The following is a 56937-nucleotide window of genomic DNA, read 5'->3' on the forward strand; positions in this document are numbered from 1 at the left end:
CCCTGCGTGCAACGCGCCAACCAGCCCGGTCTGCGAAGTATGCTCCCGGAGCGCCGATCCCCGCCCGCTCGCCCGCATCAGCCTGTCGTCGGATATTTATCGCGGATGTCTGGTGGCAACCAGCACAAATTGGATACCGTTGTCTCGACCAACTGATCTGTGCCTCGCTCAGCAACCCGGGCTGCTGCGGTGTTTGGCCAGCTACGTGGCGTGAATTGGAAGGCGACTCGGTGAATCGGTATCCGCTGTTGGACAACGGGTTTCGCAATGCGCTCGCAGTGGTACTGGTAACTGCCAGTGTCGGCGCATGCTCGACGGGGACGCGCGCGGCACCCTCACCGGAAACGCTGCCGCCTGGAACGGCTCGAGTGATGATCAACAACCAAGCGCTGCCGGAGACTCACGCGGTGCAGTGCCTGCCGATCGGGTCACTGACCATGATCACGGCCGGTGACGATACCTCTGGCGCGAAAGCCTCTGTCTCCAACGAAAAAGCACTCACCGCGAAGTCGGTGACCTTCCACGGTCTGGCTGGGTTCACAGGCAGTTACGCGCAAGGGATTCAAGGCGCGGCGCAGACAACGATGAACGGTTATACCTACATTATTCGCGGCAGCGCCGAGGGCTTCAATCAGAACGATCCAGCCTTGAGAACGGTGGACACCTTCACGATGCAGGTTGCGTGTTAGGAGGCCGGTGCGAGCTGCGGCGCTCGGCCTGCGACCCACATCGGTTGGAGCCAAACATCGGTCGGACATGCCTTGGTCACGGACGGGGCCAGCCTAAAACCGCCGGGATCCGCACTCAGGCCGGCGACGGAAGGTAATTGGTCGCCGAGTTTCTCAGTTGCCAGATCAGGTTCGGGCACAGCTCCTGGGCCGCCTGTGATATCAGATATGTCGCCTGGTATTCGTCAGAGGTGCTCAAATCCGTTTTGATGTCGCCCACGATGCTGGCATAGCCTTCACCTGCGGCGATCTTCTGGCAGATGCCGTGCCCGTAGGCCAGGGCCTGGTCGGCATTGGCGAAGTGATACCCGGGCCGAACCGTGACGTTGAGCAGGTAAGCCGGGTCATCGGCGCTCGCGATCGAAGCGCTCGCTACGGCGACTGCACCGATCGCGGCAACCATCCAGCCGATTTGACCTAAACGGTTCACATTGCTTCCTCGAAGACCGGGCTAGGGACATAAAGTAATACATTTAGTTGGTTGGCGTGGTGTCAGGCTCGCGCGGTGCCTGGATCGCTCGATGACTGCACGTTTGCGCTCGTGGCCGCCCAGTCAGCCAGCTACTGCGGCGGGTTGCCCGGCGGTGGATAGACTCCTCGCAGAATCCAGGGCAGCCAGTTGATGCCGAACTCGAGTTCGTCGCTGGCGTCGTAGTCAGGAGTGGGATCCATCGGAATGTTCTGGCCTTCAGTGCTCGCGGGCGGATGTCCCGGAGTTCCTTGCGGCTGGCCGTAAACCGCCACCACGACGGTGCGATCCGGACTGTTCAGCGACCAAACCCCCATCTGGCTGTTGGCGCAGTTGGACATTATCGTGAAGTCGGCCGGGTCGTGATACCACCGGTTGATCAAGTCGTTGCCGCTGATCGCGATCGACTGGTTGATCGCCACTGTTTCTGCCACCGGACCGTGAAAGCCCGCCGCGCCAGCGCGATCCTGTGGGGTGGATCCATCCGAGCCCACGTCACCATCGAGAGCACGGTTGTTCAGCACATCTTCAGTGTGCCGCTGCGCAGCGAGCTGCAATTGCGGGTTAATCCTCACATCGTTTCCGCACCCCGCCTGGTGTTGCACGGTGAAGACGTTGGCGACAACGCCATCGTTGAGCCGCTTGTTGTTCGGTATCAGCGTGTTGTTGTCGTTATCTGCGTGCGCGGCGGGGATCCCCATCAGTGCGCCCCCGATAACAACCACTAAGGCGGGCAGGCGCGGCAGACCGTGCTGCATGTGCAACTCCTCCTTTGAGCCGCCAGACGGCGCGAGAACTGGACACGACGCGTAGCGTTAGGCGACGAATATCATTGCCGATCTGCATCTTTGGACTACTCGCCGCTCGACGCATGGCGCATCTCGGATCGCAAGAAGATTAGTCAAGAGCTGGCCACGCTGCGCTCGACATGGGTGTAGGTTACCTACGTGGCGGCTGAATCGTCCAGTGTTTTAGCTGATCAAAATAGATAGATGGTTATATCGATAGCCGACGGCAGCAGGCGACCGACCGGTGCAATCTTCCGCATCGGCATGGGCGACTGGATAGCCACATTGGCGCCAACGCGCCGCGGCGTCGCACCGCTGTGTCAGATTGTGGCCGCGAGGTGCTAAGTCATGTTCATGCCGGCATCGAGCATGAGTGTCGTGCCGGTGTAATACCGACCGGCGTCGGAGACTAGGAACAGCACCGTCTCGGACACGTCCACCGGTTCGATAATTGTGACGGGCAGCGCGTTGGTCATTGCCTTGGCGAGATGTTCGTGTTTAGCGATGACTTCAAACAGGCCTGGGTTCTCCACGATCATCGTGGTGTTGACGCCGGTCGGCGCGATCGCCATGACGCGGATGTTCTTGTGCGCAAGGCGCTGTGCGTACGCGCGTACCAAGCCGGTGACGCCGATCTTGGCCGCTGCGTAGGAATCTGCACCGCCGCTTCCGTCGGTGAGCGCCTTGAGCCCGGCCATCGAACTCGTAACGACCATGGCGCCACCGCGCTCTGACTCGATCATGTGCGCACTTGCGATCTGCAGCGTGTTCCACACCCCGGTAAGCATCACGCCGATCCCGAGCTCCCAGGCGGCAACGGGATCGGGCTCATCGACGCGGTTAAGAAGGACCCCGGCGTTCGCGACGATGGTGTCGATGTAGCCGAATTCTGCTACACCGCCGTCGAATGCCTCCTGCAATGCCTTTCGATCCCTCACATCGGCGTGCCGGGCCAGCATTCGTCGCCCGGTCTTCTCTACCAGGCGAGCGGTCTCGTCAAGGTCCTCCGGTGTCGCCAGCGGATAAAGCACGCCATCGAGCTGTCGACAAATATCGACACCGACGATGTCGGCGCCCTCTTCTGCCAACCGCACTGCATGCGAGCGGCCCTGCCCTTTACCTGCACCCGTGATGAACGCGACGCGTCCGTCCATCGAACCCATGCTGCCTCCTTAACTTGACCTGCATTCCCGACTCGTCTGGCCAGCATCGTGTCGCGCCGCACTGCGGCAGGTGATCCGACGTGACCGCCCGATGCGACCCCAAAGACCCATTGGAATGAAGGCGGTCAATCCTAGGCTCCCAATCCGAGCACAGGCGCGTTGTGAGGCATGCCGACTCCGCCCGCAAAGCGTCTGCCTGATGGCAAATCTCGCTGCCCAACCCAACGCCGTCCGGTCAGCGGCTCGCCGCGATTGCTGCTAGCGAAGCTCACTCTAACCGGGCGAAAATAAAATAGCTATATAGATGCCTATTTATTTCTTTAGAGACGACCTTGGGTCCGCAGGTCAGGGTGGACCCAATCAGGTGAACGCCTTTCCTTAAACGCCAGAAATCCTTCGCGAGCCTCTGAGCCATCCAGGCTGACTTTCATCCCAATCCGGTCGTAGAGCCCCATGTAGTTATCCAAGCTGGCTTTCACCAGTGCGCGTGCGTGCGGCGCGGTTCGACAGCAGTGCACAAGAACTTCGCGGGCTTGGGCCATCAATTCATCGTGGGGCACCACTCGAGCGACCAAGCCCCAGTCGGCCGCCTCCTGGGCGGACAACGTGCGCCCAGTCAGCATTAAATCGCGTGTGCGTACCGGGCCGATCAGCCGGGCGAGCATGTGGCTGTAGTAGGTGTCGGCTATGCCTCGATAAAGCTCGGGCACGCGAAACGTCGCGCGTTCACTGACGACCGCCACGTCGCTGCAAATGGCAATTTGGAGTCCTCCGCCCTGAGCCAGCCCGTTCACGGCGGCAACGACAGGTTTGGCGGACTGGCGCAGGGTGTCGAAAGGGGTGACATCCATGCCCATCGTGGAAGCGAAGTCCATCCAATTGTCCTCAGCGCGTTGACCGAGGTCCCCGCCGGGGGCGAATACGTCGCCGGTCCCAGTGATCAACAAGCCGGCCAGATTCGCGTCGGCATTCACCCGCGAGATTGCATAGCGGATGCCGAAATACATCGCAGGGGTCATGGCGTTTCGTGCTGCGGGGCGATCGAGTGTCAATACCGCGAAGGCGCCCGCGCGCTGGAATGCCAGATACGGCGTGCCCAACCAGTCCCCGTCTGGCGGTCTCGGGGTCCCGTTTGGCGACCCATCCCCCACGATGTCTGTTTCGGCAGTCACGTCTCGAGTCATCACAACTCCGGTGTCACGGCGCTGATGGCGCCTGCGCGGATCGGAACGCTGACAATATGTCAGTAGGCTGTCATATTGTCAACACTGTGCTATCGGCGATCGCAGAACGCGCTTTACCAACGAGTCTGCGCAATAACGGCTTCCATGAATATCTGAGACGGGTGAGACCTCAATGCGTCATTGTGGTAACGACTTGGGCCGAAAAAAGCAGCAGCAACTCCGGGGTTGGCGCGACAACATACCCGCGCCGCGGCGATGACTCCATTCCACTGGATGCGCGCGACGCTGCTAGGCCTAGGTCGCCGGATCGCGATTCGACACCTTGGGTGCCGACGTCATCGTGCTGGACGGCCACAGTGATCAAACAGCAGATGTTCTGGGCGCAAAGGCCTTTGGCATCAATGCGATACGTCGCATAGGGCTGCCGGTGGCTCCGGCATTCTGTCTGACCACCGCCGTCTGCGCGCGCTGGTTCTCCGATTCCGCCGCCACCATTGACGAAATTTGGCCTGACATCCGCGCCGGCATGTGTTGGCTCGAGTCTGAAACATCACGCACGTTCGGTGCAGGACCACATCCCCTGCTGGTGAGCGCGCGTAGCGGGGCCGCGCAGTCGATGCCCGGCATGCTGGACACCGAGCTCAACCTCGGCATCGATGACTCCGTAGAAAAGTCGTTGGCTAAGGAATTCTCGCCGCGCTTTGCTGCCGACGTCCGGGATCGCTTCTGCCGCATGTATCGAACCATCGTGCTCGCCGACGAATCAGGTCCGATCCCCGATGACCCGGAGCGCCAGCTACGTGAGGCGATCGAAGAGGTGTTTAGGTCTTGGCGGAAAGAACGCGCCGTCACCTACCGTCGTCATCGCGGTCTCGACGACATCGCAGGAACTGGTGTCGTCGTTCAAGCCACGGTCTTCGGCAACTATGACACCGACTCCGGAACCGGGGTCCTGTTCTCCCGTGATCCGCGAACCGGTGCCGAGACACCGTTTGGTGAATGGCTGCGCTGTAGGCAAGGCGAAAACGTCGTGTCTGGGACTACCGACGTCGAGCCTATCTCGGCGCTCGCCGAACGCTTGCCCGACGTTCATCCCGAGCTGATACGTGCGGCGCGCCAGCTTGAACGCCTGCATACCGGCTTGCGGGACATCGAATTCACGGTCGAGCGAGGCAAATTGTGGCTACTGCAGACGCGGGCGGCCAAGCGATCGGCGCACGCGGCGGTCCTAGTCTCTGGACTCGAGGTGAAGTGCGATCGGCGGTCCGCGAAGATCGCGATGTACTGTCCTGAACGGACGGCCTCGTCCGCGCGCCAGGGCAGCCGTTTGGCCATCAGCGCAGCAGAGCTGGTAGTGCTGAGAATTCTTGGCGGATCAGATCATCGAGGCCCGCGCCTCGCGTGAGAAGCCATCGCTCCATTGCTCGCTGCAGCAGCAGCATGCTGACCGATGCGAGCAGGAGGCATTCCTCGTCAGGCTCGGGCAGGCCGCGTCGCTGCGCCACCACAGCGGCAATTGTGGCGATGTTGTCGTCGTGGTTGCGCCGTTCCCGCCCCAGCAGCGTGAGCGACGATTCCACCGCATCGTGATATTGGGCGATGCGCTGGCGGATTCGCTTGAGGCCCGGCGCAAGTAGCGCGAACGACTCGGCCACCGCCTGGTAGTCCGACAACGCCTCGTCCTGAGCCCGGTACACGCCGCTGAACGACGCGACGAAGTCATACTCACCAGAGAACAGCACCGATTCCTTCGTCGGGAAATACCGAAAGAACGTTCGTGGCGAGACCCCGGCCGCTTCGGCGATCTCGTCGGTCGTCGTGTGGTCGTAGCCTTGGGCGCTAAACAGGCTCATGGCGGTTTCTAGCAGCCTGTTGCGCGTTCGCGCTGCGTGTTCGTCTCGCGGTGAACGGTCGCCTCTAACCATCGGCGTTCCTCCTTGTCTTCGTCGGCTGCGACGAACGTAGAGCCGCACCGACCGAACGGGGGCATCGTTGACACCAGTGCCCGCTCGAGACGATACTAACGCCAACTATGACAGAAGACTGTCATAGTTGATCCAACAGAGAGGTTCGTGTGCAATGAGTCAGGCGGCCCAACAGGTATCCAACGCTGATTTCAGCATCGATGACCTTCCGTTTCCCGTCGATCGCACCCGTGCGTGGCGCGAGCTGCGGGAACGTGGCGCGGTGGTACAAGGCCGCCGTGAGGTCGTCATGACCAGCGCTGAATCCGTCGACTTTGCTGCCAAACGACCAGAAGTGTTTTCGTCGGCTAGGGCTTTCGACCGGCTCGGAAGCCCGGTTCCAATCGTGCCGATCGCCATCGATCCGCCCGACCACACCCGATTCCGACGGTTGCTCGATCCATTCTTCAGTCCCCGTCGAATGGCTGAGCGAGAGCAAGAACTTCGCTGCCAAGCTGGTGAATTGATCGACGCGATCAAGGCACGAGGCAAGTGTGAGTTTGTGGGAGATCTGGCTACTCCCTTTCCTTCACAAGTCTTCTTGACCCTGTTCGGGCTGCCCCTGGCCGACCGTGACCGGCTGGTGCAATGGAAGGAATCCATCCTTGCTTTCACTGACCCCGCCAGCCCGGAGCCGACACCGGAAGTCATGCAGCATGCATTGGAGCTTTTCACCCACTTGAGTGAGCATATCGCCGAGCGCCGGGCCAATCCCGAGGATGAGGACCTGCTGTCGCAGCTCATCACGCTCCACGACGAAGGCGGGATGACTGATGACGAAATCCTGGGCCTGTGTTTCCTTTTCGTGCTCGCCGGGCTCGACACGGTGACCGCTGCCTTGGGGTTCTCGTTCACGCGGCTAGCCCAGGACACCGCGCTGCGCCATGCGCTCATCGATGACCCATCGCGCATCCCGTTTTTCATAGAAGAGCAACTTCGCGTGGACCCACCGGTGCCCTTTGCGCCGCGTGTGGTCACCGGAGACGTTGAAGTCGCCGGCGTCAAGCTGTCTAAGGACACCGATGTGTTGATCAGCTATGGGTGCGCGAACCGCGATCCCGAGTCGTATCCGGACGCCGACAACGTCCACACCGACAAGCGGCCGCCGCACTTTGCTTTTGGTCGCGGTCCGCACCGTTGTCTAGGGTCGCATCTGGCCAGGTTGGAGCTGCGCATCATTCTCGAAGAGTGGCACCGCCGGATACCGGACTACCGGTTGGCCGACGGCGCCGTTCCGGCGGTACCGTGGCCGGCCGGAACGCTGGGTCTCGATGCGGTGCCCCTGGTCTTCGACTAGTCCGATCGCTCAGCCGACCTTCGGCATGACTTCGTCAGCCACCCAGCGCATATGATCGAGATAGGCCTCGAAGTCGTTGAGAGGCGGTGGATTCACCCATGTCTCGGTGACCCCGAGTTCGGCCAGCATGCCGCACTTATCGATGACCTGCTGGGTGTTTTGGCCGAACTGGGCCTCTTTGTCATCGACGATTGCGTGTTCTTGGCCGATCGACAACACGGCAAGACTGTAGAACAACGAGAATGGCCTGCCGTCGAACCCTGGTTGGGCGCGAAGGTACTCCATCTTTTGCGGCAGCTCTTGAGGTTTGGTCAGCCAAGGCGCCCAGCCATCGCCGAACCTTGCGGCTCGGCGCAGGACCGCGTCCGCATCCCCACCCATCCAAAGGGTCGGGTGCGGCTTGCTGACCGGCTTTGGTCCGAAGACAATGTCGGAGAACTTCACAAACTCGCCGCCGAACTCGGGCTCGTCAGCGTGCCATAACTCAAACATCGCCTCGAGCGACTCGTCTGCGATTCGACCGCGCTTGTTGAAAGGTACCCCCAAAGCGCGGTACTCCTCTTGCAGCCACCCAACTCCGATCGTCATCTGGGCGCGGCCATTGCTGAGCCAATCAAGTGTTGCAAGGGATTTCGCGGCGATCACCGGATTGTGCAGCGGCAGAATCGTTACCATCGATCCGATGGTGATGGTGGACGTGGCGCCGGCGATGAAGGCCTGAGCCGTCGTGGCATCGAAGTAGTGGTTCCCGGATAGGTCCACGTGTGCCTTAGGGGTGATGAAGTGTTCCGGCAGGAACAGGGTCGAAAAGCCCAGTCGCTCAGCAGTCTGTGCCACTGTCGCGATGTCTTTACCCGACAGCTCGTATTCCCACTCCTGGGTGACGGCGGCAACGTGCATGCAGTTGGGTAAGACGACGGCGAATTTCATGCGGCGGCCCTTTCGGTGTGCGGCCCGCCCAGTAGCCACGTCTCGGACCGCCTGAGTGTCAATTCCTCGGTGAGACTATGGCAGTAGACTGACACACGTCAATGCGATGCCGGCGTCCGCGGCGGCTAACTTCGATGGGTGGTAGCAGATGGCGGGAGTCAGCTGATTGCGGAATGCACGATCCCGCTCGGACGGTCGCCGGTGTCGGCTCCGACACGATGTGCGCTTATACCTTCGGTGAGCATGAGAAAGGACGGGCAATGACCTCGGCCGATTTGAGTTCGGGATTGCCCCCGTCCCGGGAGGCAGTGTTGAGCAGCGGTCCCGACGTAGCGGGGTGGACGGAAAACCAGTTGTTCACCCCTACGATCTGGTCAATGACATTGGAATGTGGCTGCACCTCGGCACTGTCGCCAACGTCTGGGAATTGTGTGAGGACCGCGTTCTGATCGGTCTGCCGGCCGATCGGGGCGTGCTCAGCATGTGGGCCTATCACCGCACCGCACCGTCGTGCCGCCCGGCGGGGGCCAACCTGGCGTTCGAATGCGTCGAGCCGTTCGTCGAATGGCCTTCAATTTTGAAGGCTTCTGCTTGCAGATCGTCCTACGATGCGACGCGCACCGGCGCGCTCACAGATGACCCGAAGTCCCGAGTGCACCTCGATCTGCGTGTCAGAGCAGTGACACCGGTGTGGGATGCCGAGGCCGTGCCAGCCACTGACACCGGCGCGGCAATGGCCGAGCAGAGTTGGGCGCGTGAACACTACGAGCAGCTTGCCCACGCACACGGGCACCTCATTGTTGACTCCGACCTGATCGCATTCAACGGTCACGTATGGCGTGATCACTCGCGGGGCCCCCGCGGCGCCGACACACCGCGCGACTGGCGCGGCCATGTCATTGCCAGCGGCGTCATGCCGTCCGGATGTGGTTTCGGGTTCAGCCGCTACTGGACCCGCGATGGCCGCGTCACCCTCGAGGATGCCTACGTAATCGACGATCAAGGACTCGAGCATGTTTCGGTTGATCGCATACCCGGGCCCGCTGTCGTTGCGCGCGACGGGGAGAAGTTCACGGCTTCGATTGGTGGTGTGGAAATCGAGGTCGATGCGGGTGTCCATGGCTGACGGCTTGCCGTATGGCGTGATCGAACCTGCCCGCGCCTACACCATCGGCTGGGCTGATCACCGGCCGGTTCTCCGCGGCGGCGCCGATGCTGCGTGGCGGCTTCCGGTGGCATCACCGACTGAACCGCGTTGACTGTGACAGTCCACTGTCATAGTGTGTCGTTCACGATACCAGGCGTTGGGATGAGCAGAGGGAGCGCGCGTAGACGTGGCCGACAATGTATTCGTGGTGCTGACCAATCCGATCACCGGTGAGGACGACCGCTTCAACGAGTGGTACGACACCACACACATACCGCAGGTGCTCAACGTACCCGGAGTCGTTGCCGCACAGCGGTATGAAGTGTCGGAAGTTACGGTGCCCGATGACAAGGACCTGCCGGCCACGCTTCCACCACCGACGCACCGGTACATGGTGATCTACGAGCTGGACAGAGATCCCAACGAGGTGATGCAGGAATTTCTGGCCCGCGTGATCGCAGGACGCTTAACCCTGGGCGAGACTCTCGACCTGACCACCATCTCCTTAACCGGCTGGATCCCTCGCGGCAAGTCCCAACGCGCGGCAGTTAGGGAATCTGCGTGAGCGAGCTCGGCGAGATCATTCGCCGCCAACGCGCCTGCAGGCGTTTTGATCCCGCCGGCGTGGTCTCTGACGCCGACATCGAGACGATGCTTGAAGCTGCGGTGCACGCGCCAAGTGCGGAGAATTCGCAGCCGTGGGTGTTCGTGGTGGTTCGCGAGCAACGGACGCGTGCGGCCTTGGCGGCATGGTGGTCAGAGACGTGGAACGCCGGGGGCGGCGACTTTGTGAAGCAGCGCGTCAACGACAAGCTCCTCGTCGCTGATTTCGAATACGGCATGGCCCACGGGGGATTCGCGGCCGCGCCGGTCGTGGTGGTCATCGGTGCCGACAATGACCGTGTCCCCGAAATCTATGCGGGATCATCGATTTATCCAGCAGCGCAGAATTTCCTTCTGACAGCCGCCGATTTGGGCTACGGCGCCTGCCTGACGACCGGACTGACCACCTTCGGCGTCGAGCAGGTGCGTGAGCTGACCAATCTTCCCGCGACTGTGATGCCGATGGCGGCAGTCTATCTCGGAATTCCTGCGCGTCGGCTCTCTGCGCCGCGCCGGCGCCCGGCAACGTCCGTGACTTATCGCGAGGAGTACGGAAAGGCGTGGTGAAGGGCGCGCCACCGAAGTCGACGCGAAAAAAGGAGCCGAGCTCGTGCCTCTCGCACTAACTGAAGAACATCGCGACCTCGCCGACGTCGCGAAATCCGTTGTTGCGAGCCGAGGCGGTCTAGCCGTTGCGCGGCGAGCACTTCTGGATCCGGCTGTCCCGGATCGCTGGTGGACTGCTGAACCTCTCTGGAACGAGATCGCATCAACGGGATGGCTCGGTTTGCATGTGGCCGAGCAGGACGGCGGCCAGGGCTATGGCCTGCCGGAGCTGGCCATCGTTGTAGAACAGCTCGGACGCGCCGCGCTCGGCGGCCCTTTCCTTCCGACGGTTCTTGCCGCGGCGGTGATCACGGAGTCCGGCACCGACGCCCAGCGCCAACGCTGGTTGCCCGGTCTGGTTTCCGGAGATGTCGTCGCCGGAATTGTGGTGGCTCCCGACGCCACCGTGGTGGGTGCCCACGTCTCGTCTGAGGACGCTGCGGGGCTCGCCGAGCCGGGCGCCGACCTCTATCTGGTGTGGGCGGGCAATGATCTGTTGCTCGTCGAGTCCGATGACACACTGGTTGCCCGTCGCACCGACAGTATCGACCAGTTAATGAGATCGGTTGTGGCGGTGTCGATGTCATCATCATCGGTCGCCGACTTCTTCGCCGGTGCCGCGGCATCGGGTAATAGAGCTCTTCGCCTGCTTTGTGCGGCCGAGGCGGCGGGTGGCTTGGCCGCTTGTACCGAGATGGCCACCACCTACGCACTTACCCGCGAGCAGTTCGGCCGCCCTATCGGATCGTTTCAAGCCGTCAAACACCATTGCGCGAACATGCTCATCGACACCGAGCTATCGACCGCGATGGTGTGGGACGCGGCGCGCGCGAGCGGAAAAGAAGCCCTGGTGGCAACGGCCATGGCCGCGGGTCACGCGTTGCCCGCCTATCAGCGCGGCGCCTTGCAGAGCATCCAGATTCACGGTGGTATCGGATACACCTGGGAGCACGACGCCCATCTGTACCTGAGAAGAGCCACGGTGCTGAACATGCTCAACGGCGGGCCGGAGGCGCTTCGGGAGGCCGTGTTCGGGATGCAACAGGACGGATTGCGCCGGCGCAATTCCCTCGAGCTGCCGTCCGAGCCGGTAGGTTATCGCCAAGCAGCGCAGCAGTTTCGGGCCGAGCTGGCCGAAACGAATGACGAAGGTCGCCAGCGGCTATGGGCCAGAAGTGGCTACTTACAACCACATTGGCCACGTCCTTATGGCCGCTCCGCGGACTCAGTCGAACAACTGGTCATTGAGGAGACGCTGGCCGGGTTGGACAAGCCGAGCCTCGGGTTGGGTGAATGGGTGGTTCCCACCCTGCTTCAGCATGGGACCGACGAACAGGTCGAGCGGATGATCTGGCCCAGCCTTGAAGGCGATCTGCGCTGGTGCCAGCTCTTTAGCGAACCAGGCGCGGGGTCGGATGCGGCGGCGGTGACAACCCGGGCTGCGCGCGCCGAGGCCGGCTGGTGGGTCACTGGACAGAAGGTGTGGACCAGCGACGCGATGAACTGCCAGCGAGGCTTGGCGACGGTCCGGACTGACCCGACCGCATCCAAGCACAAGGGTATCACCGCCATGATTATCGATCTTGCTGCCCCCGGAGTAACGATTCGACCGCTCACCGAGATCACCGGCGAAACCTTGTTCAATGAAGTGTTTTTCGATGATGTCTACGTGCCGGACGAGGATGTCGTCGGTGCCGTCAACGCGGGTTGGGCGGTGGCCATGGCCACCCTGGGCAACGAACGGGTGTCCATCGGTGGTGGGTCGGTCACCATGGAGGCTGAGCACCTACTCGAGCTGATGTCGACCCACGGCGGCGGTGACAACGGGTTGGCGCGTGACGTCGGCGCGCTGCTTATCGAGGCGCACGGCATAGCCGCCCTGAACATGCGCCAAGCAGCGCGGGCAGTCTTCGATACTGGCGCGGGGGTGGAGGGAAACATCGTGAAGCTCGTGGGCGCCGAACACGCCCAACGAGTCGCCGAACTGGCACTCACCATCGCTCGACCCGCGGTGCTCACCGGTGGCGCCGACGAGATCACACACGACTATCTGTTCAGCCGCTGCTTAACCATCGCCGGCGGGACGTCGGAAATCATCAGAAACCTTGTCGGCGAACGCATTCTGGGCCTGCCTCGCGATCCCGTTCCGAGGTAGGCCTGACCACCGCTCACGGGAGTGCCATCGGCCGGTTGGGGTGCGGTGAGCGTAGAACGCGCACGCTGTGCGTGCGGCAACTCTTGCCGGTCTGCTGCCCGCGGGCCTGCATCACCGGACTTGGTCGTGATGACACCGCTCAGGATGGCAGTGCCGCGGCGGTGCCGAGATCGCAATATGCTGGCGCGAAGCGATCCATCACGGCTTCGACAATGTCGACCGAATACATCTGGTGGTGTGATCGCCCACATGCAAAAGCCCCAGGCTGGGCTTTGCCGGTACGCCAACCACATTGAGTCAGGGTCGGGCACCGATACGACACCGGCGTCCGTCAGTCGGCCACGGTAGTTATCGAGCAATTCACGTTCGTATGCGCGACGCTCCTCGGGTGGCAGCGCGGCGATGAGTGCATAGCCAATGTCGTCTGACCACGATCCTCGCCTAACGAGCCGCCAGTCGAGGACTCCCGTGCGGCCGTCCCGCAGGGCATAGGTGTTGCGGGGGTGCGGGTCACCGTGCAGCAACGTGATCGGCTGCCGCGCTACTTCGTTCTGCAGCCTCCAGAACGAAGCTTCCATGCCGTCGATGTCCGTGCCTGCGGTCCGCAATAGCGCTTGCTTATGAGGCAAGTCGAGCAGCATGCGGATCAGGGCGAATCCGTCAACGCGGAGAAAGTCGGCGAATCGGCCCGTCGCCGGATGCTGCAGCCGGCTCAAGTCTCCGGAGTCCGTGAGGCGAGGACTGCCCCAATAGGTCGCGTGCAAGCGGCTCAACGTGAGCAGCAGCTGGTCAACTTGCTCCACCGACATTTCTGCCACCGCATCGGGCACCTTCGCCTCACGCACGGTGATGTCTTCTCCTAGGATCAGGAACTGTGATGGTCGATCCAATGGTTCGGCGAAGTAGCCAGCCATTGTCTCGACGTCCAGGTCGCGGCGAAGGTCGCGATAAAACCGTGTCTCGTCATCGATGAGCACGGTCCCGCCGCCACCTTCTGACAGGCTCTCACCGTATCCGTCCGGCAACTCGTGGACGCTGGGCAGCTGGGTCTTGACGAACAAACGAGTTGGCAGTGTGGTGTCAGGCTCGGCGTATTCGACATCGATGTACAGCTACGAGTAATGCCCTGCCACGTCCGCCGGATTGTCAGATCAGCTACGGTCACATTCGGATCCGTTTGTCGCAGAATAGCTGTGAGCAGATCGGCTGTGAGATCGGCGGGGGTTGCGAATGTCACCGACAGGCCTTGAGCGGTCATTGGCTCCCCATCGCTTGATGTGGCAGTTGACTGTCACAGTTTATCGGATGCAGTCTTGGCGTGGGGTGGATTGGCCGCACGCGTGGCCGCTCGTCGGGCACGGCTCGTGGTACCCGGGAATGTCTTCTCCGCGGCGCGGTGGCCATGCCGGAAGCGTGGGAAGCGGGAACGCGATTCAGTCGTCGACGAAATTCAGCCGCAGCGCCCGGGTGAGAACCACCAACATGAGATCGGCGCTGTCGTAATCGCTGTCAGTCGACCGCCGCGCCATAGTCATGTCGGTCATTCGGCCCAGGACGCTGAGAAAGATCGCCGCGCCGACCCGAAGGTCGATGGCCTCGGGCAGGCCAGATCGGGCAAGCAACGCGGTTGCAGCTTGCTGAAATGGTCCTAGACAGGCTTTAACGGCGTCGGCCAGTTGCCGGTTCAGTGCCCCGTCGTACCAGGTTTGGATGACCGCTCCGTAGCTGCGATGGAAGCGCACGTAGTGGCCCAGCCACGCGTGCATTGATGCTCTGGTGGCGCCACGACCCGCGAGCCGTTGCAGGTCGGCGGCCAGCCCAGCGCTTTCCACCAGTGCCCATTGGGTGAGCTCGGACAGGATGGCGCCCTTGGTACCGAAATGGCGGTACAGCGTTGCCCTGCTGACGTTGGCGGCAGATGCGATGTCTTCCATGCTGACCGCGTAATAGCCCCGCTCGGCGAATAGCGCCGAGCCGGCAGCGACGATGTCCGAGCGGATAGGCGACACCGACGGTGGCGGCTCCGCCGGCGCTAACGCGGCCCGGCGCGCGCAATCCGCCACCGCGGGCGGGTCAGCATTCACCCGCACCACCTCGAGCACTGTGTGCGCCGTGTCCGGAAACAACAGCAGCTGTAACGCCACCGTCAGTGATGCGGTCACCCCGCTTGCCGACGGCAGTCCCCACATGCGGCGGTAGCGGTACAGGTTCACCATGTGGGCGACCCGGACGACGGCGGCGGCGGCATCCTCGGGTACGAGTCCCTCGACACTGGCCTCACGCGCTCGGCATGACACGGCCTCGAGATACCGGTTCAACACATCTTCGGCGCCCGACACGATGTCGGGCGACAAGCCGAGTCCAGGAAATGCCAGCAGCACGACCGCGTGCTCGTCGTAGAGGGCAGTCCATCTGTCTAGCCAGCGGTGCAGATTGCTGATCCCGGTCGCATCGGGCCCGAGCGACTTGAGTTCACCGGCGTGTTCGACTACCGCGGGAACGCACTGAGCAGCCAGTTCACGGTAGATGTCGGACTTGTCTTCGAAATATTGGTAGACCGTGGCTCGCGAGCCACCCGCTGCCTTGGCAATTGCTTCGATGGACGTGCCATGAAATCCGCGGTCGAGGAACAGGCGGGCGGCACCGCGAACGATGGATTCACGCGTGTGCAGGCCCCGACGGCCTACCTCGTTGGTGGGCGCATAACCGGCCCGGCGCACCTTCTCAGGTTTGACCATGACATTCACATCATGAACCAGGCGGTGGTCGGGGTGGGTTAGGGATTCGGGTGCGGCCCGGAAGGATTGCGCCGGGCCTTGCCCGCATACCCGAAGAAGCGTTCGAAGTTGGCGTCGTTGATGGGCTGCGCCGAATTTCGTAATGCCGCCGCGCGTAACGCGTCCAGTCGGCGTCTGGCTGTGTCCAATTCGGCGGCGCTGCCGTGCTCGGTGAGCTCTGCGACCCGTTGTTGGGCGGTTGCGACCTCGATGCGCAGACGCTCCCCCGCCTCCCCGAAGGTGAGCAGGTCGTGATCGTCCTCCTCACTTTTGCCCCGGTCGGGCGGCGGTGGCGCGGGTTGTGGCACCGGTGTCTCCCCTCTAGCTTTCCGCGTGTGGCCTGCGTCATATACTCTGAGACAAAGCGTCAGAAATCAAGACATTGTGTCAGAAAGGTGCGAGATGCCGCTTCGCGATGAACACCAGATCGTCTCCGTCGACGATCACCTTGTCGAGCATCCACGGGTATGGCAGGACCGCCTGCCGGAGAAATTCCGCGAAGATGGCCCACGCATCGTCGAGCAGGACGAAATGCATCTGTGGAGCTATGACGGCCAGATCTTCCCCACCATCGGGCTCAACGCCGTGGCGGGAAAGCCGCCGCAGGAATGGGGCTTGGACCCTGTGCGCTATGAGGACATGATTCCGGGCTGCTATGACCCGGTTGCACGCATCGCCGATATGGATCTAGACGGCGTGCAGTCCGCATTGTGCTTTCCGTCGTTCCCGGGCTTCGCCGGCGGCACCTTCCAGCGGGCCGACGACAAGGAGCTTGCGTTGCTCTGCGTCAAGGCGTGGAACGATTTCTACATCGACGAGTGGTGTGCCACCGCACCGGAGCGCTACGTGCCGCTGGCAATCCTGCCGGTCTGGGACATCGAGGCGACTATCGCCGAGGCCGAGCGTGTGGCCGCAAAGGGCGCACGGACGGTGTCCTTCCCGGACAGCCCGGTGCCGCTCGATCTGCCGTCCTTTCACTCCGATCACTGGGATGGGCTGTGGCAGGTGTGCAGCGAAACCCGGATGCCGGTGTCACTGCACTTTGGCTCCGGCTCCTTTGTTCCTGGGTTTTCCTTCTCCTCAGTCAAACCGATTCCGGGCAAACTCAACGTTCCAGACGCCCCGTTCGCGGTCGCCACTGCCTTATTTTCGACAAATCTGATGTGGACCACCGTCGACCTGTTGTTCTCCGGCAAGTTGCAGAAGTTCCCTGACCTGCAATTCTCGCTGGCCGAGGGTGGAATCGGCTGGGTACCATACATTTTGGAGCGATCTGACTACGTGTGGGAACGTCACCGTTACTACCAGAACATCGATTTCGACACTCGGCCCTCGGATCTTTTCCGCAAGCATTTCTGGGGCTGTTTCATCGACGACGAACACGGGCTGAAAAATCGCCACCAGATCGGTGTCGACCGGATCACGCTGGAAATTGACTTCCCGCACTCGGATTCGAATTGGCCGAACTCCCGTAAGCGGGCCGCGGAAGTGCTCGCCGAGGTGCCCGACGACGAGTGCTCGCTCATAGTTGAGGAGAACGCCCGTCGCCTGCTCAACTTCCCCCGCATTTCGGCGGGCACACCAGCCCTGGCCGGCTAGGCGCAGGATCGGCTGCGGGTGGGCCTGAGCGCAACCGCGACCAGGCCCACCCGTCTAGTCAACCGGTGACCCTCACCAATCACAGCCGGTGAGCTCGACCGAAACCTCCCACAGTCGGCGCGAGGCTTGGGAGTCACGCGCTTTGGCTCGCACCGCAGTCGCTTTGGGCCGACCCCACTGGTGCAGCAGGCCGCGCGGGGCGATGTAGGTGCCGTTGGGCAGATCGGTCGCGATCGCCGCAATCGTGGACCGGGCACCCTGCTCGGGGGTTTGCGCAATCCTGGGCGCGAGCACCTCGCCCGCCCAGCGCAGTGGTGTCGACCCAGCTTTGGTGATGCCGGTGGCAGTCATACCCGGGTCAGACGCATAGGCTCGACGTCCGCGGTTCACCAGTTCATGGACAAACAGCATGTTCGCCAGCTTCGACTCGTTGTATGCCCCAAAAGGGCTGTAGCGTCGCCGAAGACAGTTCAAGTCGTCGAAGTGAATCTGGGCCAGCGCGTGATTGCTGCTCGCCACTGACACGATCCGGTTACGGATCCGATCGCCCAGCAGGCACGTCAGCGCGAAGTGACCGAGGTGGTTGGTGCCCATGTGCGCTTCGAAACCATCGGCTGTCCTGGTGAGAGGTAGGCCGAGCACGCCGGCGTTGTTGACCAGCACATCCGTGTAGTCGATCGATTCGGCAAACCTGCGGATGCTTGCCAAGTCGGCGAGGTCGAGTTGCTTCACCTCGACAGTGCCTGGTAATGACGTGACGGCTTCGCGCCCCTTGGGCAGGGAACGGCAGGCGATCACGACCTCGTGACCGACAGCGGCCATGGCCCTCGCCGTGGCCTTACCTACTCCGCTGTTGCCTCCGGTGATGATGATTCGCACCGCGTTGTGCTCCCCTCTGCGTGGTCGACGGACGGCGAATAAAATTCGATATTTATATAACGGTATTGTGGCATCGACCGGCTCGACATCAGTCTGCCTGAAGCGAAGGAGAGCCCGTGGCCGTCGACCGAACGCTGCCGACACCGGAGGCCCACAACCTTATCGATCTCGTGCGGCAGGTGGCGGACAAGGTCCTTGATCCCGTCGTGGATCGTCACGAACGCGAGCACAGCTATGCCGACGGCATTTTCCAGACCCTGGGAGAGGCCGGCCTGCTGAGCCTGCCCCAACCGACCGAATGGGGCGGCGGTGAGCAACCGTTCGCGGTGTATCTGCAGGTTTTAGAGGAGTTAGCGGCACGCTGGGCTGCGGTCGCGGTCGCGGTCGGCGTGCACAGCCTCGCTTGCCACCCGATGCTGACCTTCGGCACCGGCGACCAGCGTCAACGGTGGTTGCCAGAGATGCTCGGCGGTGAAACGATCGGCGCCTACAGCCTGTCAGAGCCTGACGGGGGGTCTGACGCGGCCGCATTGCGGTGCCAGGCCGAGAAGACCTCTAACGGCTACCGGATCAGCGGCACGAAGGCGTGGATCACCCACGGCGGCATCGCCGACTTCTACACGTTGTTCGCCCGTACCGCACCGGGATCACGAGGTATCAGCTGCTTCCTCGTTCCCGGTGGCGTGGCAGGCCTGACCTTTGGCCCGCCCGAGGACAAGATGGGCCTCAACGGCGTGCCGACGACGACGGCCTTCTACGACGACGTGGAGTTGGGAGACCACCGCCGGATCAGCGACGAAGGGCAAGGCCTGCACATCGCGTTCAGCGCGCTCGATAGCGGACGCCTGGGCATCGCTGCGGTTGCGGTCGGCATCGCGCAGGCGGCGCTGGATGCCGCCGCGAGTTACGCGCAAGAGTGCACGGCGTTCGGCCGCAAAATCATCGACCATCAAGGGCTCGGATTCGTACTGGCCGACATGGCGGCGGCGACAGATTCGGCGCGCGCCACCTATCTGGATGCCGCCCGGAGGCGCGACGCCGGGCGGCCGTATTCGCGCGGCGCGTCAGTCGCCAAATTGGTGGCAACCGATGCCGCGATGAAGGTGACCACCGATGCCGTCCAGGTGTTCGGCGGATATGGCTACACCCGTGAATACCGGGTTGAGCGCTTCATGCGCGAAGCAAAGATCACGCAGACGCCGCGGGCCGATCTTCGAAGGCACCAACCAAATTCAACGTCTCGTGATCAGCCGTCAGCTCAACGCTGCCGGGCGCGATCGATGAGAGGCAACCACTCGATGCTGACCTCTAGCGGTTCCGCCGGGAACGCAAGGTCTTGCTGCCGCGTCTCCACCGGGCGCGGTCCAGCGCGCCGCAATACCGGCTTGCGCTTCCTCGGTACCAACACATCAAGGATGCAATATAATCTTGAGCGCGCCCCAGCTGCGGGAGGTGGTCGCGCTGTCGGACAACACCAGCGAGGTCGCGAGCACGGGGTCGCTTCAAAGAGCGTGCAGATCCGCCGTGCCAATGCACATCGCAGCCACCCCGGAGGTCTGGTCCCCGTGCCGTGCGGCACCACGGTGTATGAGGCCAACGAGTGCGGCATGGTCACCGGTTCTGCGAGACTAATGATTACGACCGTGTAGGAGGCCGCCGTTTACGATCCGCCCACCATGGGGAGCGCCCCATCATGGATCGCGCGCATTCACGACGCGCACGTCGGGAATGATCGCCCTGTCTTGTACGATTCGGCTGGTGTCATCAGCGGACGCCAGCTCATTGGTAAGGCGGCAACTGCCGCAGAGTTTCTCGTCACGTTAGGGGCGCCGACGGGTGTGGCAGTGCCCGCGCTGGTTACCACCAACGCCGACTCAATCGCCCTTCTGCTGGGCGGCGCGTCGGCCGACCGGCCGCTGGCGCCGGTCGGGCCGCGGTTAACAGTCGATGAGATCGCCGGGATGGCCGGTTCCTGCGGCTCACCAGTTCTGCTCACCGAGCACGCCTTCGCCGACACTGCCCGCGAGGTGGCACACCGTGCTGGCCTGCGCGCTATCACCATCCCGGTGTTCGCATCATCGAGAAACGGGTTGCCTGCTGCTGTCAATCAAGCCGCTTTCGTCCTGCATACGGCCGGAACGACGGGAACATCCAAGCAGGTCCCCATCAGCGATCGGGTCATGCTGGGCCGGGCGCTTATCTTGGAAGACCTGATCGGCTTCGGGCCGACGACGACTTTCGCCACCGGGTCCCCCATCCACCACATCGGTGGAATAGGGAATCTCCTGGCGGCGCTGACCGCTGGCGGCGCAGCGGCGGCCACCGCGCGGTTCAGCGCGGAATGGTGGTCGCGGTTGTCCACGGTCGGGGTCACGCATGCGTCACTCGTCCCCACGATGATCGAAATGCTGCTCAGTTGGGGCATTCTCGACAGCGTTGCGCTCACGACATTGGTCTACGGTGCCGCCCCGATCCGACCGCAGACAGTTCGCCGGATCATCGACCTGATGCCCAAGGCCAATGTGATCAGCCTGTTCGGCCAGACCGAGGGCAGCCCCATCACGTGCTTGACCGCGGAAGACCACCGATGCGCAACCACCCGACCCGAACTGCTCAAAACCGTCGGCCGCGCAGTTCCCGGCCTACGCCTGCGTATCGACAATGCACCCGACCAGAGCGTGGGCGAGGTACTGGCCGCCGCACCCCATTTGGCGGTCACCGACTCCAACGGCTGGCTGCACACCGGCGACCTCGGTGAACTCGACGCAGACGGCTATCTGCTGTTGCGCGGACGCTACCACGACAAGATCGTGCGCGGAGGCGAGAACGTCTTCCCCTCGGAGGTGGAGAACATTCTTTCCTCACATCCGCAAATCAAGTCGATCGGAGTCGTCGGTGTACCGGATGAACGGCTCGGCGAGACGATCGCTGCGTTTGTGGTACCCCTCGACGCTGCAGATCCACCCTGCACAAGCGGATTGCACGCGTGGGCCCGTACGCGCATGGCCGGGTTCAAGGTTCCCGCGTTTTGGTACTTCGTTTCCGAGTTGCCGCTCAGCAGCGCCGGCAAGCTCTTGCGCTACCGACTTCGCAGCGCCCATCTCGAAGGCGCCGGCAATGCCCGATGACACCTGCTCCCGTGGCGCCGCCGATGCGCATCACGCCTGCGGCGAGCTACGCCGAAACGACAACGGGGGTAAGGGCCACGGCCAGAAGGGATGTCGACGATGACAGATTCAGTGTCGGCGCGGAGGCGTCGCGGAGACTTCGACGGCAGTTGGGATCCGCGGCTGATGCGTCGGTCATCACCGCACTGCGCCCGGTGACCAAGGGCTGGTTTCGTTGTGAGGTCCACGGACTCGATCGCATGCCCCTGCCGGCTCGCTGGTCGTCGGCAACCATCCCGGTGGCCTGTTCGCTATGGACATCCCTGTCGTTGCGACCGGCCTGTCGACCACTTTGGCTATGAGCGGCCGCTACACCCTGGGTCACGACATATTGTTCAACGGCCCTCAGGGCAAAGCGTTGCAGCGGGCATCCGCCGTGGCACCGCGCAGCCGGGCAGGGATCCAGAGATGGCCAAGCGTTTCGCCCTGCCGCCGACGCTGCTGAACCATATTGTTTTACCGGGTCGGCGTTTTGCCACTTCGACGGTCGCGCTTGCTGGAGCCAAAAGATACGAGCAAGCATTCCGGTGTCACCTTGAACGACCTTGTGCTCACATATGCGCCGGGGCGTTGCGAGAACTATTGCTGCACTTGAGCCACACACCAGACCGACCGCTCATCGGGTCGATGCCGGTGAGCACCGACCCCAGCCCAGAGCGTGTCAGCGGCAATGCTTTAGGCGGACTGCTCTTCTCCCGCCGGCACACATCGACGATCCCCTTCGGCGGATTGAGCGGGTTGGCATCGCAGCAACGAACGCCAAAAAGACCAATGTACGGCTGGGTCCTGATGTCATGAGCCGCTGGATGGACTACAGGCCTGCACCACTCGCCGCTGCGGGCATGCGGCGAACGGCTGCCCGCACGGCGCGCAGCCGACTGCAAAACGTGACGGTCTCCAACGTTCCCGGCCCGCGCAAGCGCGGTCACGTCGACGGTGCGGCCCAGCATCAGTTCTTCCCAGTCGGACCGCTTGTCGCGGGCACTGCCATGAACGTCACGGTATGGAGTTGCGTCGATCAGCGCAACTTCTCGGTGCTGACCGACGACAGCATTGTTGATCCTCATGTGATGACGGAAGCCGTGGTGCGCGAACTAGCCGTGATCCGAAGGGCGGCCGGCCTGCCGGCCGCCCTGGACGCGAGTGAACCCGTCACCGCGGCTCTGCCGGGGGCCGGCGGACAGTCCGCGTCGGCTGCAACCGAGCCGGGGCCGCAATAGGCTCGACATGGCTCCAGGCGTACGGACATCGCGCCCGCAAACTCGGTGAATAGCCCATCCAGGCTAGATAATCCCCATGCTCAGGTACTTGTCCAGCGCGGAGTGCGCTTCTCGGCGAATGCAATTGCGCCTTCCTGTGCGTCGTTCGACGCGAAAACCGGTGCGAGGATTTCGAATTGCTTGCTCCACACGTCCTCGACGGTCCACCCTCTCGACTCCACGATGATGCGCTTTGTCGCAGCGACGGCTAGTGGGCCGTTTGCGGTGATGCGGGTGGCCAGCGCGGTGGCCTCATCGAGGGCAGCACCGGGGCGTGCCAGTACGTTGACCATGCCGAACTCGTGTGCGCGAGGTGCTGGAAGCACGTCGCCGGTCAAAGATAGCTCCATCGCGATCGCGGAAGGGATGCGCAGCGGCAGCCGCAACAGACCCCCACCTCCGGCCACCAATCCTCGCTTAACCTCCGGAAGCCCAAACACGGCGTCGTGCGCGGCGACAATAAGATCGGCGGCCAATGCGAGCTCGGTGCCTCCGGCCAGGGCAAATCCTTCAACCGCTGCGATCAACGGTTTGGCCGGCGGCCGCTCGGTGTAGCCCATCCCCCGGCCTTCGACGACCACGTTCTCGCCGCGGGCGAACGCCTTGAGGTCCATACCGGCCGAGAACGTGCCGCCTGCACCGGTGAGGATTGCCGCTGACAGTGTCGGATCCGCGTCGAGCCGGTCCATCGCCTGGGCCAGGCCTCGGCTCACCGCGGCATTCACCGCGTTCTTCGCTGCTGGTCGGTTAATGGTGATCAACAAGATACGTTCACGCTGTTCGACGACGACAGGTTCGTCGATGTCTGCATCGGGTGCGGAATTCACGCGCAAATCATACATTTGTTTAGATAATAGTAGGAACGGGCCGCGACCCGGTCGCTGGGCCGAGGAGAAGGGCGCCGATGAATATGGGTGCAGCCGGGTTCAGTGAGGTTTTAGCGCGGGCCGGCCTCTTCCAGGGAGTCGACGCGCCCCTGTTGCCGCGGCTGAAACCCGGCTACAGGCTCTCGACTCTCCCCGGGAACATACGATTTTCACCTAAGGTGAGCCCGGGGACCGGCGCTACATCGTGTTGCCCGGCAAGGTCAAGATTGGCCGGCGCTGCGGTGACGGGCGCGAGAATCTGCTGGCGATCATGGGTCCATCCGACATGGTCGGTGAGCTGTCGATCTTTGACCCCGGTTCACGCACATCCAACGCGGTAGCCATCACCGCCGTGCACGCTGTGTCGATGGACCGCAAAGGCTTTCGGACCGGGATTGCCGACCATCCGCAGATCGCCGAACAGTTGCTCAGAGTTCTCACACGCCGCCTGCGCCGCACGAACAACACCCTGGCGGACCTAATATTCACTGACGTGGCCGCTCGCGTGGCCAAGCAACTGTTGATTCTCGCAGGCCGGTTCGGCGCCGTGGAAGACGGCGCTCTACTTGTCGACCACGGTCTGTAGCAGCAGGAACTCGCCCAACTTGTGGGTGCCGCGCGCGAGACGGTCAACGACGCGCTCGCCGATTTCGCACCACGCCATTGGGTACAGCTCTACGCCAGGGGCGTGGCGGATTCGATCATCGCCGCCTGGCCAACGCGCGGGCGTCGATGCTCAACCATGCGAACTAACTTGGTGCAGTGAGCAATCAACCGAATCATCCAGCAAGGTAGCAGGTTGATGCGTCGGTCGCGCTACCTCGCTGATTGGCAGCCGTGCGGATGCTGGACGGCCCAGCCACCAAAGGAGCATCGGCATGCAGATACGTGACCACGCGGGTTCGCAAAGGCCTGCGCTGATCCTGCATCCATCCGTCATCACCGTGAGCTTCGCCGAACTCGAGTCACGTGCTAACCCGCTTGCGCGGTTCGTGCGGAAAGCCGGCCTGGCCGAGGGAGACTGCATCGCGGTACTGATGGAAACAATGAGCACGTCCACACGGTGATGTAGGCAGCCCGGCGAATCGGACTGTATTACGCCTTCATCAATACACATCTGACCGCGGCGGAGGCCGCTTACATCGTCGAGAACAGCAACGCCGAGGCATTGATCGGATCGCGAGCCATGGCGTCGGTTTGCGCGGATCTGCAGACCTGGATCAGCGGTGGTCTTCCCGATGTGCGGTTGATCGCCGACGAGGATCTTCAGGGCTGGCAGCGCTACCCGGATTGTGTTGCAGATCAGGCAGTCAGTGCGGTTCCCGGCGAGCGCGAGGGTGAGTTGCTGCAGTACTCCCCTGGCACCACCGGACGCCCGAAGGGGATCAAGCGCGCACTGCAGCACACATCACCAGATCGCGCAGTCGACATATTGGGCTGTTGGCCGTCGTGGGGATCACCGGTGACTGCGTCTACCTCAGTCCGGCTCGCCTTTATCACACCGCACCCTCGCAGTGGTCGAGCTCGGTGCAACGCTAGGGCGGAACGACTGTCGTGATGGAAAAGTTCGACCCGATCCAGGCGCTGGTGTGCATCGAACGCTACCAAGTCTTCCATGCGCAATTCGTGCCGGCGAAGTTCGTCAGAATACTCAACGTATCGGCACCGCAGCACCTTTCATACGATATCTCAAGCCTGCAGCGCGTTGCCCACGCGGCCGCACCGTGCCCGGTCGAAGTCAAACGCCCGATGATCGAGTGGTTCGGACCGCTCATCGATGAGTATCACGCATCATCCGAGGCGATCGGCGCCTCGTTCATCACCGCCGAAGAATGGCTGCAGCACCCGGGTTCGGTGGGCAGGCCCCTGGTCGGGGTAGCGCACGTGCTCGACGACGAGAGTGGCTATCCCTTCGAGTACCTCGGAGACCCTGCCAAGACCGCGGCTGCGCGGCGGCCTGACGGCATGACCACCGTGGGTGATATGGGTTACCTCGATAGCGACGGTTTCCTCTACCTGACCGACCGGCGCCACTACACCATCATCTCCGGGGGCGTGAACATCTATCCGCAGGAGGCCGAGAATCGGCTTATCAGTCATCCGAATGTCATGGACGCCGCGGTCTTTGGCATCCCCGACGCCGACATGGGCCAGTCGGCTAAAGCTGTCGTCCAAGCCGTCGACCCAGCAGAGAACACCGAGGATCTGGGCCACGAGCTCAGCACGTGGATCCAAGAACGTTTGGCGCACTACAAGTGTGCACGGTCCATCTCGTTCGAGGACACGTTGCCTCGAACCGACGCCGGGAAACTATACAAACAGACCTTGGTCGACAAATACAGTGCACTGTAGCGTGATTCACGCTAACTACCCAGCGGGGCCGGAGCAGGGATGTGTGCCCACGCGTCCAGTAGAAAGCTACGGGCCGACCGCGGTAGTGCCCGCCCCTGGCACGGTCCTGGACTGAAACGAATGGGCGTGTTGCAGATGGCATAAACCTCTCCGGCGTCTTCGAAGCGGGATCGGTGCGCAGTCGAGTTCGCAGTCGGGAAGTCGGGTCAAAATCTCATCGATCATGACGCGAAACATCATTCGGGCAAGATTGGACCTCAGGCATCGGTGCCTACCGACGCCAAAGGCCAAGTGCCGCTTGTTGGGTCGATCGAGATCGATTTCTGCCGGGTTGGGAAAGACCGCGGGATCGCGGTTGGCGGGTCCCCACATCAGTGTGGCGCGGTCGCCGGCGCGCAGCGACTGTCCGTGCAAATCGGCGTCCCGACTCACCGTTCTGGCCCGACCGAGTGTGGGCGCGCTGTGCCGCAGGAACTCCTCGGTTACCTCAGGTAGCAGCGAACGGTCCTTGATTAACCTGTCACGCAAGTCCGACCGTTCAGCCAACCAGCGCAGGATGTCCCAGGTCAGGCCGCTCGTGGTGTCCGATCCCTCCGAGCAACATCAAGAAAGTTTGCATCGTGATCTCGTGATTGTCCACGCAGCCTTGTCTTGGCGCGTCTGCCAGCGCTCGACCCGCCTCGCGTAGCCCGAACGCCGGCACGGACTCTAGCGGCTCGCGGCATCGACCTGGGACATCAGTTCTCCCCTGTCCCAATATTCGCGCCACGCGGCGATTCGACCGTCGGGCGTCAAGTCGAAGACGGCGGCAACCGGATATCCCACGCGAGCGCCGTTGGCCGGCCAGACGAAGCTGTCATATCGTTCGACGACCACCCGCGGTGCGGTCGCGCTGACAGTCTTGATCTCGAAATGCAAGTCTGAGTAATGGTCCGTTTGCCGCAGCAATTCGTCGAATACAGCTTGCGGTCCGGTCACCGTCTCGGCGGTCGGGACGTGAAACTGGTAGGAGACGGTGTCATCCATGAGTGCCATGATCTGGGCACCGTGGCGCTGTGGACCGTCCTCTACCATGGTCAGCAAATCCAACACCGGCAGTTCGGTCGTGATCGGCATGATCAACCCCCTTGTAGCTGATGGACTGACGGCGCTTCGGTCGATGCGCACCACGCGTCGGCAATTTCATCGCATGTGGCCAAGGTCGCCACCATTGCCAGGGTGTGTTTCAAGACCATTGCCGCGTATTCGGCGGGAGTACCCGCGACACCGTCCGTGGGGACCACCACGCGGAAGCCTTCGTTGACCGCATCGACTGCGACCGATGGGACGGCAACGTTTAACGACACCCCTGCGACAATGAGGGTTTCAACGCCCAGATTGCGCAGTACGGAGAGCATTTCGGTACCCCGGCTCGGCGAAAGTCCGTGATGCCTGGGCATGATCAAGTCTTTGGGTCCTACCCCAATTTGGGGAACGACTTGCACCGCCTTGCTCCCGGGAGTCCACGTCGAGGTGTGCTTTAACACGATGCCGAACAGCGGATTGTTGCGTGCGGCAGCCTGGTTGTCTGCGAGTGTCTCAAAGGTGGCGTGCACAATCTGGGCTCCCGTACGGCGAGCAGCCTCAGCGAGACGCCCGAGGTTGGCTAACATCGGACCGACTTCGCAGGCCAGCGCGGGCAGCACCGAGTCCTCGCCGACCACCCCAGCCTGACACTCGTTCATTACCAGTGCACATCTGGTGGGGTCGAGTATCAGAGCATGGCGCTTAGACATGGAAGTATCCGGTCGTCGATGGTCGGACTAGACGTTGATAATACGTTATACGAATAACTATGTGGCTGTATCCGTCTAATTGAGGTTGCTGCCGGCTGGGCAAGGGCACGACTCGACGCCTGTATCCACCCTGCACAGGAAGGCTGTGCTTCACCTGAGGTCGCCGCCGGCAGGGCGGGCAGAGTCGTTGGCGTTCCGCGGCAGTCGGCGGGATCTGCGTCATTTTGTTTTTGACAGGATTGTCAGAACTAGAAATACTGAAGGCATGAGCGAACTACCAAGCATGGTTCCAACCGGCTGGTTCCAGGTGGCGTGGAGTTCGGAGTTGCAAGCAGGCGATGTCCGACCACTGCGGTACTTTGGCACCGAGCTGGTGGTCTTTCGCGGCAACGACGGGCAAGCGCATGTTCTCGACGCCCATTGTCAGCACCTCGGCGCTAATTTGGCGTACGGCGGGTGCGTCGTAGACGAGGGCATCCAGTGCCCGTTCCACGGCTGGGTGTGGAGTGGCGAGGGGCGCAATGTCCGCATCCCTTATGAGTCACGGCCTAACCGCGGAAGACGTGTGCGTTCGTGGCATGCCACTGAGCTCAATGGGTGCATCTTCGTATGGCATGATACGGCTGGACGAGACCCGTTGTGGCAGTTGGTCGATTGGCACAATGTTCTGTCCGATGCAGTGACCTCCCGGCAATATCGATCGCTGGACACCGCAGAACAGCAGAGATTTCGCGGGGTGCGCGTCCATCCTCAGATCATCGCCGAGAACGCGGTCGATCCCCATCACTTTCGTTTCGTGCATAAGACGCCCATCAGCCCGGTAGTGCTTGACGAGCACACAGATGACACGACGTGGCGCGCGAAGGTGGGTTTTGGCAAGCGATGGTCTGACGGTATCGATCGTCCTGGCGACACCGACAACACGATCGAGATCTACTGGTCGGGAATCGGATACAGCATCAACGGGGAATGCACGCGCGACGGGGTGCGGGTCATCGCAATCAATGCCACTCCCGTCGATAACGCGACCTCCGACATTTTCGCAAGTTACTGGATCTCTGGGTCCGACAACTACGCAATGCGATTGGAGCAGGCCAAGACAGCGCTGCCCGACGACATCAACATCTGGGAGCATCAGAAATACCTGGATCCCCCCGCGCTGTCCCAGTCTGAGGCCGACGGGTTCCGGCGGTTGCGGCGGTGGGCGCAGGGCTTTTACCCTCAAGCCGCCGCGGCTGGCGCCCGGTGACGCTGGCCAAGTCGGCAGTCACGCGAGAGGCGATACAGGAGGCCGCTCGAAACGCTTTCGCCCGCAAGGGCTACAGCGCCACCAGTGTCACTGAGATCGCTCAGGACCTGCACGTCACCCGAGCAAATTTCTACTACTACTACCGGGATAAAGAGCAGCTCTTCGTCGAACTCGGCACGGCCACTTATCGCGACACAATCGGCCTGATCGAGGCGTTTAACTTACTCGAACACCCACCGGAGCTCGACCAGGTACGCGGCTGGGTCGAATCGTACTTCCACCATCTTGACCACAACGGCGCGTTCCTGGTGCGTGCCATTGACGATTGCCCCGACGACCCCGACTTTCGGGCGAAGGTCAAGCGCCTGCACAGGAAGTCGGCCTCACAGCTGGGCGGCTATATTACTGCCCGAAGCACCGGCGCGTACACCTCCGCGGTCTCCATCGGCATGTCGGTGATGGCGATGCTGGAAAGAAGCTGGCTTTTAGCGCGCGCGACAACGGTGGATCACGGGCCCGCGGCTGCGATCCGCAGCAACGCTGAGATCCTCTGGCGGATGATCCGCTGACGTAGCGCTTGGTGGGCTGTGCGCCTCACCGGATGACTTCGTCCGTCGTTGTCAGCGCAAGCGGTCCGCGTCGGATCACCTCATAGAGCAGTCCCGGATCAGCATTGGCCTCTCGCGTAGCCGCTACTGCAGCATCGACATCCTTGCGCAGAAACGGTGCGGCGAGCTCGGTGAACTTGGCCATACCGCCGATGCCGCGGGCATGGCCGGCGACTTTACTGTCAGCACTGCATGCTGCCAGGACTTGCAGGAATCGGTCGGCGTCGATGTCCAAGTCGGCTGCGACCGCGACCGCGGCAGCCAACAACTGTGCGTTGGCCGCGAACAGCATGTTATTGACGAGTTTCAGGTTGAGCGCGGTGCCCAGGTCGCCGGTGCGGATCACGTTGGTGGCGTAAGCATTCACGATCGAGGTCACCTGTGCGCCCGCCTCGGCCGGTCCGCCGATCATGACGGTCAGCTCGCCCGCGGCGATGTCGTCTGCGGTGCCGCTGATCGGCGCGTCGACGACAGTGACGTCTGGACGAGCCGCGACAAGTTCACGCAAAGTCGCCACCGTTCCGGTGGTATGCGAGACCACAACTGTTCCCGGAGCGCTGTGTGTCAACAGGCCCTGTGCTCCGAGGGCGACGTCGCGCAACTGAGCATCAGAAAACAGGCAGACGATGACGACCCGATCATCGCGCGCAACATCTCCGATGCTGTCAACCACAGTTGCCCCGGCGTCTTTGAGGCGAGCGCGCACGTCGTCGCGTCGAGCGAAGACGGTGACTGCCTGACCGGCCGCGAGCAGTCGGCGCACCATGGGCTCGCCCATCTGGCCGGCGCCTATGAAGCCGATCGGCTGACTCACTCGGCAGCCTTTACCGTCCGCTCGTCAACAACTGCGATGGCCTGCTCTGGGCAAGCATCCGCGCCCGCGAAGGCCTGCTCGGCCAGCTCCGGGGGCACTTCCTTGCTGGGCGGAATGCAGTAGCCGGCGTCGTCAAGGATGAACAGATCCGGTCCTGCGGCTGCACACAGCGCATGGCCTGCGCAGCGGGCGGAGTCGAATTCGATGCGCACGGTCATTCGCTATCCCTTCGGTTTTCTCGGGCTCCGGCGGTAAAGGCGATGGGTAGTTCGCGCATGGCCCATACTTCGCCGGCGTCTTCGAATCGTCTGGGTTGGCCATCGAGTCGATAATCCGGTATCCGCGTCAAGATTTCGGCGAGCATCTCTTGAAACATCATCCGGGCCAAGTGCGATCCCAGGCACCGATGCATGCCGACTCCGAAGGCCATCTGCTTTTGGCTGTTACGACGATTTAGGTCGAACCTGTCTGGGTCTTCGAACATCACAGGATCGCGGTTGGCAGCCGACCACATCAGGATGGCGCGATCACCTGCGCATAGCTGTGAGCCGTGAAACTCGGTGTCGCGCGCGACAGTTCGCGCCAGCCCCAGTGTCGGTGTATACAGGCGGAGAAACTCGTCGGTGGCCTTCTTGATCTGCTCGGGTTCGCCGACCAGGGAGCTGCGTAGCTCCGGCTTCTCGGCGAGGGCGTACAGCACGTTGCCGGTTAGCCCGCTGGTGGTGTCCATGCCGCCCAGCATCATCAACACCGTATACATCAGGATCTGCGTGTCGTCCAACGGCACGTCATCGATTGTCCCGCGAAGGATCTGGCCGAAGAGGTCTTCACCGAGGTCACCGTTTTCGCGGCGCTGGGTCATCTGGTTGTAAATCGCGCCGAACATCTCCATTACTGCAGCGCCGGACTTGTCGACGTCATGGGTGCGATCGTGGACCAAGGAATGCACCCAATCCACCCATTGCAGGTACTTCGACTCGTCGTAGCCGAGCATGTGCAAGATGAGCTTGGCCGGCAGCGGTGTGGTCAGTTCTCCGACGATGTCGCAATGCCCGCGCTCGATGAACTCATCGACCATCGCCGAGGCCATGCGGCGGGTGAGCGGGCGTAACGCTTCCGCCTGCCCCGGCGAGAACGCCTTGACCGTGATCTGACGCAATTTCTGCGTCAGCGGCGGATCGGATTCGATCGGCAGGATCGGAAACGGCGCGCCACTTGCCGGGATGCCCACCGACGGATAGGAGTTGAAAGAGTCATCGTCGCGCGCAGCTTCGAAGACCGACTGGTAGTCCAGCAATGCCCAAAACCCGCCGTGCTCGGCGGAATGTGATACCGGACAGCGTGCTCGCATGTCTGCCAGGGTCTCGTGGGGTGCCTCCCGGAATTCCGGCGAGTGGTGGTCGAAGTTCTCGGCCACTGAAGCGTCTGTCGGCGCTGACACGATCGTGTCCTCCTTTGTTGGTCCTGCGGCTCCCCGACGCGCGGCCTGGGCTGCTCGAGCGCCGAATCCGTCGATGCGAACTACAGTTTTTTCTGCCATGTAGTGCACACTGCACGCTAGCCAGTGATGTAGCGTACGGTCAAGCGCGGGTCGGAAGCGGTGGCCAGAGGTGAACAAGCTCGAATCAGTGGAACGTGGCGATAAACAACGGGCCCCTGCCTGGGGCGCTAACCTTCCGTCGTCGGAAGACGATGCGCGAAGTCGGCTGATCGAGGCAGCCGAAGCGTGTTTTGTCGAGCGGGGTCCAAGCCGGACCAAGATGACGCACGTCGCTGCCAAGGCGGGTGTGCACCGGACGACCGTGTACTCCTATTTCCCGAATATGGACGCGATACTGGGCGCGTGTTTCGTTAAGGCGACGAACCTGGTGGTCGCCGCCGCCGACCCGTATTTTGCCGAGGAACGCCCGTTTGTCGATCGACTTATCAATGCGATCGTTGCGGGCTTGAAAGCGGCACGGAGCTCACCGGCCATGCTGTCGATGACGGCCCCGCATGACCTCGCGCGAGCGCACCACGCAGCTGAGCGCTCTGAGGCGTGGCGTACCGAAATCGTTGAAGGGCTGATCGATCGGTTCGCCGAGGCTGACCCAGGCGAATTACGCACCGATGTGTCGACCCAGCAGATGGCGTTATGGGTAGTGCGGATCGCTTTCAGTTTGATCGAGGACCCGGGCAACCCTGAATGTGGTGGCGATGAAGGCCTCTTGCGGAATTTCCTCCCGGGCGCCTTGCAGCCCCAAAAGCGCTCGGCTACATAGCGTTACCGAGGGCGGACGGCCCTACCTAGGGCTAGGCGTCGCGTCTCGCGTTTGCTCGTGTGTGACCCGAATTTCTTCTGCCAGCTCTGGATCGGGATGCTTACCGGCGGGCACCTTCGTTCTAGCGAGTGCAGCTTCATCGGCGATGGCCTGACTGTTGTCGAGTCCGGACATTAGGCACGTCTCGTTGCGTTTGCTTTCTGTCTAATGCCCAATTGCGCAAGTCGTCAGTGTTGTGTCGACCCCGCCAACCTGACCCCCAGATCAGCCTTTACGTCGAACATCGCCAAAAGCTCTGTGACACAGCTGATCTTCCACTGACTTTGTCGGCGATGCGGCGCAGTGCTGCCGGCTGCCGGCGCAACACCTAACGCGAGATCCTGTGGGTGGTCTTGAGATCACGCTCGAGGGACTAACAGCGAGTCTGCTGGTCGAGCGGCGGGCCGTCGCCGTCGTGACGCACTATTCGTATCGCGCTTGGTGCACGCCAATCGGCCGTGGGGGCGGCGCCACGGCGGAAAGGATGCTGTTGCCGGTGCTAAATCGGCAGATCGGCACTGGACCGTCAAACTAGCCCGCGTAGTGCGCTTGATTGACGAAGCGCCTGGCGTTGGGGGCACGGTCGCGGAGTCGCGGGCCGCACAGGTGCGCGCGCAGGTAGCTCGGGTACGTCTCAGCCGGGCCGCCATAGAGGCCTGCGAAGTTGATCGTCGTGTCATACACGCCGATGGCAACTTACGCATGAGGCCGATCACCGCCAACACCCGCAACGCGCGCGGGAACTTCCACAGCCGCGTTGGTTCACTGCTGCCCCGAACGGGGTCCGTCCCAACGGCACGACTGGCCCGTGTTCACGCATGTCGCCCACTTTGTTATGTCAATCAGATGCGACTATCTCTGACAGCAGGCATGATATCGGCCTCCCTGACCGATCTTCACGCATCAGTTGACCGTCATCAACATACGATTTACGGTGCAATTTGAGAGGGCCGGGGCGCGCTCGTAATCATCTATTTGTTTATACTGTTTAAGCCTCGCCTAGTTAAGCCAGAGGCGAATGCGGCACGCCCTCCGGCGGGGTGTCGGCTGTGCGGCACACGCGGAAAGGGATCACGGTGACCACTGACGACATTGTTCCGAGCTCCGATTTTGAGCCCTTAACCAAGGGTAAGACGTGGCAGCAGATGAAACCGGGTTGGAATTTTCGCACGGGCGCACGGACGGTGGCCGAGGCCGACCTCATCCAATTCATCACGTGGGCCGGCTTCAACGAAGCGCTCTTCATGGATGCTTCCCATGCCGGGTCCCGCGGCTATACCGGCAGGCTCGTTCCCGGCGCGATGACTTACTGCCTTGCTGAAGGGCTGATCGTGCAGAGCCAAGTCCTCAACGGAACCGGACTGGCCTTTATGGGCATGGAGTTGTCGGTCAAAAAACCGGTGTATGTGGGCGACACGATCCACGCCGTTGTCACCACCACCGATTCGCGCGCCACCAGTAAACCGGGACGCGGCGTGGTCGCCACGCGCGTCAGCGTGCGCAATCAGCGCGACGAGGAGGTTCTCGTCTTCACCCCAGTTCGACTGGTGCGCGGCGACGACTCGGAATAACCAATCCCCGACGGACTCCTATCGTTGAGTAGTCCGCTTGATGAAACGCGTTGTGCTGAAACGGAACCACCGGTCGACTATGATTTTGCTGCGGTCTGCGTCATCGGCGAAGGGGTGTGTGCAAGAGGTCGCGCAGATGGCAGTTGAAGTACTCGGCGCCCTCATACATCGACCAATGCCCAGCCGCTGGGATGATACGGAGCTCGGCATTGGGCTGTAGTTGGCGGATCGCCGCCGCGTTGAGCACGGGATCGGGGTGTGGGCGGTCGTTCTCTCCATCGAGGACATCGACACCGTGGAGATCAACGAGGCGTTCGCACCGGTGGTTTTGGCCTGGCTCAAAGAGATCAAGGCCGACGCGGAGAAGATCAACCCCAACGGCGGCGCGATCGCCCTCGGTCACCCGTTGGGCGCCACCGGAGCCAAGCTGTTCACCACCATGCTCAACGAACTCGAGTGCATCGGGGGCCGCTACGGCCTGCAAACGATGTGCGGGGACTTTGGGTCGGAGAGATCTTCGATCTCGAGCCGCTTGCGCTTGTCTGTGCCGAACAGAGCCGCTGGGAATTCCTGTTCTCGGGCCCGCCCCTCCGGATCACGCGCGCCGTGGGGTCACCGCTTACCCCCGTTGCCGTGTTCCGATCGACTTAGCGCAGTAACAGGCCATGGACTTTCAGTTCGACACCACCGCCGATGGCCGCACCTTGGAGATGCTGAACGTAATCGAGTTCCCCCGCGAAGCACTCGCGATCGACGTCGACCGTGGGCTGCCTTTCGTCGTCGGTTGTCGCCCGGTTTTCGCTCGGGACCGTCTTGGATGCGGGGGGATCGCGCGAAACGGATGCTCGACGCGGTTCAGCTGCCGGGAGCCTGATTTGGTGATGCCGCAGTCCGGCTCAGGTGCGGCGTGTCGGCGACTTCCCAGTCCTTGATCGTCGCAAGCGGGCCCAGTAGATCGGCGGGCAGGTCTGGTGACAATGGTTGACCGGTGTGCACGCGGTGTGGCCAGTCCCGGTTGGCCAGAGCGGGTTTCGCGAGGGCGACGACGTCGGCGGCGCCGGAGTCGATGATGGTGGCGGCGTCGCAGGGGTCGTCGAGGTGTCCGTTGGCGATGATCGGAAGGCCGCTATATTGTTTCGCATAATTGGCCAACGTTGTGTCGGCGCCTTCGAAAGCTGGTGCCAGTGCGCGGTATTCGGTGGTGTGGATGTAGTCGATGCCGGTGTCGGCAAGCGCGGTGAAGATGATGGCGGCATCGTCCTGGCCGCCGGCCCATCGGTGGTCGTTGTCAGAGACCTTGGCTTGGGAGATGCGGATGCCGACGGCGATATCCCCTCCGACGGCCGTTACGACGTCGGCGCAGACCTCGGTCGCCAATCGGACGCGGTTGGCGACGTCGCCCCCGTAGTCGTCGGTACGGGCGTTGAGGTAGTCGGTGAGGAATGCGTCGAGCAAGTATCCGTTGGCGCCGTGGATCTACACCCCGTCGAATCCGGCGTTGCGGGCCTGCTGGGCGGCATTGACGAACGCGGCGCGGACGTGATCGACGTGCTCGTCGGTCATCGCCTGGGGAACCTGAAACGGGCCCGACCCGCGGTACATGTTCAGCTGCTCGCCTTTAGGGCGCACGGCTGAGGGCCCCCAGGTGATGGTGGTGTGTGGGTTGCCTTGAGACTGGCTGCCGGCGTGCATCAGTTGGGCGAAGAACTTTGCCCCGTAGGCATGGACGCCGTCGACGACTCGGGTCCACGCCGCGGCTTGGGCGGAATTGGCGATGCCGGGTTGGAAGAAGTACCCCTGGCTGGTTTGGTCGTCGATGTAGAGACCTTCGGTGATCAACAGACCGAACCCGCCCTCGACGAACATCTTGTAATAGCCACCGATTCGATCGGTGGGTAGGCCAGCGGCTGTCGCGCTTACTCGGGTCATCGGCGCCAGGGCGATGCGATTGGCGACGTCGATGCCGCCGATGGATGTTGAGCGGAAGAGGGTTTCGTGCGGTGGATGCTGTTGCAGAGACATCGGGACAGTCACCTTCGTCGTCGAATTGCGTTGCACAATAGGGGGATCACTTGCGTCCCGCCTGGGGCGGACAATCCGAAAAGTTGACCCACCCATCTGCGCATCCCGGTCAGCGGGAGCACGGCCGACCGGAAACGCTTCGCAAGTATGTCGCTGGTTCGCGCATCACCGTTGGATCTCTATCACGCCATTTGATCAACGCACGCAGCGGGGCCAAACCATGCGGCATGGCAGCGCTGCTTCCGGTGCTGAGCCATCAATCAACAGACCAACTGCACGCGGTACGAATGGGACATTCTTCTTCCCGTATCACAGGAATTCCATTCTCCGACTCGAAAAGGCACGTCATGAGAATCAGTGTCGGAAACAACGACGCCCGCCTTTAACGACTCGCCGCCAATAGCGTCCACGTGCGCCTTTCCCGGTGCGGGCGATCGTCCCATTGCTCGATTACTCTGGTATCGGCCTTTGCCTCCTGCTGTCTACGTAGAGCCGATAGAGGTTCACTCCCGCGAGCAACATGACAAACAATGGGATGAAGGGGGGCTTTATCCCCAGGGGGAGTACATTCGCTGGTACCTCTGGCTGCAAGTGCACGTACGTCGCCACGCCCATGTTGACGACGAGGCCAGCGGAGGAAAGGAACACGATTGGGCCATATAGACGTGGAATCTTTTGTGAGAAGCAGGCCGGCAAAAGCAACCCAAGGCCGATCGCCATTTCTACGACTTTACCAAATGGAACACTCAGAGGGGGCAGGTCACTCTTAGCGATCTGAACATCAAACATGGTGCGAAAAGGTTCGAAGAATTTCAAGAATCCGAACATGAACATGAACACACCCAAAAACATAGAATTATACTTAACGAACTTGTCACCTTGTAATGGTTTCAATGGTTCCCTCTCGACGTGTGCGATATGAACTTCTGCTCTTGCGAACCAGTGATATTTCGGCATGTCGCGACGAGGAGCACGACCGCGCATAGTCGGCCGCCGTTTCGTCCTTGCGTCATTCGCGGGCGGACCCTAAGGAGGTGCCCCGCCTCCAAAAGGCCTCACTGAGGACATTCATGACCGTTCCGTCGACGTTACTGACGGGCCGTCGATCATCCGGGCGATGTTTGCCATGCGCTGCGGCGGTAGGAGCCGGTGAGGTTCCGCGCCACGCTGATCGTGCCGCGCCACCGACGGGCGCTTTCGAGTGACGGGAACGGCTCAACCCGTGTCGAGGTGTGGCATCGAGGTCCTTCCACAGTGGTTCATTGACTTCGGCATCATGCCGTGGAAAAAGTGGACCGACAATTCCAATTCGAATAGTGTCTGGCCGTGCCGAAAAAAGAGAGTCGGCCCACCCCGCGGCTGACCCACCGCGGGGCGGCAACGAAAGCCCGCATCGTCGCCGAAGCGACATCTCTGGTCCGAGAGCGCGGCGTCGCAGGAACAAGCCTGGACGCCGTCATGTCCGCCAGCCACACCAGCAGATCGCAGCTCTAACACTACTTCGCCGACAAAGACGCCCTCATCAGCGAGGTGATCAAGACCCAGCTCGGGCACGTCATCGCCGCGCAGGAGCCACGCCTGCGCGAAGTATCGTCGTGGGACGGGCTGCAGCGTTGGTGCGATCATCTCGTCGCAACGGCCCACACGACGCAAGGTATTGGAGGCTGTCCCCTCGGATCCTTGGTAGGCGAACTCGCCGATCGATCCGACTCGGCGCGACTCGCGCTCGAGCGATCCTTCGCCGAATGGCAGTCATATCTATCCAAGGGCTTCGCGGTCATGCGCGATGGCGGGGACCTCGTCCCCGAAGCCGATGTAGACGAGCTTGCGTTGACCATGATGACCGCACTGCAAGGCGGACTGCTCATGGCACAGACCACCCGAAGCGTGCGTCCCCTCGAACTGGCTCTCAACATGGCACTGGGGCACGTCGCCAGATACCGGCGTGACGCGAAACCTTCGGGACACAGATCCGCAGGCGCACCACGCGAATACGGCAGCGCTTCCACATCTGCTCAACCCCAACTGTCTTCCCCGTCGGCAGCGCTCGGGATCGTCGAGGCATCTCGCCTGGCCAACGCGCGAAGGCATACTCCCGTGGTGCAACCAGAGGAAGAAATGTAGTCAGGCTTGAACACCTACAACGCGTGTAGATTCCTTCGTCGCGTAGGCGTACGTCGCCGGTGTGCGCGCCGACACGCAACTTGTTTGATCTTAGTGGGCGCAAACGACGCACGGTGACCTCGCAGCAGGGTCGGGGGCCGATTCACCTGCGACCGATTCGCAATCCGGCAGGGACACCCCTGGCGAGTGGTCGGCTCAGTGGGTCATGGCGAAAATCATTTCGGCGACGACGCCGATCAATTCGTTACAATCCACTCGTACCGACTGGGTTCGGGTCGCATACCAGGCGCGCTCAAGCAAACCTATCGTCGCGGTGCCGATCGCTTCTGGTGGGTGCCGGCCATCGGTGGCGATGGCTTGGCCCAGCTTCCAGGACGCGCGCGTCATCATGTGATCGCGCGAACGCCGGAAGTCCTCGTCGTCGGGAGCGGAATGGGCCGCTGCCATCACGAAGGCTCCGTGGCGGTCTAGAAACTCGAAATAGTCTGCGACCCAACCCGTCACAGCGCTGAGGTCATGTGGCTTAGCTGTGTCATCCCATTTCGAGATCACGGCCAGGGTGTCGTGATAGGCGGTTTCTCCTAAGACATTGAAGACCTCTCGCTTGTCCTTGAAGTAGGTATAAAACCCTGCGCGCGAGATCCCGCAGGCTTCGGTGATCGCGTTGATCGGTGTGCCGGCATAGCCCCGCTCGAGGAAGAGCCTTCGACTCGCCTCCAGGATCACTGCACGGGTTCGTTCGCCGCGGCCGACTTCGACCGAGTCGACCGTGCGCAGATTAGGCGAAGCTGTCATGCCTCGACAATAGGGGATGCAGGCACCGATCGCGAGCTCTACTCGACGCCAATGTCAAGTCGCTTTTACCGGCCTATGCACGCCAGATAGCCATAGAATCGGAGTTACTTGACATTTATGTCAAGTAACGTAAGGCTAAGGGGACCAGCAGCCCGGTCAGAAGGAGATGTCGCTGATGTTCGATGCGAAGGACGTGCCGATCTTTGACGCGGATCAGCACATGTATGAGACGCCCGATGCGCTGACCACTCACTTGCCGGACAAATACCACAAGGCAGTGCAGTTCGTGAAGATCGGCAAAAAGACCCGGATCGCCATTCTGGGCAAGATCACCGAGTACATGCCTAACCCGACGTTTGAGGTCGTGGCCGCACCAGGAGCACACGAGAGGTTCTACGGCAACAACAATCCCGAGGGCTTGTCGCTGCGCGAGATGAGTGGGACACCCATCAAGCCACCGGCGGCATCGCGTGATCGCGACGAGCGCATCAAGCAGCTCGACGCGCAAGGTGTTGAGGCGTGCCTGAACTACCCGACGCTGGCCAATTTGGTGGAGCATTCCGCCGCCGAGGACCCAGAACTGACTGGGGCGCTCATTCACGCGCTTAACCAGTGGATGCTTGAAACCTGGGGCTATACCTACAAAGACCGCCTCTACATGACGCCGGTCATCTCGTTGGGCATTCTGGAAAATGCGATGCGCGAATTGGAGTATGTGCTCGAAAACGGCGCTAAGGTGGTCCTGATCAAGCCGGCTCCGGTGAACACCTACAAGGGCTGGCGTTCGCCGGCGTTGCCTGAATTCGACCCGTTCTGGCGCGAAGTCGAGGCCGCCGGGCTACCTATTGTAATTCACGGCAGCCAGCCTCCGCTGGAAGAGTACGCTCATATGTGGGAGCCGCCGGAGACTAACAGCGCCTTCGAAATGTCGGCGTTCAAGTGGGTTGTCATCGGTCACCGCGAAATCGCCGACATGCTTACATCTTTGGTCTGTCACGGCACTTTGACGCGCTTCCCCAACCTTCGTGTCGCCAGTGTCGAGAACGGCAGCTCGTGGATCCACCCGCTCATCGACGCGCTCGACGATGTGTACCGTAAGATGCCCAAGGCTTTCGAGGAGCACCCCGTTGAGACCTTCCGGCGCAACATCTGGGTCTCGCCCTTCTGGGAGGGCAACGTTGCCGACGTCGTGACCAGCGTCGGATGGGATAGGGTGCTTTTCGGCTCCGACTGGCCCCACCCCGAGGGGCTCGAAGAGCCTAAGAAGTACTACGAGTACGCCGAGGACATGGACCGCCGCCGTACTTATGACTATCTGGGCGACAACGCTCGCCGGTTCCTCGGCCTGCCGATCAAGAATCCCGATCCAGAAGCTGCCCATCCCCCGGTGCTTACGGCACCAAGCGTCTGAAAAGACCGCAACCCCAGTACTTGTGGCTCTGGGACAGTGCGCAAAGCCTGTCCCAGAGCCACACTCCATTCGGGGCTCACCTTCTTGACCGGCACCGGATACCCGCCCGCGCGGATGTCGTCGGTGACGGCCCGCAGCGCTCTCGCAATTTTGTCCCCGCCAGCAGTTCCGGACCGAGCCCATAAATAGCTGAACATTTATTTATTGCCTGGGCGGAAGTTTGCGACACGGGCAACGGCCACGGGCACGTTCGCAGCGACACGGATTTGAGGCGAAGCAATCTTCAACCGCCGATCATGTCGTTGCGCGACCGTGGATGCCACGGAGCCTTCGTGATTCAACCTGCCACTGAAGTTCGTTACCGGGATCGTCTTTTTGAGCATCCTACTGAGCGGATCAAACTCTCCGAGCAGCTCGGCTATGACGCGGTGTTCACTGCCGAGGAGCAAGGGTCGGATCCGCTGGCGGCGCTCGGTCACCTCTCGGGTCGTACCCGACACTTGAAGTTGGGCACACGGGTGCTGCAAATCATTGGCCGGCATAGTCGACGGCGATGGCCATTCAGGCGCTCGACCGTCTCGCCGGGGGCAACCGGGTTTTGGTGCGGAATCGGCAGCTCCATTCCGGCTGTCGCTGAGGGCCTGCACGGTTGACGCTGGGGCGATCCGATCCACCGGATACGTGGTGCGTGTGAGCGCGGCTCAATCCGCGCAGAGGACAGACTTCACGGCCACGCGACACTTCTCCCCCTACCGGGTCACGTCGTCGCCACCACCGGCGAAGACCAGGAAGCGCTGGACGCCTACCTAGTTCTAGGAGTTGCTCCACGTGGTCGCGCCGCGGCCTGCCCAGTGTGGTGATCTGTAGCGCGTGGGGGTCGCGTCCGGCGTCCTCAGCGGAGTGACGCGCCGCCGCGATGAGTTCGCTGAGGCGTTTCAGGTCGGGCTGCAACGGTAGGTATCCGTCACCGATACGGCCCGCGCGTCGGGCAGCCGCAATACTGTTGCCGCCGATCAGGATGGGATGTCGGCGGCAATCGGCTTGGGGTGGCCCACACCGGGCCGAACTTGATCAATTCCCCGTCGAAGGTGACGTTTTCCTGGCGCCAGGCGCACCGCATCGCGGCGAGGTGCTCTTCGAGCAGTTTGCCGCGCTGCTCGAACGCGACGCCAATGGCTGCGTATTCCTGGCGACTCCAGCCGATTCCGACACCCACGAGCAGGCGTCCCCCAGACAGCTGGTCGATGGTGGCCAGGCGTTTGGCCAGGGTGAGCGGGTGATGCAGTGAAACCAACAGCACACAAGTCCCCAGCAACAGCGTGGGCGCGGCGGCCGCGGCGAACGACAACTACTCCAAGGGGTCGGGCATCGGGGCTTCTCCCGGCGCCGGCAACCCCTGCTCTTTGCCCGGGTAGGACCTTCGACCTGCGTCGGCAAGGCGACGTGCTCGCCCATCCACACGGAGTCGAAGCCGTTGCTTTCAGCACCGGCGACTACTTCGCGCAGATATTCGGCCGCGGGGTTTACGCCACCAGAAGTGGCAGGGATCACTCCGAATTTCATGTTCACCTCCACTCGTGCATGATCGGCTCACACACCACCGGCAACCACCAGCAGGTGCCCGGTCACAGAATTGGACTCGTCCGACAGGAGAAACGCCACCGCATTGGCCACCTCCTCGGGTTCAGCACGGCGGCCGACCGGAACGGTTGCCAGCAGTTGTCACTGTATGTCCTCAGAAACTGTGTCGACTCGTGGTGTTCTGGTGAAGCCGACGGCGACGGCTTGACGCGGAAACCGTCGACGGCGAACGCCAGGGCGGCCGATGACGTCAGAGCGTTCAGTGCCGCCTTGGAGGCGCCGTAGGCGATCATCGTCGGGTCGGGTTTGACCGACGCCATCGACGAGATGTTGACCACCGCGCAGCGGGTCCGCTTCGTCGCAGGTCGTCTTGGAGCAGCCACATCAGATGAGAGGGCGCTTCGACGTTGGCGCTGAACATCTTCCGCCAGATCTTGAGATCCAGTTGCTGCGGCGGCACCATCCGCGTGTATGCCGCATTGTTGCCCAAGAGGTCAACGCTGCCCAGTTGATCAGGTACGGCGTGCACCAAGCCGCACACGGCATCCTCCTGAGAGACGTCGGCGGGCATCGCCACACACCGACGTCCCGCGGCGATGATCTGTTGGGCGGTCGTTTCTGCGGCCTGGCGGTCGGTGCGATAGTTAATGGCCACATCGGCACCGCGACTTGCCAATTCGACGGCAATGGCTGCCCCGATGCCCTTGCCGCCACCGGTCACCAACGCAACCAGGCCCGACATGTCACGCGGCATCGATCAGCGCACCGTGAACCCGGCATCGATGGGCAGCGCGATACCGGTGACGTACTTCGCTCTGTCACTGACGAGCCACTCAACGGCGTCGGCGATGTCGTCGGGAGCCAAAATCTGCACGGGCAATGCGTTTTGCATCGATAACAGATCGGGACTGCCCGCCTCCACCATCTTGACCATCGCCTCGTTCATGGTCATGCCGGACAGCACACCGGTCGGGTGAATGGTGTTGACGCGGATGTTGTGCTTGGCGTACTCGTTGGCGAACACTTGCATCAAGCCGACCAACCCGCGTTTGGCCGCGGTGTAGGCTTGCCCACCAGCCTTATAGGTGCCGGTTCCCTTGATGCCGGCGCTGGAGCTGGTGATGACCACCGAACCGCCGCGACCGCCGTCAACGATGTGGGGAATCGCAACACGGCAGGTATTCCACACACCGGTGAGGTTGGTGTTGATGATGTCGTTCCAGGTCTGGATTGGGTCCTCGTCGTCGCCATACCGCACCACGCCGGCGTTGGCGATGACGATGTCGAGCCGGCCCAAGTGGGCTATACCGTCGTCGAGCAAAACTTTTAGCGCCGCCTGGTCGGCCACGTCGGCAACGCCGACGACGATCTTGGCGCCTTCGGCTTCGACCAGCGAGCAAGTTTCCTCGAGGTCGTCGCGGCTGGCGTTGGGATAGTCGATCCCCGGGAGGTCGGCACAGATGTCGACACCGATGATCGACACGCCATTGCGCGCCAATCGAATTGCGTGTGCTCGTCCTTGGCCGCGGGCAATACCAGTGATGAAGGCGACCTTGCCTTCGAAATCATTTGACATGAACTGGCTTTCGGATCGAGGGTGAGCTAGCGGATGTGTCAGGTTGGTAGCGTGGGCATGCCGAAGCTGATGCGAATGTCTTTGACCTGACTGAACTCCAGCAGTCCCTCCAATCCACCGTTGCGGCCGGTGCCACTGCGCTTGAAACCACCATAGGGTGAGGTCGGTACCAGGTCGGGGAAGGTATTGACGAAGACTGTTCCGGACTGCAGCCCCCTGGCCGTTTGATGAGCACGGGCCAAGCTTTTGGTGTGCACGTAATTCGCCAGGCCGTACATCGTGTTATTGGCCAGAGCCAGTACGTGGTCCTCATCGGTGAAGGGGGTGATCGATACCACCGGCCCAAAAGTCTCCTTTTGGAACAGTTCCGAGCCGGGATCCACATCGGCGACCAGGGTTGGTTGTAAGAAGAAGCCCGCGGCGAGGTCACCGCCGGCACGTTCGCCGCCTGTCACCACGGTCGAGCCCGCGGAACGGGCGCGCTCGATGACCCCCATGATCCGGGTCAAAGCTGTTTCGCTGATCACTGGTCCGACGACGGTGGAATCGAGTCGCGGATCTCCGATCGGCGAATTCGCCACGATGGCCGACATCCGGTTAACGACTTCGTCGTAGATGCTTTCCTGAACGAGGATTCGGCTGCCGCAGGCACAGTTCTGCCCGCTTTGGGCCAGCGGCCCAGAGAAGCACGCCAACATCACTGCGGCGTCCAGATTGGCGTCATCGAAGATGATGTTGGCCGATTTTCCGCCGAGTTCTGTTGCCACTGGCGTCAAGTTGTCGGCTGCAGCCTTATGTATCCGGATCGCGACCTCGCCGCTGCCGGTGAAGTGGATCTTGTCGATGCTGGGATGGCGCACGAGCGCTTCGCTGCCCACGGGATCGGCGGGCAGCACGTTGACTAAGCCCGGTGGCAATCCGGCCTGCAGCGCCAGCTCGCCGAACCGAAGCGAGGTCAGGGGTGCCAGTTCGGGAGGCTTGATGATCACCGCATTGCCTGCGGCCAACGCGGGCGCGACGACCATCGCCACGCCATACAGTGGTCCGTTCCACGGCAGGATCGCAGCGATCACCCCGTAGGGCTCCCGCACGATCATGTTGAGGTCCTCAGACCTCGACACCGGCGTCACCTGTCCGGTGATCTTGTCGATCCAACCCGCGTAGTAGCGCAACCAGCGAACCAGCTGCGGTGGATGGATTCCGCTGATGAACTTGGGATTGCCGTTGTCCTCGATGGACAGAGCGGCAAGGGATTCGGCTTCAGCGTGCACCAGATCGCTTAGCGCCAGCAAGGCGTCTCGGCGATCATCGACGCTGCGGGCCATCCATTCGCGCTGGGCGGTTTTGGCCGATTCCACCGCCTCATCGACATCGTCGGGACCGGCGAGCGTCAGCCGAGCGTTGACCTGGCCGGTGCCCGGGAACACGTGCTCGTGCACCCCGACAGTTGATGAGGTCACACGGCGATTGCCGATCAACAGGCCCTGCACCGATGAGTCCAGCGTCGCTGTCATTGTGCGGCGCTTTCCGGGTGCGACTGTTCAGCGGGGCGGAACACGGGCAGTTGCCATCCATCGCTGATTGGTACGAAATCAACCTGCACCGTCATGCCGATGTGCACGGCGCTGGGGTCCACGTCGATCAGCGGCGAGACCAGTCGTGCGCCCGGCGCCCCATCTATGTCGAGCACCGCGGGCACCAACGTGATGTCACGGATACCGGGGTAGCCATGCACCACAGCGAAACTGAATACCGTTGCCTTGCCGGACAGTTCGGGCCAGCCAACCGAGGTGGAGGCGCAGTGGGGGCAAAACGGCGTGGGGGGCATTCGGAAGGACCCGCAGTCGCTGCACTGCTGTGCCACAAGGCGGTTGTTCTTGGCGGCCTCCCAGAAGGGTTCGGTGATGGGATTGATCGCGATCCTGACCGCATCGGGAGGCAGAGGCACTGCCAGCGGCGCGGCGGGCGCACTCATGCGGCGGCTCCCAGGATGAGTCCGCTGACGGGCAGTGTTGCTGGACCGCCGGTGACCAACGCCAATTCGGCTCCGTCGACTTGATTTATCGCCGTGCCCCGCATCTGTTCGACTCCTTCTAGGATGTGGGTCATACCCACGATGTATGCCTCGGACAGTTGGCCGCCGTGGGTATTTACCGGAATGGAACCGCCCTTGTACCGGACGGCACCCGACTCCACGAAGGGGCCGCCTTCGCCCTTTTTGCAGAACCCGTAGTCCTCGAGCTGCATGACCACCATCGGACTGAAGTGGTCGTAGAGCAACGCCACGTCAATGTCGGCGGCGGTGACGCCGGCGCGTCGGTAGAGCTGACGGGCGATGGCACTGTGACCCGATGAGGCGAAGGTTTCCTGGGGCATTCCCATCCATGCGAAGGCTCGACCCCAGTCCTTATGTCCGCCGTGCGCGGACGCGATGACCGGTACCGCCGGCTGTCGAAGATCGCGGGCACGCTCGGCGGTGGTGGTGATCACCGCGATCGCGCCGTCAGTTTCTAGACAGAAGTCGTTAAGACATAAGGGTTCTGAGATCATCCGAGCCGAAAAATATTCGTCGCGCGTCAACGGGTCCCGCTTCATGGCCTTGGGCCGGTTGGCGGCGTTGGCTCGCTGTGACATCGCGATTTCAGCGAAGGCTTCCCGTCTGGTCCCGTAGTCGTGCATGTGCCGGCGCGCCAGCACCGACATCAACTGGCCCGGACCGTAGAGCCCGGAGGGTTGCAAGAAGGAGTTGATCGGGTCAGGTGCTATGGCCGCGAACACCGACCCCAGCCGTTGACGCTTTTGCTGTAGCGCCATGAGGCTCACGACGTAGTTGGCGTCGCCTGCCACCAGCGCAGCGCGTGCCAACCCGATGGAGCCCGCCGAGCCGCCGCCGCCCGACGTCAGCGCCGCCGAAAAGGTGACTTCCGGGATGCCCAGGGTTTCCATGAAGGTCGCGGTGTCCAGGGTTTCGCCGTAACCGGCGCTGGCACCGGAGTAGTAGGCGAAGCCATCGATTGCCGTGACTGGCAGCCCCGCCTCTGCGCAGGCCGCCAGGATCGCTTTGCCCGCGAGTTCGGTGATGGTTTGCGGATACGACTCTCCGCGTGGGTAGTACGCGGTCGCGCCAACCCCAACTATGGCGACATCGCCGGTAGTCATTAGCCGTGCATTCCTATCGTCGTCGTTGACTTCAGTGTCGATCCGATTGATCGAGGCGGTTATTGAAAGTGACCGGTATGCCGACGGGCGGCGTTGAGGCCTTCGGTACGTCCCGGCGCTTGGGTTTCCCACCGCTCGCATGAGCAGGCCACCGTGTAGGTGCCGTCGCCGTTGGGGATGACCGACTGCGCAACGCACTCATCGGAGTTGGCAGCCTCCTGCATGAATTCCAGTGGGGAATCATGCAATACGTTCGCCATGCGGATCCCTAGGCGCCGGCCGCGGCCAGCGAGTTTTGGCTCGGCAGCGGTGGGACGTCGGGGAAGAGCTCTTGGAAGGCGCCGATGGTGACGCGGTGTCGCACTTTCTCGTCGGTTCCATCGAACAACTCGTGCAGAGTCTGCTGCGTGTGCCCGTAGGTGCCCTCCATGTGCGGGTAGTCGCTGCCCCACATCACGTTGTCGTAGCCCATGTAGGTCGCCGCCGCCACCGCTGATTTGTCGTGCTGGAACGACGCATACACCTGGGAGTAGATGATTTCGCGCGGGGATCGGTTCAGCTTGGGCCGCACGGCCATGGCGTGCTGGCGGTAACCCTCCTCGATGCGGTCGGCGATAAACGGCACCCAGGTGGCGCCGCCCTCAGAGACAAGCACCTTCAGATTGGGGTGGCGGTCAAGCGCCCCGCACGCCACGAGTTTGGTGACCGCGCGCTGGCCCCCGTACGTGGTCTCGGTGTAGTTGAGCACGGCACCCCCGGGACCCCGGTGCACCACACCCATCTGCGCGCCCTTGGAGAGATCAACCGGATCGGTTCCGATGTGAAACGACAGCACCACGTTGGCCGCCTCGGCCGCGGCCCAGAACGGATCCCATTCCTTGCGGTTGTAATCCTTTTGCAGCGGATGCGGCGTGACAGGCATGAACACCGCCTTGAAGCCGAGTTCGGCGCACCGCTCGAGCTCGGTGATCGCGTCATCGATGTCCAGCGTCGAAACCTGGGCGGTAGCGACCAGACGCGGTTGCGGCTTGTCGATGGTCTCCCACGCCCAATCGTTGCTGACCCTGAGCGCCTCGCGCAGCACCTCGGGAGTACGGAACGACGAACTCCACATTCCGAGCGAAGGAAAGACCAGTTCACCCCAGACACCTTCCTGGTCAAGGTCTTTCATCCGAAGATCGACGTCACCCGCCCCAAGTGCCCGCGTCGACTGGGCTTCGAATTCGAGCCGGGCCGATGTCGGGAGCTTGCGCCGAAACGACATCCCGTCGATGTGCACGGTCTCCCACTCACCGTCGGGGTCCTTTTCAGCGCGCGGCACCAGCTCGGCGAGCCGCGGTGGCAGGCTTTCTCGCCACAGGTCGTCGGGCTCCAAGAAGTGCGAGTCCCCCGAGTTGGCCCAGATCTTTTGCATCGGTCACACCTCTCTTTAACCAGCGGCTGCAGGCTGACGCTCGAGTTCGAAGCGCGGCAGCCTCGACGGGCTGCGCGAAAATTGGTTTTTCAATCTTGAGCATACGTCGTGGATCACACATGTCAATTACTGGCCCCATCATTCGCCCCCGGAGGACCGCCCCGGTCGTGGTGGTTCGCCGGGCGAACATGGTGTGCGGTTTATGCCCAGGAAGATCCCTGGTGGACCTTATAACTAGCTGCGCTGTCCCCGACTTCAGGTTGCCGACATCGGCATGGCGCACGCTCCCCTGTGCTGGGCACCGAGCGGGTCGGGCGCTGGCACGCGCGTCCTCGCGACAGTGGTGTTTGCGACCTGGGTCACAGGTATGCTAGCTTGCGGCGAAATGCGGATTTTCGCGCTGCGGTGCGGATCGTTCGACAGGACCGGCGAATAGTTGACGTTGGGAGTCAGCCACCTTGGACACCGAAAGAGACCTCATCGAGCCACCGTTGAAGGGCATCCGCGTCATCGAGGTGGGTTCCACGCTGGCGAGTGCCATGGCGACCCAGTTCCTCGCCGACGGTGGCGCCGAAGTACTCATCGTCGAGCCACCGGGGGGCTGTGCGCTACGCCGGGAAGCCGGCTGGCCGGTACTGGCACGCGGCAAGCAAAGTGTTGAGCTCGATCTGCGGTCGGATGAGGGTCGCGCCGCTTTGCTTGACCTCATCGCCGACGCCGACGTCCTCGTGGAGGCGAACCGTCCGCGCGTGAGTCGTACCGGGCTCGCCTTTGACGAGCTCGGCAAGCGCTTCCCGTGTTTGATCATTGCGTCGTTGACGGGCTGGGGCAGCTCGGGGCCATGGCAAGACCTCAAGGGTTATGAGGGCCTGGTGCTGGCCAAGACCGGCCTGATGTACGCGGGTCGCCGCCTGCAGAATCCGCCTCGGCCCAGCTTCGTCGCGGTCCCCTACGCCAGCTACGGTGCCGCCCATGCGCTTGTCCACGGTGTGCTTGCCGCTCTGCTCGAGCGCGAGCGCAGTGGTCTTGGTCAGAGCGTGGAGACCGACCTGGTGCGCGGGGCGCTGGCAATCGATACGTGGAGCTGGTTCGGGGAGTTGGTGTACCTGCGCTGGCCGGATGCATACAGCGCGATCGACGCGTGGGGCGAGGAAGGCGAGCCGCGCAGTCCGATGCTGTTTGCTTTGCTGACCGCACCCACCAAGGACGGTCAGTGGCTGCAGTTCGCGCAGGTTTCGCCGTCATTGTTCGGGGCGATGCTTGACGAGCTGGGCCTGGCAGCGCTGCTCGCGAAACCAAAGTGGCAAGGATTCCCCAATCTTGAAAGCGCGGAGTTGCGCCGCGAGTTGTGGGGCATCCTCATCTCTAAGGTGCGCGAACGCACGCTTGCTGAATGGCAACAGGTTTTCGCCGAACGCCCAGACATCAACGCCGAGATCTTCCGGGAGTGCACCGGAGTTCTTCAGCATCCGCAGCTGATTCACGATGGGCGCACCCTGACGTTGCAGACCGCAACGCACGGCGCGGTCACACAACCCTCGACGCTGGTGCACCACAACGGGGCTCCGCTGTTGACCCCGGGGCAGCCACCGGCGCTCAATGAGCACACCTGGGTCCCTGGTGCCAAGACCCGGGACTCAGGGTCGGCCGCGTCCACGCGGCCGAGCGAACCGCCGCTTGCCGGTGTCACGGTCGTGGAGTTCGGCGAGATGTTCGCGTCGCCGTATGGTTCGAGCCTGCTGGCCGACCTTGGTGCGCGGGTCATCAAGGTGGAAAGCATGGCGGGCGACCAGATCCGCAATCTTTTGCCGTTTCCCGAGGCCGCCGGGGCGAAGGTCATGCAGGGCAAGGAAAGCGTTCAAGTCGATCTGCACACCGAAGCCGGCCGCGCGGTGGCTCACCGGCTCGTCGGGCGAGCCGACATCGTGGTGCAATCGTTTCGTGCCGGGGCGGTCGAACGACTCGGCATCGACGAACCAACGCTTCGATCGATCAAGCCGGATCTAATCTACCTGAATGCACCGGGATACGGCACGGACGGCCCGTCGGCCGCCTGTCCGGCTTATGCGCCCAGCATCGGCGCTGCGGCGGGTCTGGCGTTGACCAATGTGCCCGACGCTCTGGGGGCCACGAACTCGATGGCCGACATCATGGGCGTTGCCCCGCGATTGACCACGGGCTCGGCATTTGCCGAACTGCAGGGTGATGGCCTGGCCGCGGTGAGTGTGGCTTCGGCGATGCTGCTCGGGTTGGTGGGACGTCAACGGCACGGCAGCGCCTGCCATTTCACCACCACCATGCTCGCGTCGATGACGCATGTACTTCCCCACTGGATTGCGGACTACTCTGGGCGACCGCCGTCCCCGCGCGTCGACTCGGAAAACCGGGGCTTTGGTGCTCTTTACCGCCAGTACGACTCGGCGGACGGGGCGGTTTTCCTCGCGGCTCCAAGCGATGGAGACTGGGCAGCTCTCACCGAGGCGCTCGGCGACTACATCGATCTGGCCTCCGATGAGCGTTTTGCCACCACCGATTCGAGGACAACCCATACCCGGGCCTTATCTGATGTTCTGGCGAGCGTCTTCGTCAAAGAGAGCGCCGCGCAGTGGGAATCAATGATGACCGGCCGTGGCGTTGGATGTGTGGCTGTGCACACCAATAGCCCATCTCGGCAGATGCAAACCGACGACCGTCTGGCGGCGGCCTACACCGCGCCGGCCAACAGTCCTATCTTCGACGAGCACCGCAGACTTTCCCCCTTGGTCCGTTTCAGCCGCTCAGCGACCGATCCGCGGGGCGGTTGCACAGCCGGGCAACACACGAGCCTCGTATTGAAGGAGTTCGGTTACGGTGACGCTGAACTCGATGCCCTTCGCGCTGACAACGTCATCACCGGGGATTAACGGCAGTCTGCACAGGCCGAACCACCGCGCGACGTGAGAACGTCTAGAAATGGTTGACCGGTCCGCCGAGCGTGCTTTGATCCTCGATACCGCGTATCGCCTGCTTGATCGCAGCGACGGTGCCGTTCTCGAGGTGACCCAGATACTCAACGAAACCGGGCTGGGGACCCGCGCGTTTTATCGTCACTTCAAGACACGCGACGAACTGATGCTGGTCATGCTGCGCCGAGATCGTGACCATGTGCTTGAGCAGCTGCGCGACGTCGTCGCCGCGGCGAGTGATCCCGTTGAGGCGCTGCGGCGGTGGGTGGATGTCATGTTCTCGCTGCTCTCCGAGCCCCGCCGGAAACGCCGCGTGTTGACTTTTCACTCCGAAGAGATGCAAAGAACTCGCGGCTACTTGCGGGAACTTGGGCGGTTTTCTGCTGCAGAGCAGGCTATTTTGGCCCAGGTCATCAGCGAGGGCAAGGTCAATGGGTGTTTCCCGAGTGCCGATCCTGGGCCCGACGCGCGCTCTGTCCGAGCAGTCATCGAGGCTGCGCTGCTCGAACAAGCCGAGCACCCTACCGGCACGTCAGCAGACGAAACCGCCCAGCAGGCTTTACGTTTCGTGCTGCGCGCACTGGGATACGCGCCGGCGAGCGAAGCGACCGCGGCCAAAGTCAAGACCTGATTTCCCCCGCATCGATCGTTGAGGTCAGCCCAAGACCATCGGAGCGCGGCGGCGTGGCTGGCTGTGGCGGCGGCGATCGCGGTGCATTACCGGTTGCGCCTAGATCCACGCGGGCTTAAAGACCGTCATCATCCGCTCCGTGGCAGGCACTGGCGGCGTGGTCACTTCAGCCGGCTTCGCCTTCGCCGCCACCATGGCCGCGATGACGTTCAGCAAACTGACCGTGCTCGCCCAGCTGGGCTCGACGATCGCCATCGGCCTCCTCGTGGACACACCTTGATCGTGCGATCGCTGCTGATGCCCCCGATCACCGGTGACGAATACGCCGAGTTGGCCGCCGAGTACGAGACCAATCCCCCGATCGCGGCTGAGTTACTTCGGTCGAGCTGAATCCGCATTCCTGCCGAAGGGACGACCAAGCAAGGGTGCTCCGACGACAGGCAAGACACCGGTCCTGGCGATCCGGCTTCCCGAATCACTTCGCCACAAATTAGTGCACACGCCGAAGTCCAGGGAGCAACGCCCTCGGAAATGGTCCGTCGTGCCTTGGTCGACAGCGTGTCGTTCTACGTACAGTGGGAGCAGACCTTCGACGGTGACGAGTGGCAGTGGGTCCGCTTCGACAAAGCACTGACGCCAGCGCAGGCCGAGGAGATGTTCAAACACTTCTCACGCCTAGCGCTAACCCATGGCTACCGCCGCGTCCAAATCCGACACGGCCGCGACGAAGTCGTCAAAGAGTGGACTGCATCGGCTGTCGCTTGCCAGGGTGATGGGACCACCGTTTGGCCATGAGGATGGGACCGGGTGTTTCCGGTTGTTGGCCGTGTGGTGATGGTGGCCGATGACGGGCGTTGCGGTCAATTCGGCTGGTCTGAATTGACCGGCTTGTTGAGGGTGGGCTTCTGGCGTTGCCGGTAGGACTCGCCTCGACGACGAGTTCATAGGCCGCCGATTGCAGCCGGTCCATCGCCGATTGGGCCAGCAGTGGGTCGGCCATCATGGTCAGGATTTCGGGGGGTTCGCGGTTGCTGGTGATGATCGTGGAGGCCTGGCGGTGGCGTTCGACGATGAGCTCGTAGAAGTCGCTGGTCTCGGTGGCCTCGAGCCGGTGCAACGCGAGGTCGTCGATGATGAGCAGCTCGACGCGGTGCAGCTTGCGCATCTCGTCTTCGTAGCTTCCGTCCAGGCGTGCCCCACGGAGGCGTTTGAACAGTTTGTCGGCGCGTTCGGTGTGCACGCTGTGGTGACGGCGCACGGCGATGCGCCCTAAGGCGTTGGCCAGGAACGTTTTTCCCACGCCGACTGGTCCCATGATGAGAATGTTGTAGGCGTCGGCGAGGAACCTCAGCGAGGTGAGTTCGGCCCACAGTTGCTGATCGAAGGTGACCGCGGCGGTGTTGTCCCAGGCCGGTAGCTGCATCTGTGGGTCCAGATGGGCTGCCTTGGCGCGTAGTTGTGCCGATTTGCGGTCGCGGCGGGAGACCTCATCGGCCAGCAGCATCTCCAGGAAATCGTGGTGCGGCAGCCTGTTGGATCGTGCCAGCGCGAGTCGCTCGGGCAGGGTATCGAGGAGCTGACCGAGCTTGAGGCGCCGCATCAACGACTTCAGCTCCGAGGAGATCTCGATCGGCTTGACTGCCGGGGTGGCATCGGGTCGGCGGGTGGGGTTCATGAGGGCCGCCGCACTGAGAAGTCGGTGGCTGCGCGGACGAACCGCGATGCGGCAGGCGGGGTCGCGATCAGCGGCAACTGTGCGCCGACGCCGCGGGTGAGCATGCGCTCGATCAGTCCGACGTCGATGACCTCGGCGTCTAGCGCGCGGCAGCAGGCGTCATCGACCCCGTCGGCGCCGTGGCGGCGCACCAACCCCAGCAGGCGATAGACCTGGCGCATCTTGGTCCACGGCAGCGGATGTTCCAGCACCGCTGCCGCATGCGCGCCGACATGGGTGCCGTGGGCGGCTGCCTTGCGCTGCAAGGTGTTCAGATCCCGCATCGCATAGACCGACACCTCGGCCGGCAGATCGGCGGGGTCGGTGCGCCGGCGCCCTGGTGCCACCACCGGGTGGACCTTGATCAGCTCACCGCGCCAATACAGCTTCACCGTGTGCGCATCCACCCGGGCATCCAGCCGCCGTCCGATCAGCTCGCCAGGAACGCTGTAGAGCGCCTTGGCGACGGCCACGTGGCGATCCGGGGCCACTTTGGGCCGACACCAGGTCGGGATGTCGAACAGCTCGTCGGGCACTGGCTGCAGCTGCGGTAGCTCGTCGGTGGCGAACACCTCGGCCGGACGGCACCGGGTGGTGCCGTGTATCCGCATCCCGGCCACCTGCCCACACCACTGCTCGGCTCGTACCTGGCAGTCGCCCAGATTCTGAAAGTCCTCTCCGGCAAAGAAATTCGCCCTCGCGTAAGGAACGCATCTCTCGACGCGCGGTTTGTCACGCGGGCTGCGGATGCGGGTGGGGTCCACGGCGAAGCCGCGCGCCTGCGCATACTCGCGGAAGGCGTCGTTGAGTTTCGGGTCGGTCGCATCCGCCTTGTCGACGATGGCCTTCATGTTGTCGACGATCACCACCGCGAACACCCCACCAAAGAACGCCCACGCCGCCTCGAACCCGGCGATCACCTCGTGAAGGGTCTGCCGGTAGGTCGGCCAGACGAACATGTGCCGCGAATACACCGCGGTGAAGATCAACCCGTGCACCACCCGCCGCCGACCGTCCTCGGCATCGGTGAGAAGCCCGAGCCGACCGAAGTCGACTTGCAGTTCAGCACCGGGCTCACAATCGACCACTGGCACCGTAGCTTGCCGAGCGCCGAACCCCAATTCCGTTGTGGCATACCGATGCAAGCTTCGATACGACACCACCACGCCACGCCTACCGAGCAGGATGTGCACCTTGGTCAGCGTCAAGTCCTGCTTGAGCCACGCTGCGATCTGCGCCCGCTGCCCATCGATGGTCTCCCACGCCGGGCTCTTGCCGTTGGGCCTACTCGGCCGGACCCCGGCGATCACCGCCGCCAACAACTCATCAGTTAGCTGACACGCATGGCCGTCACGATTCAGGCCACAAGCGCGGGCCCGGTCCACATACCGGCGCACCGTTTTGCGCTCCGCGCCCGACAGCCGGGCCACCTCCCGCAACCCGCGACCCGCCAGCCACAGCCGCAGGATCTCTCTGACTTCGATCATCGACACCTCCCGGTAGCTCATTTGGCCAATACAGCGGCCGAGCAACCGGAAGCCCCCACGCCACGCCGGGTGGTCCCATAACTGGCGAAACCCCTACCCGGGCGGTCCCATCACTGGCAATCAGGTGGTCCCATGCTCATGGCAAAACCGGCGTCGAGCAGGTCCCATGTTCCTGGCAACCGACACATCGGCGCACGATCGCCATTGACGCACTGACCATCAGGCACTGCCCACAGGATGGAGATACCGATGGCCAGTGAGTGGGTCCACGCAGAACTCACCGACGAGACGCCGATTACCGCGGAACTTGGACAAATGTTTTATTCAACTTCGTGACGACTATGGGCATGAGATCGGACACTGAACTTGACTGTCGTCAGTCAAACTCCACGGCTCTCGGTTGCCCACCGGACACTCGACCCTCCCGATAGCTCCAGCTCCGCAATCGTTCAGCGATCTCGTCCAGACTTGTGATTGCACCAGTCGCGACCGCGATCACGAAGTCGAAGCGCTCATCTTCCTGCGCACTAATCCAGTGAGCGTTGACGGCCAGGAAGGTCCGCGAGGCTGTCCAAGCGAGTCGCTTGTTGCCGTCCACCAGCGCATGATTGCGAGCCAGGGAGTGCAACAGCGCGGCGGCCTTCAAGTGCAGATCCGGATAGGCATCCTGGCCAAACACTGTGGCGCGAGGCCGTGCCAGGGCCGATTCAAGCAAGCCGTAATCTCCGACCACGACATCACTCCCGACGGCCTCTCGGGCAATGTCTAGCAAATCTTCGAGATCTAGGAACTCGGTCACGCGTCCTTAAGACGTTCCAAAACCCCGGCCTCCTCGCGGACGACACGTTGCAGCGCCGCGGCAACCTTGGCCTTGTGCGCTCGTCGGGCTATGTACTCGTCGATGGCAGACAGCGCAACAACCTGCATCGAACGGCCTTCAACCGCGGCCTGCCGTCGCAGCGCCTCCGCTTGCTGTTTACTGGGCCGCAAAGTCATTCCCATAACCAGCATGATACCCGAACGATACCACGGTGATACCACTTCCTCGCGGAGAAGTCAGCCTGCCAGTAGTGTCCGGTACCGCGGCAGTCGGCGGCTGCCAAGGTTCGGCCTGGACACGACCGCGGAGCGGTCTGGCCTTCGCACTCGCATCCACTCGCTATTAACGACCGTCAATAATGCTGGCTGAGAGGGGGACCCCTTCATCATTCGCCGAATCGGTTCACACGCCACATCGCGATCGACACCGACGACACGAAGCTGGAATGGGCCCGCACGTTCGGGGCCACCCACACCATCAACGCCCGCGAATTCGACGTCGTCACGACCGTCCAAGACTTCACCGACGGATTTCGGCGTCGATGTCGTCATCGACGCCGTCGGACGGCCCGAAACCTGGAAGCAGGCCTTCTACGCCCGCGACCTCGCCGGAACCGTTGCCCTCGTGGGTGTTCCGACACCGGACATGCGACTCGACATGCCGCTGATCGACTTCTTCAGCCACGGCGGATCGCTGAGGTCATCGTGGTACGGCGACTGCCTCCCCGAACGCGATTTCCCCACCCTGATCGACCTCTACCTTGACGGCCGGCTCCCGTTGGAGAAATTTGTCTCCGAACGCATCGCCCTCGGCGACGTCGAAGAGGCGTTCCACAAGATGCACGACGGCACAGTTCTACGCTCGGTGGTGCTGCTCTGATGGCAAATGTTGAACGCATCGTCACGCACGGCACCTTCGAACTCGACGGCGGCAGTTGGGAAGTCGACAACAACGTCTGGCTGGTCGGCGACGACTCCGACATCGCGGTGTCGACGCCGCGCATACCGC

Annotated in this window: 49 protein-coding genes and 10 pseudogenes (1 of these 59 only partly in view); 26 read left to right on the forward strand and 33 right to left on the reverse strand. The window is 62.5% G+C overall.

The window, feature by feature from the left end:
* Positions 1-230: 230 nt before the first annotated feature.
* Positions 231-689: a lipoprotein LpqH gene (locus tag ACYQ8K_RS17590; RefSeq protein ID WP_459970925.1), complete on the forward strand. Its 459-nt coding sequence runs from the start codon at positions 231-233 to the stop codon at positions 687-689.
* 115 nt (positions 690-804) lie between these two features.
* Here the strand turns inward: ACYQ8K_RS17590 and ACYQ8K_RS17595 are convergent, their stop codons facing one another.
* From ACYQ8K_RS17595 to ACYQ8K_RS17610, 4 genes are all read right to left on the reverse strand, one after another.
* The gene (locus ACYQ8K_RS17595; RefSeq protein WP_459971018.1) at positions 805-1131 is read right to left on the reverse strand and encodes a DUF732 domain-containing protein; all 327 of its coding nucleotides are present in this window, start codon (positions 1129-1131) and stop codon (positions 805-807) included.
* 158 nt (positions 1132-1289) lie between these two features.
* Positions 1290-1955 carry a CAP domain-containing protein gene (locus ACYQ8K_RS17600; protein WP_459970927.1) on the reverse strand — a complete coding sequence of 222 codons (666 nt, stop codon included), beginning with the start codon at positions 1953-1955 and terminating at the stop codon, positions 1290-1292.
* 371 nt (positions 1956-2326) lie between these two features.
* Positions 2327-3148 carry a mycofactocin-coupled SDR family oxidoreductase gene (locus tag ACYQ8K_RS17605; protein ID WP_459970929.1) on the reverse strand — a complete coding sequence of 274 codons (822 nt, stop codon included), beginning with the start codon at positions 3146-3148 and terminating at the stop codon, positions 2327-2329.
* 320 nt (positions 3149-3468) lie between these two features.
* Positions 3469-4332: an enoyl-CoA hydratase/isomerase family protein gene (locus ACYQ8K_RS17610; protein ID WP_459970930.1), complete on the reverse strand. Its 864-nt coding sequence runs from the start codon at positions 4330-4332 to the stop codon at positions 3469-3471.
* A 322-nt stretch (positions 4333-4654) separates the two neighbouring features.
* Here ACYQ8K_RS17610 and ACYQ8K_RS17615 point away from each other — a divergent pair, with 322 nt between their 5' ends.
* Positions 4655-5737: a PEP/pyruvate-binding domain-containing protein gene (locus tag ACYQ8K_RS17615; protein ID WP_459970932.1), complete on the forward strand. Its 1083-nt coding sequence runs from the start codon at positions 4655-4657 to the stop codon at positions 5735-5737.
* Here the strand turns inward: ACYQ8K_RS17615 and ACYQ8K_RS17620 are convergent.
* On the reverse strand, positions 5667-6257 hold the full coding sequence (locus tag ACYQ8K_RS17620) for a TetR family transcriptional regulator (RefSeq protein WP_459970934.1): 591 nt from the start codon (positions 6255-6257) through the stop codon (positions 5667-5669). The genes ACYQ8K_RS17615 and ACYQ8K_RS17620 overlap by 71 nt on opposite strands.
* Before the next feature lie 154 nt (positions 6258-6411).
* Here ACYQ8K_RS17620 and ACYQ8K_RS17625 point away from each other — a divergent pair, with 154 nt between their 5' ends.
* Positions 6412-7593: a cytochrome P450 gene (locus tag ACYQ8K_RS17625; protein ID WP_459970936.1), complete on the forward strand. Its 1182-nt coding sequence runs from the start codon at positions 6412-6414 to the stop codon at positions 7591-7593.
* 9 nt (positions 7594-7602) lie between these two features.
* Here ACYQ8K_RS17625 and ACYQ8K_RS17630 read toward each other — a convergent pair whose 3' ends face one another.
* Entirely contained in the window at positions 7603-8523 is a 921-nt protein-coding gene (locus ACYQ8K_RS17630) for a TIGR03619 family F420-dependent LLM class oxidoreductase (RefSeq protein ID WP_459970938.1), read from the reverse strand.
* Positions 8524-8860: 337 nt separating this feature from the next.
* On the opposite strand from ACYQ8K_RS17630, the gene ACYQ8K_RS17635 reads away from it, so the two are divergent.
* The 4 genes from ACYQ8K_RS17635 to ACYQ8K_RS17650 all read left to right on the forward strand — a co-directional run bounded on the left by ACYQ8K_RS17635 (position 8861) and on the right by ACYQ8K_RS17650 (position 13034).
* Positions 8861-9649, forward strand: a complete 789-nt coding sequence (locus ACYQ8K_RS17635) for a 6-phosphofructokinase (protein ID WP_459970940.1) — start codon at positions 8861-8863, stop codon at positions 9647-9649.
* Between the two features lie 208 nt (positions 9650-9857).
* Entirely contained in the window at positions 9858-10235 is a 378-nt protein-coding gene (locus tag ACYQ8K_RS17640; RefSeq protein ID WP_459970942.1) for a hypothetical protein, read from the forward strand.
* The gene (locus tag ACYQ8K_RS17645) at positions 10232-10840 is read left to right on the forward strand and encodes a nitroreductase family protein (RefSeq protein WP_459970943.1); all 609 of its coding nucleotides are present in this window, start codon (positions 10232-10234) and stop codon (positions 10838-10840) included. The genes ACYQ8K_RS17640 and ACYQ8K_RS17645 overlap by 4 nt, the downstream gene beginning before the upstream one ends.
* 43 nt (positions 10841-10883) lie before the next feature.
* Complete coding sequence (locus ACYQ8K_RS17650) at positions 10884-13034, forward strand: acyl-CoA dehydrogenase (RefSeq protein WP_459970945.1); 2151 nt, start codon at positions 10884-10886, stop codon at positions 13032-13034.
* On the opposite strand, the gene ACYQ8K_RS17655 is transcribed toward ACYQ8K_RS17650, so the two are convergent.
* The 3 genes from ACYQ8K_RS17655 to ACYQ8K_RS17665 all read right to left on the reverse strand — a co-directional run bounded on the left by ACYQ8K_RS17655 (position 12926) and on the right by ACYQ8K_RS17665 (position 16119).
* Positions 12926-14011, reverse strand: coding sequence for a phosphotransferase (locus tag ACYQ8K_RS17655; protein WP_459970946.1), 1086 nt, complete (start codon positions 14009-14011; stop codon positions 12926-12928). The two genes, ACYQ8K_RS17650 and ACYQ8K_RS17655, sit on opposite strands and share 109 nt — an antisense overlap.
* Positions 14012-14467: 456 nt before the next feature.
* Complete coding sequence (locus tag ACYQ8K_RS17660; RefSeq protein WP_459970948.1) at positions 14468-15772, reverse strand: TetR/AcrR family transcriptional regulator; 1305 nt, start codon at positions 15770-15772, stop codon at positions 14468-14470.
* 38 nt (positions 15773-15810) lie between these two features.
* Positions 15811-16119: an acyl-CoA synthetase gene (locus ACYQ8K_RS17665; protein ID WP_459970950.1), complete on the reverse strand. Its 309-nt coding sequence runs from the start codon at positions 16117-16119 to the stop codon at positions 15811-15813.
* A gap of 94 nt (positions 16120-16213) precedes the next feature.
* Between ACYQ8K_RS17665 and ACYQ8K_RS17670 the strand changes: the two genes are divergently transcribed.
* Positions 16214-17410, forward strand: coding sequence for an amidohydrolase family protein (locus tag ACYQ8K_RS17670; RefSeq protein ID WP_459970951.1), 1197 nt, complete (start codon positions 16214-16216; stop codon positions 17408-17410).
* Between the two features lie 72 nt (positions 17411-17482).
* Here ACYQ8K_RS17670 and ACYQ8K_RS17675 read toward each other — a convergent pair whose 3' ends face one another.
* Positions 17483-18289 (reverse strand): SDR family NAD(P)-dependent oxidoreductase, encoded by an 807-nt coding sequence (locus ACYQ8K_RS17675; protein WP_459971020.1) that lies wholly within the window; start codon positions 18287-18289, stop codon positions 17483-17485.
* Between the two features lie 116 nt (positions 18290-18405).
* Here ACYQ8K_RS17675 and ACYQ8K_RS17680 point away from each other — a divergent pair.
* From ACYQ8K_RS17680 to ACYQ8K_RS17690, 3 genes and pseudogenes are all read left to right on the forward strand, one after another.
* A pseudogene (locus ACYQ8K_RS17680) lies at positions 18406-19573 on the forward strand (acyl-CoA dehydrogenase family protein).
* Between the two features lie 392 nt (positions 19574-19965).
* Positions 19966-21417, forward strand: a complete 1452-nt coding sequence (locus tag ACYQ8K_RS17685) for a class I adenylate-forming enzyme family protein (protein WP_459970952.1) — start codon at positions 19966-19968, stop codon at positions 21415-21417.
* Positions 21418-22013: 596 nt separating this feature from the next.
* Positions 22014-22676, forward strand: a complete 663-nt coding sequence (locus tag ACYQ8K_RS17690; RefSeq protein WP_459970954.1) for a WS/DGAT domain-containing protein — start codon at positions 22014-22016, stop codon at positions 22674-22676.
* Between the two features lie 80 nt (positions 22677-22756).
* Here ACYQ8K_RS17690 and ACYQ8K_RS17695 read toward each other — a convergent pair whose 3' ends face one another.
* Positions 22757-23542 (reverse strand): crotonase/enoyl-CoA hydratase family protein, encoded by a 786-nt coding sequence (locus ACYQ8K_RS17695; protein ID WP_459970955.1) that lies wholly within the window; start codon positions 23540-23542, stop codon positions 22757-22759.
* Positions 23543-23625: 83 nt separating this feature from the next.
* Between ACYQ8K_RS17695 and ACYQ8K_RS17700 the strand changes: the two are divergent.
* Both ACYQ8K_RS17700 and ACYQ8K_RS17705 read left to right on the forward strand, forming a co-directional pair.
* Positions 23626-24347, forward strand: a pseudogene (locus tag ACYQ8K_RS17700) (Crp/Fnr family transcriptional regulator).
* Positions 24348-24459: 112 nt separating this feature from the next.
* Positions 24460-25933, forward strand: a pseudogene (locus tag ACYQ8K_RS17705) (AMP-binding protein).
* Positions 25934-25999: 66 nt separating this feature from the next.
* On the opposite strand, the gene ACYQ8K_RS17710 reads toward ACYQ8K_RS17705, so the two are convergent.
* The 3 genes from ACYQ8K_RS17710 to ACYQ8K_RS17720 all read right to left on the reverse strand — a co-directional run bounded on the left by ACYQ8K_RS17710 (position 26000) and on the right by ACYQ8K_RS17720 (position 27708).
* Entirely contained in the window at positions 26000-26479 is a 480-nt protein-coding gene (locus ACYQ8K_RS17710) for a cytochrome P450 (RefSeq protein ID WP_459970956.1), read from the reverse strand.
* 162 nt (positions 26480-26641) lie between these two features.
* Entirely contained in the window at positions 26642-27049 is a 408-nt protein-coding gene (locus ACYQ8K_RS17715; protein WP_459970958.1) for a limonene-1,2-epoxide hydrolase family protein, read from the reverse strand.
* A 2-nt stretch (positions 27050-27051) separates the two neighbouring features.
* Positions 27052-27708: an isochorismatase family protein gene (locus ACYQ8K_RS17720; protein ID WP_459970960.1), complete on the reverse strand. Its 657-nt coding sequence runs from the start codon at positions 27706-27708 to the stop codon at positions 27052-27054.
* A 265-nt stretch (positions 27709-27973) separates the two neighbouring features.
* Between ACYQ8K_RS17720 and ACYQ8K_RS17725 the strand changes: the two genes are divergently transcribed.
* Together ACYQ8K_RS17725 and ACYQ8K_RS17730 are read left to right on the forward strand one after the other, a co-directional pair.
* Positions 27974-28957, forward strand: coding sequence for a Rieske 2Fe-2S domain-containing protein (locus tag ACYQ8K_RS17725; RefSeq protein WP_459970962.1), 984 nt, complete (start codon positions 27974-27976; stop codon positions 28955-28957).
* Positions 28954-29526 (forward strand): TetR/AcrR family transcriptional regulator, encoded by a 573-nt coding sequence (locus ACYQ8K_RS17730; protein WP_459970964.1) that lies wholly within the window; start codon positions 28954-28956, stop codon positions 29524-29526. The genes ACYQ8K_RS17725 and ACYQ8K_RS17730 overlap by 4 nt, the downstream gene beginning before the upstream one ends.
* 25 nt (positions 29527-29551) lie before the next feature.
* On the opposite strand, the gene ACYQ8K_RS17735 is transcribed toward ACYQ8K_RS17730, so the two are convergent.
* Genes ACYQ8K_RS17735 through ACYQ8K_RS17745 form a run of 3 tightly spaced genes read right to left on the reverse strand, consistent with a single transcriptional unit; the run spans position 29552 to position 31796 of the window.
* Positions 29552-30379 carry an NAD(P)-dependent oxidoreductase gene (locus ACYQ8K_RS17735; protein ID WP_459970965.1) on the reverse strand — a complete coding sequence of 276 codons (828 nt, stop codon included), beginning with the start codon at positions 30377-30379 and terminating at the stop codon, positions 29552-29554.
* Positions 30376-30597 carry a ferredoxin gene (locus ACYQ8K_RS17740; protein WP_459970966.1) on the reverse strand — a complete coding sequence of 74 codons (222 nt, stop codon included), beginning with the start codon at positions 30595-30597 and terminating at the stop codon, positions 30376-30378. Before ACYQ8K_RS17740 ends, ACYQ8K_RS17735 begins: the two co-directional genes overlap by 4 nt.
* Positions 30594-31796 (reverse strand): cytochrome P450, encoded by a 1203-nt coding sequence (locus ACYQ8K_RS17745; RefSeq protein ID WP_459970967.1) that lies wholly within the window; start codon positions 31794-31796, stop codon positions 30594-30596. Before ACYQ8K_RS17745 ends, ACYQ8K_RS17740 begins: the two co-directional genes overlap by 4 nt.
* A gap of 193 nt (positions 31797-31989) precedes the next feature.
* On the opposite strand from ACYQ8K_RS17745, the gene ACYQ8K_RS17750 reads away from it, so the two are divergent.
* The 3 genes and pseudogenes from ACYQ8K_RS17750 to ACYQ8K_RS17760 form a co-directional block, all read left to right on the forward strand.
* Positions 31990-32640: a TetR/AcrR family transcriptional regulator gene (locus ACYQ8K_RS17750; RefSeq protein WP_459970969.1), complete on the forward strand. Its 651-nt coding sequence runs from the start codon at positions 31990-31992 to the stop codon at positions 32638-32640.
* 1115 nt (positions 32641-33755) lie between these two features.
* Complete coding sequence (locus ACYQ8K_RS17755) at positions 33756-34250, forward strand: FAS1-like dehydratase domain-containing protein (RefSeq protein ID WP_459970971.1); 495 nt, start codon at positions 33756-33758, stop codon at positions 34248-34250.
* A gap of 271 nt (positions 34251-34521) precedes the next feature.
* A pseudogene (locus ACYQ8K_RS17760) lies at positions 34522-34785 on the forward strand (acetyl-CoA C-acetyltransferase); the annotation flags it as partial.
* A 320-nt stretch (positions 34786-35105) separates the two neighbouring features.
* Here the strand turns inward: ACYQ8K_RS17760 and ACYQ8K_RS17765 are convergent.
* Positions 35106-36368: pseudogene (locus ACYQ8K_RS17765) on the reverse strand (oxidoreductase).
* Between the two features lie 354 nt (positions 36369-36722).
* On the reverse strand, positions 36723-37229 hold the full coding sequence (locus ACYQ8K_RS17770; protein ID WP_459970973.1) for a DoxX family protein: 507 nt from the start codon (positions 37227-37229) through the stop codon (positions 36723-36725).
* 573 nt (positions 37230-37802) lie between these two features.
* On the opposite strand from ACYQ8K_RS17770, the gene ACYQ8K_RS17775 reads away from it, so the two are divergent.
* Positions 37803-38396 carry an LmrA/YxaF family transcription factor gene (locus tag ACYQ8K_RS17775; protein WP_459970975.1) on the forward strand — a complete coding sequence of 198 codons (594 nt, stop codon included), beginning with the start codon at positions 37803-37805 and terminating at the stop codon, positions 38394-38396.
* Positions 38397-38591: 195 nt separating this feature from the next.
* On the opposite strand, the gene ACYQ8K_RS17780 is transcribed toward ACYQ8K_RS17775, so the two are convergent.
* On the reverse strand, positions 38592-39191 hold the full coding sequence (locus tag ACYQ8K_RS17780; RefSeq protein WP_459970977.1) for a TetR/AcrR family transcriptional regulator: 600 nt from the start codon (positions 39189-39191) through the stop codon (positions 38592-38594).
* Positions 39192-39366: 175 nt separating this feature from the next.
* Between ACYQ8K_RS17780 and ACYQ8K_RS17785 the strand changes: the two genes are divergently transcribed.
* On the forward strand, positions 39367-40602 hold the full coding sequence (locus ACYQ8K_RS17785) for an amidohydrolase family protein (protein ID WP_459970979.1): 1236 nt from the start codon (positions 39367-39369) through the stop codon (positions 40600-40602).
* A 296-nt stretch (positions 40603-40898) separates the two neighbouring features.
* The gene (locus tag ACYQ8K_RS17790; RefSeq protein WP_459970981.1) at positions 40899-41255 is read left to right on the forward strand and encodes an LLM class flavin-dependent oxidoreductase; all 357 of its coding nucleotides are present in this window, start codon (positions 40899-40901) and stop codon (positions 41253-41255) included.
* Here ACYQ8K_RS17790 and ACYQ8K_RS17795 read toward each other — a convergent pair.
* The 9 genes and pseudogenes from ACYQ8K_RS17795 to ACYQ8K_RS17835 form a co-directional block, all read right to left on the reverse strand.
* Positions 41164-41902, reverse strand: a pseudogene (locus ACYQ8K_RS17795) (TIGR03619 family F420-dependent LLM class oxidoreductase). The gene ACYQ8K_RS17790 and the pseudogene ACYQ8K_RS17795 overlap by 92 nt on opposite strands.
* 290 nt (positions 41903-42192) lie before the next feature.
* Positions 42193-42321: an SDR family oxidoreductase gene (locus tag ACYQ8K_RS17800; RefSeq protein ID WP_459971021.1), complete on the reverse strand. Its 129-nt coding sequence runs from the start codon at positions 42319-42321 to the stop codon at positions 42193-42195.
* A 151-nt stretch (positions 42322-42472) separates the two neighbouring features.
* Complete coding sequence (locus ACYQ8K_RS17805; protein WP_459970983.1) at positions 42473-42937, reverse strand: SDR family NAD(P)-dependent oxidoreductase; 465 nt, start codon at positions 42935-42937, stop codon at positions 42473-42475.
* Between the two features lie 3 nt (positions 42938-42940).
* The gene (locus ACYQ8K_RS17810; RefSeq protein WP_459970985.1) at positions 42941-43759 is read right to left on the reverse strand and encodes a mycofactocin-coupled SDR family oxidoreductase; all 819 of its coding nucleotides are present in this window, start codon (positions 43757-43759) and stop codon (positions 42941-42943) included.
* A 38-nt stretch (positions 43760-43797) separates the two neighbouring features.
* On the reverse strand, positions 43798-45273 hold the full coding sequence (locus ACYQ8K_RS17815; protein WP_459970986.1) for an aldehyde dehydrogenase family protein: 1476 nt from the start codon (positions 45271-45273) through the stop codon (positions 43798-43800).
* The gene (locus ACYQ8K_RS17820) at positions 45270-45734 is read right to left on the reverse strand and encodes a Zn-ribbon domain-containing OB-fold protein (protein WP_459970988.1); all 465 of its coding nucleotides are present in this window, start codon (positions 45732-45734) and stop codon (positions 45270-45272) included. Before ACYQ8K_RS17820 ends, ACYQ8K_RS17815 begins: the two co-directional genes overlap by 4 nt.
* The gene (locus ACYQ8K_RS17825) at positions 45731-46918 is read right to left on the reverse strand and encodes a thiolase C-terminal domain-containing protein (RefSeq protein ID WP_459970989.1); all 1188 of its coding nucleotides are present in this window, start codon (positions 46916-46918) and stop codon (positions 45731-45733) included. Before ACYQ8K_RS17825 ends, ACYQ8K_RS17820 begins: the two co-directional genes overlap by 4 nt.
* A 59-nt stretch (positions 46919-46977) precedes the next feature.
* The gene (locus tag ACYQ8K_RS17830; protein ID WP_459970990.1) at positions 46978-47178 is read right to left on the reverse strand and encodes a hypothetical protein; all 201 of its coding nucleotides are present in this window, start codon (positions 47176-47178) and stop codon (positions 46978-46980) included.
* An 8-nt stretch (positions 47179-47186) separates the two neighbouring features.
* Complete coding sequence (locus tag ACYQ8K_RS17835) at positions 47187-48332, reverse strand: amidohydrolase family protein (protein ID WP_459970992.1); 1146 nt, start codon at positions 48330-48332, stop codon at positions 47187-47189.
* Positions 48333-48823: 491 nt separating this feature from the next.
* Here ACYQ8K_RS17835 and ACYQ8K_RS17840 point away from each other — a divergent pair, with 491 nt between their 5' ends.
* The 3 genes and pseudogenes from ACYQ8K_RS17840 to ACYQ8K_RS17850 all read left to right on the forward strand — a co-directional run.
* A complete protein-coding gene (locus tag ACYQ8K_RS17840; RefSeq protein WP_459971022.1) occupies positions 48824-51235 on the forward strand; it encodes a CaiB/BaiF CoA-transferase family protein in 2412 nt (803 codons plus the stop codon).
* Positions 51236-51284: 49 nt separating this feature from the next.
* Positions 51285-51908 carry a TetR/AcrR family transcriptional regulator gene (locus ACYQ8K_RS17845; protein WP_459970994.1) on the forward strand — a complete coding sequence of 208 codons (624 nt, stop codon included), beginning with the start codon at positions 51285-51287 and terminating at the stop codon, positions 51906-51908.
* 103 nt (positions 51909-52011) lie between these two features.
* Positions 52012-52217 (forward strand): annotated as a pseudogene (locus tag ACYQ8K_RS17850) (MMPL family transporter); the annotation flags it as partial.
* Positions 52218-52768: 551 nt separating this feature from the next.
* Here ACYQ8K_RS17850 and ACYQ8K_RS17855 read toward each other — a convergent pair.
* From ACYQ8K_RS17855 to ACYQ8K_RS17870, 4 genes and pseudogenes are all read right to left on the reverse strand, one after another.
* Positions 52769-53583: pseudogene (locus ACYQ8K_RS17855) on the reverse strand (ATP-binding protein).
* Complete coding sequence (istA, locus tag ACYQ8K_RS17860; RefSeq protein ID WP_459970995.1) at positions 53580-55130, reverse strand: IS21 family transposase; 1551 nt, start codon at positions 55128-55130, stop codon at positions 53580-53582. Before istA ends, ACYQ8K_RS17855 begins: the two are co-directional and overlap by 4 nt.
* Before the next feature lie 355 nt (positions 55131-55485).
* Positions 55486-55908 (reverse strand): type II toxin-antitoxin system death-on-curing family toxin, encoded by a 423-nt coding sequence (locus ACYQ8K_RS17865; protein ID WP_459970997.1) that lies wholly within the window; start codon positions 55906-55908, stop codon positions 55486-55488.
* Positions 55905-56111 (reverse strand): CopG family transcriptional regulator, encoded by a 207-nt coding sequence (locus tag ACYQ8K_RS17870; protein ID WP_459970998.1) that lies wholly within the window; start codon positions 56109-56111, stop codon positions 55905-55907. The genes ACYQ8K_RS17865 and ACYQ8K_RS17870 overlap by 4 nt, the downstream gene beginning before the upstream one ends.
* Positions 56112-56336: 225 nt before the next feature.
* On the opposite strand from ACYQ8K_RS17870, the pseudogene ACYQ8K_RS17875 reads away from it, so the two are divergent.
* Together ACYQ8K_RS17875 and ACYQ8K_RS17880 are read left to right on the forward strand one after the other, a co-directional pair.
* A pseudogene (locus ACYQ8K_RS17875) lies at positions 56337-56808 on the forward strand (zinc-binding dehydrogenase); the annotation flags it as partial.
* Positions 56808-56937, forward strand: a pseudogene (locus tag ACYQ8K_RS17880) (MBL fold metallo-hydrolase) (its annotated part continues 227 nt past the right edge of the window); the annotation flags it as partial. The pseudogenes ACYQ8K_RS17875 and ACYQ8K_RS17880, both read left to right, overlap by 1 nt.

It is taken from the genome of Mycobacterium sp. MUNTM1 (assembly GCF_054660795.1).

Excerpts from the sequence above, each read along its gene's own strand:
- ACYQ8K_RS17595 (WP_459971018.1), bottom strand. The coding sequence starts at position 1,131 with ATGGTTGCCGCGATCGGTGCAGTCGCCGTAGCGAGCGCTTCGATCGCG.
- ACYQ8K_RS17600 (WP_459970927.1), bottom strand. The coding sequence starts at position 1,955 with ATGCAGCACGGTCTGCCGCGCCTGCCCGCCTTAGTGGTTGTTATCGGG.
- ACYQ8K_RS17605 (WP_459970929.1), bottom strand. The coding sequence starts at position 3,148 with ATGGGTTCGATGGACGGACGCGTCGCGTTCATCACGGGTGCAGGTAAA.
- ACYQ8K_RS17610 (WP_459970930.1), bottom strand. The coding sequence starts at position 4,332 with ATGACTCGAGACGTGACTGCCGAAACAGACATCGTGGGGGATGGGTCG.
- ACYQ8K_RS17620 (WP_459970934.1), bottom strand. The coding sequence starts at position 6,257 with ATGGTTAGAGGCGACCGTTCACCGCGAGACGAACACGCAGCGCGAACG.
- ACYQ8K_RS17625 (WP_459970936.1), top strand. The coding sequence starts at position 6,412 with ATGAGTCAGGCGGCCCAACAGGTATCCAACGCTGATTTCAGCATCGAT.
- ACYQ8K_RS17630 (WP_459970938.1), bottom strand. The coding sequence starts at position 8,523 with ATGAAATTCGCCGTCGTCTTACCCAACTGCATGCACGTTGCCGCCGTC.
- ACYQ8K_RS17660 (WP_459970948.1), bottom strand. The coding sequence starts at position 15,772 with ATGGTCAAACCTGAGAAGGTGCGCCGGGCCGGTTATGCGCCCACCAAC.
- ACYQ8K_RS17670 (WP_459970951.1), top strand. The coding sequence starts at position 16,214 with ATGCCGCTTCGCGATGAACACCAGATCGTCTCCGTCGACGATCACCTT.
- ACYQ8K_RS17685 (WP_459970952.1), top strand. The coding sequence starts at position 19,966 with ATGGGGAGCGCCCCATCATGGATCGCGCGCATTCACGACGCGCACGTC.
- ACYQ8K_RS17690 (WP_459970954.1), top strand. The coding sequence starts at position 22,014 with ATGCGCCGGGGCGTTGCGAGAACTATTGCTGCACTTGAGCCACACACC.
- ACYQ8K_RS17715 (WP_459970958.1), bottom strand. The coding sequence starts at position 27,049 with ATGCCGATCACGACCGAACTGCCGGTGTTGGATTTGCTGACCATGGTA.
- ACYQ8K_RS17720 (WP_459970960.1), bottom strand. The coding sequence starts at position 27,708 with ATGTCTAAGCGCCATGCTCTGATACTCGACCCCACCAGATGTGCACTG.
- ACYQ8K_RS17725 (WP_459970962.1), top strand. The coding sequence starts at position 27,974 with ATGAGCGAACTACCAAGCATGGTTCCAACCGGCTGGTTCCAGGTGGCG.
- ACYQ8K_RS17740 (WP_459970966.1), bottom strand. The coding sequence starts at position 30,597 with ATGACCGTGCGCATCGAATTCGACTCCGCCCGCTGCGCAGGCCATGCG.
- ACYQ8K_RS17770 (WP_459970973.1), bottom strand. The coding sequence starts at position 37,229 with ATGCCGAAATATCACTGGTTCGCAAGAGCAGAAGTTCATATCGCACAC.
- ACYQ8K_RS17780 (WP_459970977.1), bottom strand. The coding sequence starts at position 39,191 with ATGACAGCTTCGCCTAATCTGCGCACGGTCGACTCGGTCGAAGTCGGC.
- ACYQ8K_RS17785 (WP_459970979.1), top strand. The coding sequence starts at position 39,367 with ATGTTCGATGCGAAGGACGTGCCGATCTTTGACGCGGATCAGCACATG.
- ACYQ8K_RS17790 (WP_459970981.1), top strand. The coding sequence starts at position 40,899 with ATGTCGTTGCGCGACCGTGGATGCCACGGAGCCTTCGTGATTCAACCT.
- ACYQ8K_RS17805 (WP_459970983.1), bottom strand. The coding sequence starts at position 42,937 with ATGCCGCGTGACATGTCGGGCCTGGTTGCGTTGGTGACCGGTGGCGGC.
- ACYQ8K_RS17810 (WP_459970985.1), bottom strand. The coding sequence starts at position 43,759 with ATGTCAAATGATTTCGAAGGCAAGGTCGCCTTCATCACTGGTATTGCC.
- ACYQ8K_RS17815 (WP_459970986.1), bottom strand. The coding sequence starts at position 45,273 with ATGACAGCGACGCTGGACTCATCGGTGCAGGGCCTGTTGATCGGCAAT.
- ACYQ8K_RS17820 (WP_459970988.1), bottom strand. The coding sequence starts at position 45,734 with ATGAGTGCGCCCGCCGCGCCGCTGGCAGTGCCTCTGCCTCCCGATGCG.
- ACYQ8K_RS17825 (WP_459970989.1), bottom strand. The coding sequence starts at position 46,918 with ATGACTACCGGCGATGTCGCCATAGTTGGGGTTGGCGCGACCGCGTAC.
- ACYQ8K_RS17830 (WP_459970990.1), bottom strand. The coding sequence starts at position 47,178 with ATGGCGAACGTATTGCATGATTCCCCACTGGAATTCATGCAGGAGGCT.
- ACYQ8K_RS17835 (WP_459970992.1), bottom strand. The coding sequence starts at position 48,332 with ATGCAAAAGATCTGGGCCAACTCGGGGGACTCGCACTTCTTGGAGCCC.
- ACYQ8K_RS17845 (WP_459970994.1), top strand. The coding sequence starts at position 51,285 with ATGGTTGACCGGTCCGCCGAGCGTGCTTTGATCCTCGATACCGCGTAT.
- istA (WP_459970995.1), bottom strand. The coding sequence starts at position 55,130 with ATGAGCTACCGGGAGGTGTCGATGATCGAAGTCAGAGAGATCCTGCGG.
- ACYQ8K_RS17870 (WP_459970998.1), bottom strand. The coding sequence starts at position 56,111 with ATGGGAATGACTTTGCGGCCCAGTAAACAGCAAGCGGAGGCGCTGCGA.